Below are 56,907 nucleotides of genomic sequence, written 5' to 3' on the forward strand. Positions count from 1 at the left end.
ACGAGGTAGCCGACGACGATGCCCAGCTCGAGCAGCACGATCACCCCGACGCCGACCACGATGCCGAGGGCCTGCGACGACGAGACCGCGGCGGACGCGGCGCCCCGCTGCGTGGTGAGCTGATCGGCGATGAGCGCCGTGAAAGCGGCGGACGCGACGGCGATGCCGATCGACACCCCTACCCAGGCCGCCCCGACGCCCCAGGGTCCGGAGGCGAAGGCGATCGCCGCGAGCGACAGCGTGCCCAGCCAGACTCCCCCCAGCGCCCACGGCCGGCGTCGGCCGGCCCGCCCGCGAGTGCGGTCGGACAGTCCGCCGGCCAGCGGTCCGGCGATCACGCCGGCGACGCCGCCGATCGCCAGCACCAGGCCCGACGACACGACCCCCGACACCCATCCGTCGGCGTCGTCGGGTGTGTCCAGCTGCAGCGGGATCAGCAGCTGCAACGGGGTCAGCTGCACCGTCCAGATCGCCAGCCAGGCCAGTGTGAAGACGGTGAACCAGCCGGCACCCACCCGCCGCGCCGGCCCGGCGCTCACGCGCGCGCTCCGGCGATGAGCCCGCGGTACCAGTCGAAGGAGGCCTTCGGCGTGCGGGCGGCCGTGTCGAAGTCGACGTGCACGAGGCCGAAGCGCTGCGTCCAGCCCTCGGCCCACTCGAAGTTGTCGAGGAGCGACCACACGGTGTACTCGCGGACGTCGACCCCGGCGCGCACCGCGTCGCCCACGGCGGCGATATGGCCGGCGAGGTAGGCGATGCGCTCGGCGTCGGCGACGGCGTCGTCCACGCGATCGGGCTCGGGGAACGACGCGCCGTTCTCGCCGATGACGAGCGGCGGGAGGCGGTCGCCGTATCGCTCTCGGAAGTCGATCAGAAGGTCGGTGAGAGCCGCGGGCACGATCGGCCACTCCGTCCCGAATCCCGTGACGGGCGCTCCAGGCGTCGGCACGATCTCGAACCGGACGGGACTCTCCGCGGCGGCCGCGGCGATGGTCGTCGGGTTGTAGAAGTTGATGCCGTAGAAGTCCGCCGCGGCGCCGATGAGCTCGAGGTCTCCCGCGACGACCGGCATGGGCGGGATCCCGAACGCGCCGAGGTCGGGGTACGCGCCCGTCAGGATCGGGTCGGCGAAGATCCGGTTGTGCAGGAGGTCGTAGACGGCCGCCGCCTGGACGTCGGCATCCGATCCGCTCGCCGCGCGAACGTGCGTGTGATTGTTGACGATCCCCGCCTCCGTCGCGCTGGACGCGCGCAGCGCGCGGAGCGCGAGCCCGTGGCCGAGCAGCTGGTGGTGCACGGTGGGCAGCGCCCCGAACAGCAGCTGACGGGCCGGGGCGAGGGTGCCGACGGCATAGCCCTGCAGCGACGTCGAGACCGGCTCGTTGATCGTGTACCAGTGCGTGATGCGGTCGCCGAGCGCGTCGGCGACGATCTCGGCGTACTCTCCGAACCGGTGCGCCGTGTCGCGATCGAGCCAGCCGCCCCGCGCTTCGAGCGTGCTCGGCAGGTCCCAGTGATAGAGCGTCGCGAACGGGGTGACGCCGGCCTCGAGCAGGTCGTCGGCCAGCCGGCGGTAGTAGTCCAGTCCGGCTTGCGCGACGGGGCCGCCGGGCTCCGGCTGCACGCGCACCCACGAGATCGAGAAGCGGTAGCGGTCGACGCCCAGCCGGGCGAGCAGCGCGACGTCCTGTCGGTGACGGCGATAGCTGTCGGGGCCGGGCTCTGCGGTGGCTCCGTCGCGGACGGCGCCCTCGGTGTCGACGAAGTCGTCCCAGATGGAGCGCCCGCGCCCGTCAGCGGTGCGCGAGCCCTCCACCTGGAACGCGGCGGTCGCCGCCGACCAGCGGAAGCCCGGCGGGAAGGCGGAGAGGTCGACAGTCGGATGCTGTGGCACGGGCGGACTCCTTCGTCAACGGTCGCGCGTCTCGGGGGGAAGGACGCGCGCACCCACGCGTCGATCATGCAGCATCGGGCCCCGATCGCGCGCGTGCCTGTGGAGCGTCAGCGATTCCCAGAGGGACCTGATAGAATCCTTGTTTGGCTTGCGTGTGGGTTCGTCCCTCACGATCGTCGCGAAGCTTCCCTCTCCTGCTGAGCGGCAACTCAATCCGATTCACCTCCGAACGAAAGAAACGTCGACACGTGGCGAACATCAAGTCGCAGATCAAGCGCAACAAGACCAACGAGAAGGCGCGCGAGCGCAACAAGGCCGTCAAGAGCGAGCTGAAGACGCTCGTCCGCCGCACCCGCGAGGCCATCGCCGCCGGCGACAAGGCCGCGGCTGAGAAGGCGCTCGGCAAGGCCACGAAGAAGCTCGACAAGGCCGTCAGCAAGGGCGTCATCCACAAGAACCAGGCGGCGAACCGCAAGTCGTCCATCGCCAAGCAGGTCTCCGCTCTCTGAGACCCGCCGCAGGCTGCGGAAAGGCCCGTCCCCTTCGGGGCGGGCCTTTCGTCTTCCCACAGAAAGACGTCGAGGGTGTCAGGATCCGTAGGGCGCGCGCGTCGCGATCACCGTGATCATGCGCTCGAGTGCGAACACCGGGTCGCGGGATCCACCCTTGACCTCGGCATCCGCCCTCGCCGTCGCCTGGATCGCGCGACCCAGACTCTCTTCGTTCCAGCCCACCAGGTCGCGTCGCGCCCGATCGACCTGCCAGTCCTTCATGCCCAGTCGGGCGGCCAGGGCGCCGGCGGACTCGCGATTGCCTGCCACGCGCGCCATGGTGCGCAGCTTCATCGCCACCGCCGCGACGAGCGGGACCGGGTCGGAGCCCGATGCCAGGGCGTGGCGCAGCGCGAGCAGCGCCTCGCCGTAGCGTCCCGCGATCGCCGTGTCGGCGACCGTGAACGCGGACGTCTCGACACGACCGCCGTAGTAGCGCTCCACGATCTGCTCGGTGATGTCACCCGGAACGTCGGCGATGAGCTGCTGGCACGCGGCGGCCAGCTCCGTGAGATCGTCGGCGAAGGCCGAGACGAGCGCGCGCAGGGCCGCCGGCGCGATCGCCTTCTTCGCCGCCTGGAATTCGCCCACGGCGAAGTCGAATCGGTCGGAGTCGCGCTTGACGGCCGGGCACGCGACCTCGACCCCCGCACCCTGACCGGCCCGGATGGCGTCGAGGAGCTTCTTGCCCCGCACAGTGGCGCCGGTGTGCCGGAGCACCACGGTGGCGCCGTCCTGCGGACCGGAGAGGTACGCGAGGGCTTCGGTGAGGAAAGCATCGGAGCACTTCTCGACGCCGCTCACGCGCACCAGCCGGGGCTCGCCGAAGAGCGACGGCGACGTGACGCCGAGGAGCGAGCCGGGGGCGTAGTCGTCGGCGCGGAGATCCGACACCTCCAGCGTCGGATCCTCCGCGCGGAGGTAGTCGCGAACACCCGCGATCGCGCGTTCCGCGCAGACCTCTTCGGGGCCGGAGACCAGGACGATCGGGGCAGGCTGAGGAGCGCGCCACGACAGCTGGGGAATGGCGCTGCGCGTCGCCTTCGCGGGTGCGCGGCGCGCGGGAGATGGCATTCCCCCAGCCTACCGACGACCGCCGACGCGCGACCTCGGCCCGCGACGCGCAGCGTCGAGCTCAGCCGCCGCGGTCGCGCCACACCGCCACGGTCCGCTCCGACGTCCACCACAGCGCGATCGCGCCGTCGCGATCGGTCCGCGCCACGCGGGCGCCCGTCTGCTGGAGCGTGTCGAGGATCTCCTGACGCGGGTGCCCGTAGTCGTTGTCGCTCCCCACGGTCACGAGGGCGATCGCCGGCTGCAGCGCGGCGTAGAGCGCGGCATCCTGATCCGCGCTGCCGTGATGCGCGACCTTGACGATGCCGTAGGGCGGGGCCAGCGAGCCCGCAGCCGCCAGCGCGCGCTGCGGCGAGGCCGAGAGGTCGCCGAGGAGCAGGATGGGCGGGATGCCGCCGCCGCGCACGTCGAGCACCACGCTCGCGTCGTTGCCCTCGGGGAAGGCCCGGCTGGCAGCCGGCGGCCACAGCACGCGCCAGCGGGCCGCCCCGAGCCCGCCCGTCATGCCCGCTGCGGCCGGCACCAGCGAGGCGCCGCGCGTGCGGAGCGCCTCGATCGCCGCGGCGCCCTCCGCGTCAGCGGGCCCGTGCAGCACCGTGCCGACGCGCCCTTGCACGGCGGCCAGGCCGCCGACGTGGTCGAGATCGAAGTGAGTGAGCACCAGCAGGTCGATGTGCTCGACGCCGGTCCGCGACAGGCACGCCGCCAAGGGCTCCGGCTCGGGGCCGGTGTCGATGAGGGCGACGGCGTCGCCCGACCGAAGCAGCAGCGCGTCGCCCTGGCCGACGTCGCACGCGAGCACCGTCCATTCCGACGGCAGTGTCCACCGGCCGGCGATCGAGGTCAGCGCGGCGGCGCCGATCGCGACGCCGGCCGCCGTGGCGACAAGGGTGCCCGCGAGTGCACGAGCCCGCCGCGTGCGGCGTCCGCGCCGTGGCAGCGCGATGACCGACCCCACGGCGGTGCCGACGACGGCCAGGGCGACCGCGCCGGGCAGTCCCTCCCACCACGGCAGCCGGGCGGCGGGGAGGTCCGACAACGTCGTGGCGGTGGCGGCGATCCAGGATGCCGGCACCCACGCCAGCGCGGCCAGACCCGACTGCAGCCAGGCCAATGGCGCGCTCAGGCACGCGGCGAGGCCCAGCACGGTCGTGACGGGCGCCGCCGGCCCGGCGAGGAGATTGGCCACCACGCCGTAGAGCGGCACTGCCGGTTCGATCAGCACCAGCAGCGGCCCGCACGCGAGCTGGGCGGCGACGGGCACCGCCAGGGCGAGTGCGAGCGGCCGGGGCATCGCCCGCGCGAGTCCGGCAGCGAGCGGCCGGGCGACAAGCAGCAGCGACGCGGTGGCAGCGACCGACAGCGCGAAGCCCAGCGACGCGGCGAGCCAGGGGTCCGCCACGAGGAGCACCGTCACGGCGAGCGACAGCAGCGCGATGCCCGCCCCCGTCCGCCCGAGCAGCACGGCGAGCATTGCGATGGCGGCCATCGCGGCGGCGCGGACCACGCTGGGCTCGGGGGTGACGAGCAGCACGAACCCGGCCAGCGCGGTGAGGCCCGCGATCACGCGCTGAACGCGCGAGGCGCCGACGAGGGCGGCCACGGTGAAGGCGATGCCGACGACCAGCGCGCAGTTCGCGCCCGACACCGCGGTGAGGTGCGACAGCGAGGACTCCTTCATCGCGGCGTCGAGTCCTGCGGTGACGAGCGAGGTGTCGCCGACGGCGAGCCCCGGCACGAGTGCTGCCCCGTTGCCGGGGAGGCCCGCGACCGCACCGAGGAGGTTCTGCCGGAGGCCCGCGGCGACAGCGGCCGCACCGGCGGGTGCTCGCGCCACCTCGACACCGCGCGACGCCCACAGCACGAAGACCGCCCGCTCCCCCGCCCGGGGCGGGGTCGCTGTTCCCTCGGCGTCGACCAGCGCCCCGACATCGAGGCCGTCGCCGGCTTGGAGGTCCTGCGGTGCGACGCGCACGACGGCCTCGCCGCGCACCGCGTGCACCTCGTCGCCCCTGCTGAGGGTGAAGACGCGCGCATCGAAGGCGAGCGAGCCGTCGGCGCGTCGCTCGACCTTGCCGATCACCTCGGCGCGCACCTCGATCGCCCTGCCCCCGCCGACCGCGAGCTCCCGGAGCGCCTCGCGCGCGGGCTCCGCCGACGCGACATGACTCGCCACGGCGGCCGACGCGGCCGCCGCCAGCACGATGACCACCAGCACGCGACGCACGTCCGCGCCGCCAGGACGCCACCGGCGGACGCGGGTGCGCTGCCGCAACCCGGCGACGGGCGGGTGGGTGGAGCGCCACGACCTGTGCCGCCCCAGCAGCAGCGCGCAGGCGGCCAGGGCCGTGCTCCACAGCGCCGCCGCGATCGCGGCGGCGGCGTCCGGCGCGAGGATCGCGACCGCGGCGGCCGCCCAGCCGCTGCCGGCGACCGGCGCGAGATGCAGCAATGCGCGTCGGCTGGTCGCGGCCCGTCCCACGTCACACCGTCACGAGGTCGCGCAGCGACTCGAGCATCTTGTCGCCGATCCCGGGCACGGCGAGCAGATCCTCCACGCTCGTGAACCCGCCGTTGTCGTCGCGCCAGGCGATGATGCGCTCCGCGAGGGCGGGACCGATGCGCGGGAGCGTCTCGAGCTGCGCCGCGTCGGCGGTGTTGAGGTCGATCGGCGCCGCCTCCCCGTCCGAGCCTGCTCCGCCCGGGCCTGCCCCGCCGACCGCCGCCTGGCCGGGCGGCGGGGCCTCGCCCTCGCGCGCGACCGGCAGCTGCTCGCCGTCGTCGAGCGGACGTGCGAGGTTCACCGCGTCGCGGTCGGCGTCGCCGGCGAATCCGCCGGCCGCGGCGATCGCGTCCACGACACGTGCGCCCGCCGGCAGCACGTACAGTCCGGGCATCCGGACAGCGCCCGACACGTGGACGTGCACCGCGGCGGCAGCGGGTGTCGTGGCGACCGTCGTCGGCTCGATCACGACGTCCTCGACCGGCGACATCGCGCCCCGCACGATGCCGATCGCGACGGTGACACCCAGCGCCCCGATGAGGAGCACCACCGCCGCGCCCAGGCCCAGCCGTCGGCGCGGGGACGCGGCATCCGTCACCGCATCGTCGGCGCGAGGACCAGCTGTCACCCGTTCACGCTAGAAGGAGCGATCCGGTCCGCGCCGCCGGGCGGGACGGCTTGTGGAGACGTCCTCGGCCGGCGGCCCTGGGGAGGAGGCTCAGTGCGTGCTGAAGCTCACGACCTTCGGCGGCCGCACCACCGCGCGCGTGATCTCGCGGCCCGCGAGGGAGCGGACGACCTTCTCGTCGGCGCGTGCGAGACGTTCCAGCTCGGCGGCATCGATGCGCGCGGGCACCTGGAGGGTGCCGCGGACCTTGCCGTCGATCTGCACGACCGCCGTCACGCTCTCCTCCACGAGGAGCGTCGGATCGGCGGTGCGCCACGGGACCAGGCCGACGAAGCGGTCGTAGCCGAGGATCTCCCACAGCTCCTCCGCGGTGTGCGGCGCGAAGAGGTCGAGGATCATCGCCGTCGCCTCGGCGGCCTCGCGCACGGCGGGGTCGGCGGGACCGGCGCCGGTGTCGATCGTCTTGCGGGTGGCGTTGACGAGCTCCATCAGGCGCGCGACGACGACGTTGAACTTGGTCTGCTCCACCAGGCCCGGAGCGTCGGCGAGGAGACGGTGGGTGACCCGGCGGAGCGACGCGTCGCCCTCCGCCCAGATCACGTCGGGCTCGCTCGTGACGTCCTTCGCGACACGCCAGGCGCGCGCCAGGAACTTCTGGGCGCCGGTCGTCGAGACGTCCTCCCAGTTGATGTCGTCCTCGACGGGACCGGCGAACGCGATCGCCACGCGGACGGCGTCGGCGCCCGGGTCGACCATGCTCGACGCGAACTCGACGAGGTTGCCCTTCGACTTCGACATCTTCGAGCCGTCGAGGAGCACCATGCCCTGGTTGATCAGGCTCGAGAAGGGCTCGGTGAAGTCGATCAGCCCCATGTCGAAGAGCACCTTGGTGATGAAGCGCGCGTACAGCAGATGCAGGATCGCGTGCTCCACACCGCCGATGTACGAGTCGACCGGCGCCCAGCGGTCCGCCTCGCGCGACGGGAACGCCTCGTTCGCGTCGTTGGGCGCGAGGAAGCGCAGGAAGTACCACGAGCTGTCGACGAACGTGTCCATCGTGTCGGCATCGCGCAGCGCCGGCGCGCCCGTCTCGGGGTCGGTGGTCTGCATCCACTCCGTGGCACCGCCCAGCGGAGAGGTGCCCTTCGGCGCGAGGTCGAGACCGTGCGCGTCGGGCAGCCGCAGCGGCAGCTGGTCGGCGGGGACCGGCACGATGCGCCCGTCCTCGGTGTGGATCATCGGAATGGGCGTGCCCCAGAAGCGCTGCCGCGAGATCAGCCAGTCGCGGAGCCGGTACGACTTCGCGGCACGGCCGGTGCCGGCCGCCTCGAGCTGCTCGATGATGCGCGCGATCGCGTGGCGCTTGGACAGCCCGTCGAGCGAGCCCGAGTTGATGAGGCGGCCCTCGCCCGTGAGGGCGATGCCGGTGCGCGCCGGGTCGATGCCGTCGAGCGTCTCGAGCGTGCCCGGATCGATGGGCACGCCGTCGTCGTCCAGCTCGATGACCGGGATGGCGCCGGTGATGGGCGCGGTGGTGTCGACGACGACCTTGACGGGCAGGTCGAACGCCCGCGCGAAGTCGAGGTCGCGCTGGTCGTGCGCGGGCACGGCCATCACCGCGCCGTGGCCGTAGTCGGCCAGCACGTAGTCCGCAGCCCAGATGGGCAGGCGGTCGCCGTTGACGGGGTTGACGGCGAAGCGGTCGAGGAACACCCCGGTCTTCGGCCGGTCGGTGCTCTGCCGCTCGATCTCGGTCTCGCGCTGCACGCTCTCGAGGTAGTCCTGGAAGCGCATGCGCACCTCCGCCGACGAGCCGGCGGCGAGCTCCGCGGCGAGGTCGCTGTCGGGCGCGACGACCATGAAGGTCGCGCCGTGCAGCGTGTCGGGGCGCGTGGAGAACACGGTGACCTTGTCGGCACGCCCCTCGATCTCGAAGTCGATGTCGGCGCCCACGGAGCGGCCGATCCAGTTCCGCTGCATGCGGATGACCTTCTGCGGCCAGAAGCCCTCGAGCTGGTTCAGGTCATCGAGCAGGCGGTCGGCGTATTCGGTGATCTTGAAGTACCACTGCGTGAGCTTCTTCTTGACGACCTCCGCGCCGCAGCGCTCGCAGTGGCCGTCGACGACCTGCTCGTTGGCGAGCACCGTCTGGTCGACGGGGCACCAGTTGACCGGGCTCTCCTTGCGGTACGCGAGACCGCGCTCGTAGAGGCGCTGGAACAGCCACTGGTTCCAGTGGTAGTACTCGGGGTCGCTCGTGTGGAGGATGCGGCTCCAGTCGTACGACGACCCGTACTCGCGGAAGCTCTTCTTGTGCTGCTCGATGTTGGCGTACGTCCACTCGCGCGGGTCGGCGCCGCGCTGGATCGCGGCGTTCTCGGCCGGCAGGCCGAACGAGTCCCACCCGATCGGGTTCAGGACGTTGTAGCCGCGGTGCCGCCAGAATCGCGCCACGATGTCGACGTACGCGTAGCTCTCGGCGTGGCCCATGTGCAGGTCGCCCGACGGGTACGGGAACATCCCGAGGACGTACTTGCGGGGGCGCGTGTCGTCGGTCCCACCCGCGCGGAACGGGTCCGCCTCGGCCCAGCGGGCCTGCCACTTCTGCTGGATCGCGTACGCGTCGTAGCCCTCGGCGGGCACAGTGGTGTCGGAGGGCATGGTCTGACTCACGGGGGAAGAACCAATCGTGGATGGCCGGAAGAGCGCGCGCAGCGCGCGAAGCGCGCCTTCCAGGGTAGCGGAACGGCGCGCTCACCAGCCGGGCGGGAGCGCGGCGCCGAGGGCGGCCAGGGGCCCGCGCGCCTTGATGCCGACCTCCGCCACCTCGGCCGCGGCATCCGATCGCCACGTGATCCCGCCGCCCGCGCCGACATAGGCACCGCCCGGGCGCACGACGATGGAGCGGATCACCATCGCGAGGTCGAGTGCGCCGTCGTCGCCGACCCAGCCGAAACAGCCCGAGAAGACGCCGCGGGGCGCGCGCTCGAGCCGGTGGAGGATCGTCATCGCCGAGAGCTTCGGGGCCCCGGTCATGGAGCCCGCCGGGAAGGTGGCGTCGAGCAGATCGCCGAGGGTCGTGCCGGCGCCGAGGGTCCCCGAGACCGTGCTGACGAGCTGGTGCACCGCGGGATACGACTCCACCTCGAGCAGCGCGTCGACGCCGACCGTTCCCGGCACGCACACGCGCGACAGGTCGTTGCGCATGAGATCGACGATCATGACGTTCTCGGCGCGCTCCTTCTCGCTCGAGCGCAGGTCGTCGGCCAGCGCCGCGTCGGCGGCGGGATCGGCGCCGCGCGGCCGCGTGCCCTTGATGGGGCTCGTGCGGACGACCGGCTCGTCCGCGGTGCGCGCCACCTGGAGGAAGCGCTCGGGGCTGGCGCTGAGCAGCGCGACCTCGCCCGACCGCAGGAACCCGCCGTGGTGCGCGGGCGTGGCCGTCCGCAGGCGTGCATAGGCCGCCACGGGATCGACGGATGTCTCCACCTCGAACCGCGTCGTCAGGCACAGCTGGTACGCGTCCCCCTCGCGGATGGCCGCGCGGCACTCCTCGATGAGCGCGGCGTACTGGTCGGGGCGATGGCGGGCACGTGCCACGCCGACGGACGGCGCGGAGGCGGGCGACGCGGGCACAGGGAGCGCGGAGGCGGATGCCGCGGCCACCGCCTCAGCGAGGGCATGCACGTCGTCGGGCCCGGCGAACACCTGCACACGGCGGGCGGCATGGTCGAACGCGACCAGGCGCGTGACGCGCAGCCAGATCGAGGGCGGCAGAGCGTCGTCGTCGCGCACGGAAGGGGCGCCGGCGCGCGCTGCGGCGTCGTCGTAGCCGGTCCAGCCGACCCATCCACCGCGCAGCGGGCTCGCGCCCGCATCGGCCGCGCGGCGTCCGCACACGACGGCTCGCACGTGCGCGGCGTCGTCGGGGATCCCGGTGCCCATCCAGCTCCAGCCGTCGCGCGCGCCGGGTCCGGCATCCAGCCAGAACACGTGCCGCTCGCGGGTGAACACCGCGGCGAAGACGGATGCCGGATCCACCCAGCCGGCGGCATCCGCGGCGGCGAGGGGGTCCGACATGTTCCCAGGTTAGAGGGACGCCCGGGCCTCTAGGCTCGTGGCGTGAACGAGATCCTCACGTGGCTGCTCGACGCCGTTCAGAGCGTCGACCCGCTCGTCAGGACTCTTCTCGCCGGCCTCGCGATCATGCTCGAGACCAGCGTCCTCATCGGGCTCGTCGTCCCGGGCGACACGATCGTGATCGTCGCGGGGACCGCGGTGTCGTCGCCGCTGGAGGGCGTGGTGCTCGGCGTCGTGGTGGTCCTCGGCGCGCTGGCCGGCGAGAGCATCGGCTTCTGGCTCGGCCGCTTCCTGGGGCCGCGCATCCAGCACTCGCGCCTCGGCCGCCGTATCGGCGAGGAGAACTGGCATCGGTCCGAGCGCTACCTGCGCCGCCGCGGCGGACCGGCGATCTTCATCTCACGCTTCCTGCCGGTGCTGCACTCGCTGGTGCCGCTCACCGTGGGCATGAGCGGCTACCCGTACCGCCGGTTCCTCGCGTGGACGATCCCCGCCTGCGTCATCTGGTCGGCGCTCTACATCTCGGTCGCGGCCGTCGCCGCGGGCACCTACCGCGAGCTCGCCGACCAGCTCCACTACGCCGGCTACATCTTCGTCGGCGTCATCCTCCTCTTCCTGGTGCTGGTGTTCGTGAGCAAGAAGGTCATCGAGCGCGCCGAGCGCAAGCACCTCGAGCACGAGGATCCCGGCGAGGCCCCGGTGGCCGACGTGAAAGACTGAGGGGGTGTCCCCCACCGATCCCCCACCCGTGCACGCCAAAGTCCTCTGGCTCGCGCGTCTGGAGTACCGGTTCCACGCCTGGCGCGAGCGCCGTGCCCGTCGCCGCGGCCAGAAGCCCACGGTGACGCCCTTCCCGGGCTACGGCGGACCGGGCTGGGTGCGGGTGCTCGGCCGCGTCATGATCGTCCCCCCGGTGAAGCCCTCCGGCTCCGGCGAGTACGCCGGCGTCCGCGGCTGGCGCAGCTTCGCGGCCGTCCCGGTCGGCTACGCGCAGGTCACCGTGACGATCGCGGGCGTCGACCACGAGGTCGTCGCCGATCGCGGCGGCGTGATCGACACGCGCCTGCCGGCCGAGCTCGAACCCGGCTGGCAGACCTTCACGATGTCGGTCGAGGGCGGCGAGCCGATCGAGACGCGCGCCTTCGTCGTGGGCGGCGAGGTGCGCTTCGGCATCGTGTCGGACGTCGACGACACCGTGATGGTGACGGCGCTCCCGCGTCCGCTGCTGGCGGCCTGGAACTCGTTCGTCGTGAACGAGCATGCGCGTCAGCCGGTGCCGGGGATGGCGGTGCTGATGGAGCGCGTGGTCCGCGAGAACCCCGGCGCGCCGCTGGTCTATCTCTCCACCGGCGCCTGGAACATCGCACCGACCCTCATCCGCTTCCTGAGCCGTCACGTCTTCCCGCCCGGATCGCTGCTGCTCACCGACTGGGGACCCACGCACGATCGGTGGTTCCGCAGCGGCAAGGACCACAAGCTCTCGAATCTGCGGCGCCTCGCCGACGAGTTCCCGCACGTGCGGTGGCTGCTGATCGGCGACGACGGACAGCACGACGACGCGATCTACACGACCTTCACCGACGAGCACCCCACGCAGGTCGTGGCGGTCGCGATCCGGCGCCTCTCCCCCGCCGAGGCGGTTCTCGCCGGTGGGCGCACAGCCGTCAACGACCACGCTGCGGCCGAGGTGCCGTGGGTGAGCGACAATGACGGGGCCGGGCTGCTGGAACGGCTGGAGGATGTCGGAGTCCTCGGCCGCAGCGGCACCGCCGCCGTCTGACGTCGGGAGGGGACGTCGGGACCGGATGTCGGAGGGCGCGCGTAGGCTGGCCGCATGTGCGGACGCTTCGTGGTGGCCAGTGCCGGTTCCGACCTCGTCGGCGTCCTCCGCGTCGACGTGGAGGGCGATGACCTCCCCGAGCCCTCGTTCAACGTGGCGCCCACCAGCCAGGCCGCGATCGTGCTGGACTCCGCGAAGAGGGAGCCGCCCACCCGTCGCCTCGAGTCCGCGCGCTGGGGACTGATCCCTTCCTGGGCCAAGGACGCCAAGATCGGCGCCCGCGCCTTCAACGCCCGGTCCGAAGAGCTCGAAGACAAGCCGATGTTCCGCAGCGCGCTCGAGAAGCGGCGCGCGGTCGTGCCGGTGTCGGGCTACTACGAGTGGAAGAACGTCGACGGGCTGAAGATCCCGCACTACATCCACCCCGCCGACGGCGAGCCGCTCTTCCTCGCCGGCCTCTACGAGTGGTGGCGCGACAAGACCAAGGGCGACGACGATCCCGAGCGCTGGCTGCTGAGCTTCACGATCCTGACACGGGACTCCATCGGGCACCTCGGATCCATTCACGACCGCATGCCGCTGTTCCTCGACCCCGACCACGCCGACGCCTGGCTCGACCCGACCACCGACAACGTGCGCGACGTGCTCGATGCCGCCATCGACGCCGCCCCGGCACTGGCGGACACCCTTGCCGATCACGAGGTGTCGAAGGCGGTCGGCAACGTGCGCAACAACGGTCCCGAGCTCATCGAGCCGACGGACGCCTGAACGGGCGCGTGCGGCCGGCCGCACGTATCCTCGAACGGTGACCCTCATCGCCCCCGCCCCGCCGGTGCTTCCGGAGGAGGTCTGGCGCGAGCGGGAGGCCGCACACCAGCACCGGGCCCGCGATCTCACCAGCGCGCACCGCGCACGGGCCGCGCGCGGCGAGCCCCACCCGGTGGAGGACTTCCTCTTCACGTACTACTCCTACAAGCCGGCCGTGCTGCACCGCTGGCACCCGGGCGCGGGCGTGGAACTGGCGGATGCCGCATCGGACGGCCGTGCCGCGTGGCGCTGGTATCGCCCGGGCACGGCGCCGGGCTCGCTCGCCGTCGACGCCGCCGCCCTCCGGGCGGAGCGCGGGGCGCTCCTGGACAACATCGGCCGGATCCTGCGCGCCACCGCGGGACGCGCACCCGGCTTCGGCTGCTTCGGCCTCCACGAGTGGGCGATGGTCTACCGACAGGCCGAGCACCGGCATCCGGTTCCCCTGCGACTCGGCCAGGACGCCACCGACGCGGTCGTCGAGGCCCACGACCTGCGGTGCACCCACTTCGATGCGTTCCGGTTCTTCACGCCGGAGGCGGTGCCGCGCAATCGCGAGGCGCTCACCCGCGACCGGCAGCCCGAGCGAGAGCAGCCGGGGTGTCTCCACGCCGGCATGGACCTGTACAAGTGGGCGGTGAAGCTCGGCCCGCTGGTGCCCGGAGAACTGCTCCTCGACGCCTTCGAGCTGGCGCGCGACATCCGCGTGCTCGACATGCGCGCCTCCCCGTACGACCTCTCGGACTGGGGCTACGCGGCCGTCGCGATCGAGACGCCCGAGGGCAAGGCGCAGTACGTGCGCGCGCAGCGCGGCTTCGCCGAGCGCGGACAGCTCCTGCGCGAACGACTGCGAGGCGTCGCCGCGGGCTGACTCAGCCGCCGGCCGTGCAGGTCGGGCAGGGCAGCGGGCCGTCTCCCGCCTCCGCCAGTCCGAGGCGCAGGGCCATGACCCGCGTCGCCGCCTCGGTGAGTCGCTCGTCGGCGAGCTCGCCCGACTCGACGGCGGCCACGATCCCGTCCACCACGCGGGGTGCCGTGTCGGGCGTCGAGTGGATGACCGTCAGCACCATGTCGTTGCCGGCCACCAGGGCCGCCACGGCATTCCTCACCGGGTCGGCGTAGGCGGGCACGCCCGAGGACTCGAGCATGCCGAGGTCGTCCGTGACGGCGACGCCCCGGAAGCCCAGCTCCTCCCGCGCGATGCGGTGCCACTCCGGTGACAGGCTGGCCGGTGCGGCGTCGACGGACGTATAGGCCAGGTGACCGAACATCAGCAGCGGCGCGCCCGCCTCGATGCCGGCGCGGAACGGCAGCGCGTCGGCGGCGCGCCACTGGTCGAGGGTCAGGGGCGTGGACGGGATCACGGCGTGCGAGTCGCCAGGTGCGGCGCCGTGGCCCGGGAAGTGCTTGATCGTGGAGAACACCGTGCCCTCCTCGCCGTCGACCGCCGCCACCACGCGGGAGGCGGCGGCGTCCGGCGTCGTGCCGAGGATGCGCCGGCGGAGGAAAGAGCCGGAGTCGGCGGTGACGTCGGCCACGATGCCGAAGTTGACCGTGACGCCGGCGCTGCGCAACAGCGCCGCGCGCCCGGCGTAGGCGGCCTGGGTCGCCGCCGGCTCGGCGGTCTGCAGTTCATACGGAGCCGGATAAGAGTCCCAGGGGATTCGGGCGACGTCACCGCCCTCCTGGTCGACGGCGATGAGCGGCGGGCGCGCAGGGTCGACCGTGAGCGACGACGTCAGTGCGCGCAGCGCCGCCTCGTCGGCGGGGATGTTGGCGCCCATGAGGATGAAGCCGCCGATTCCGGTGGACGCCATGTAGTCGTGCAGCACCTCGGTATCCGTGGTCGGGACGTGCCCCATCACCACGCTGGCCGCGCGCTCGCGCACCGACATCGCGGCGACTGCCTCGGCGGCCCGCGCCTGTGCGTCGGCCGAAGGTGAGGGCGTCGGCGCGGGGCTCGGCGAGGCGCTGGCCGAGGCCGACGACGAGGCGCTGGGGGTGGGCGCCGACGCTGCGCACGACGCGCACAGGGCGGCCACGAGGGCGACGGCTGCGGCGGTCAGAGTGGTGCGATGCGCGGCTCTCACTCGGTCCAGCCTAGGCGGGACGCCGTGTCAGTGTCGCGCGACGATGGCCGCGGCATCCGTCCCCCCGGGGAGCACCCCGTACTGCGCGCCACGGTCCTCGCCCAATCGCGCGCCGATGAACGCCTCGGCGTCGCGTGACGGCGCGCGGCGGAGCATGAGCGACGCCTGGAACGCGAGAGCGAGGCTCTCGCTGAGGCGGCGGGCATCGGAGGCTGCCGTCGCCGGCTCGGCGGTCGAGAGTCGTCGCAGAAGCCCGAGCGTCCGTTCGACGTGCTGATCGAGCACCGTGGAGGCGCCCTTCGTGGACGCCAGCTCATCGGCGAACGCCTCGCCGGACGCACGGTCCCGCGTGAGCGCGCGCAGGACGTCGAGCGCGATCACGTTGCCCGAGCCCTCCCAGATCGCCATGACGGGCTGCTCGCGGTAGCGTCGGGCGAGCGGGAAGGACTCGGTATAGCCGTTGCCACCGAGGCACTCGAGCGCCTCGTAGGCATGCTGCGGCCCGCGCTTGCAGACCCAGTACTTCGACACCGGGGTGGCCAGTCGCCGCAGGGCGATGTCGCGGTCGGATGCCTCGGCCTCGAAGAGCTGTGCCAGCCGCAGGCCGGTGAGCATCGCCGCCTCGTACTCGAGCGCGAGGTCGGCGAGCACCCCTGTCATCGCGGGCTGGTCGACCAGCAGCGCACCGAAGGCCTCCCGCCCGCGCGCGTGCCAGACCGCTTCGGCGAGGGACTGGCGCATGCCCGCCGCCGTGCCGAGCACGCAGTCCAGGCGCGTGCGCTGCACCATCTCGATGATGGTGCGGACGCCCCGGCCCGGCTCGCCGACGAGGAAGCCGACCGTGCCGTCGAACTCCACCTCGGCCGACGCGTTGGACCGATTGCCGAGCTTGTCCTTCAGCCGCTGGATGCGGAAGACGTTGCGCATGCCGTGCGGCAGGATCCGTGGCACGAACAGGCAGGTCAGACCTTCGTCGACGCCGCCGGCGCGCGTGTGTGCCAGCACGAGGAACGCGTCCGACATGGGTGCCGAGCAGAACCACTTGTGGCCGGTGAGCTGGTACGCGTGCCCGCCCATGGACTCGCCGACGGTCGTGCCCGCCCGCACGTCGGAGCCGCCCTGCTTCTCCGTCATCGCCATGCCGACGAGCGCGCTGGGCTTGCCGCCGTCCACGATGAGCCGGGGATCGTAGTCCCGCGAGAACATCCGCGGGAGCCAGTTGTCGGCGATCCACGGAGAGTCCGAGATGGAGGCGACGGCGGCGTGTGTCATCGACACCGGGCACGCGTGCCCGGGCTCCACCTGCGCGAACAGCATGAACATCGCCGCGCGGGCGACGTGCGCGCCCGGAGCGGGGTCCGCCCACGCCGACGTGTGCGCGCCGCGGGCGATCGCCTCGCCGATCACCCGGTGGTACGACGGGTCGTACTCGACTTCGTCCAGCCGGAAGCCCCAGCGGTCGTGGGCATGCGCGACCGGCGTGTGGACGTTCGCGAGGTGCGCGTCCCGCTGGAAGCCCTCCGAGCCGACGAGCGCGCCCGCCTCCCGCAGCCTGTCCTCCGCCGCGCCGCCGCCGAAGGCGTGTACGGCCTCGCCGAGCGGCACGTTGAGGGCGTACTCGTCGATGTCGACCCGCCACGGCGGCTGGTTCTCGACGTAGTGCGTCGCGGCCCCGATGACCCGCTGCCCGCGGGAGAACGAGGTCATGCCCGCTCCGCGCCCGTCGTCGCGAGGGCGTACTGCGCCCCGGGACTCAGTGGGGCCCGGGTCACGACGTCGTGGACGAACGCCAGCTTGTGGCGGACGGGCGCCGGAATCGTGAACGGGTACAGGTCGCCGAATCCCATTGATCGATTGATCCGGTTGAAGCCCTGCGACAGCCACTCCCAATCGCTGAGCAGGCGCTGGATCGGCTCGTCCTCGTACGAGTCGAGCGGCACGACGTCGGTGTCGCGCAGGCTGGTCGTCGAGACGTCGAGACGGATGCCGAGCACGGCCGCCGTCTGCAGCGTGCCCGTGATGTGCAGATAGTGGGCGAACGTCTCGGCGAAGTCCTCCCACGGGTGCATCGTCGCGTACTCCGAGATGAACGAGGAGTTCCAGTCCGCTGGTGCGCCCAACCGGTAGTGGCGAGTGAGCGCCTCCGAGTAGCTCTCCCGCTCATCCCCGAACAGCTCCCGACAGCGGGCGCGCAGCGCGTCGTCGGCGATCAGGACCTTCTGGTAGTAGTGGCCGACCTCATGACGCAGGTGCCCGAGGATCGTACGGTAGGGCTCCCCCAGGCGCACGCGGAGGGCCTCCCGGCGGTCGTCCAGGCTCTCGGCCAGATCGATGGTGATGATGCCGTTCGCGTGGCCGATCGTGACGCGCCTGCCGTCGGACAGGCTGGAGATGAGATCGAAGCCCAGTCCGCCCTTCTCGACGTCCCAGCCCACGATGGGCAGCCCGAGATCCGCGAGCTGGAGGATCAGCCGGCGCTTCGCCTCCTCGGTCTTCGCGAGCTTCTCCAGTGCCACCGTGTCGTCGGCGGCAGGCCGACGGCGCGTCAGGCGGCACGAGAAGCAGCGCCCCGCGGGGGCGTTCTCCCACACGAGCCAGTTGCAGGCCCACTCGCGGTTCGAGCAGGTGTACCAGGTCTCGTCATCGACGACCGCACGCCCGTGTCGGATGCCGCGGAACTCGCGCGACGGGAGGTGATAGGCCAGTTCGGCCTCGCAGTTCGGGCACCGCAGGGTGTCGAGGTAGACGAAGTGACGGCAATGCGGACAGCGGGGCTGCGAGCTCACGGTCTCACCGTAGCGTGCTCGTCCTGCGGCCGGCGGCCACCTCACTGCGCAGGCATGAGCTCCACGCGCAGCAGCCGATCGTCGCCCGGCCGGGGACTGCCCCGGCCGTCGGTGTTGCCGGTCAGGATCCACAGCGAGCCGTCGGGCAGCGCGACCGCGTCCCGGAGACGCCCGAACCCCGTCAGCGCCGCGACAGGCGCGTGCGCGGACCGCCCGTCGCTGGTGTCCACCTGCCACAGGCGTTCCCCGCGAAGACCTGCCACGAACACCGTGTCGCCGAACGCGGTGATGCCGCTGGGGCTGGCCTCGCTCGTCGCCCACTCGGCGACCGGATCCACGAACCCGTCCCGCTCCGCGGTGCCCTCGACGACCGGCCAGCCGTAGTTCGCACCGGGCTCGATGCGGTTCAGCTCGTCCCAGGTGTTCTGGCCGAACTCGCTGGCCCACATCGCGCCGTCGGCGGTCCACGCGATGCCCTGCACGTTGCGGTGGCCCATCGAATAGACGGCCGAGCCCCACGGATTGCCGGGCGCGGGCTCCCCCTCGGGGGTGACGCGGAGGATCTTGCCGCCGAGGGAGCCGACATCCTGCGCCGACTCGCCCTGCTGGGCATCGCCCGTCGTCACGTAGAGGAAGCCGTCGGGCCCGAAGGCCAGGCGGCCGCCGTCATGCGTGCTCGCCCGCGGGATGCCCTCGAGGATCACCTCGGCGGGGCCGAGCTCGTAGCCACCGGGTTCGCCGAGGAGCGGCATCCGCACCACGCGGTTGTCGTCGGCTGCGCCGTAGTACGCGTACAGCATCGGCTCGTCCCCACCGGGACGCAGGGCCAGTCCGTGCAGCCCCGACTCTCCGCCCGACACGACGCCCGGGACCGTGCCGGCGACGCGCACCTCCCCCGTCGCGGTGACCTCGCGCACGGCGCCGTCGTCGCGCTGAGACACGAGGGCGCCCCCGCCGTCCAGCGGCACGACCGACCACGGTGCGGCCAGGCCTTCGGCCAGCAGGCCGATCTCCGGGCCCACGCGCCACCACCCGTCGGAGGTCGTCGGCGGCTCCCCGACCGTGGGTGGGCGCGGTGACACCTCAGGCGCGGGTGCGGGAGCGCTGCACGCCGTCGCCGCGAGCAACGACAGGAGGAGGCATCCCGTTCCCACGGCCCGTGCGCGTCGCGTCATCCGCCGGCTACCGCCGCTTCGAGCACGGCCAGGTCGATGCGGCGCATGCGGAGCATCGCCTGCACGGCGCGATGGGCGATCTCGGGATCGGGGTGGCGGATCAGCTCGACCAGGCGGTCGGGGATGATCTGCCACGACAGCCCCCAGCGGTCCTTGAGCCAGCCGCACGGCTGCTCCTGGCCGCCGTCGGCGGTGAGGGCGTCCCAGTACCGATCCACCTCGTCCTGGTCCCGGCACGCGACGTACAGCGACACGGCCTCGGTGAAGGGGAACTGGGGCCCGGCGTCCATGCCGAAGTAGTCACGGCCGCCGAGGCGGAAGTGCACGTGCATGACCTTGCCGCCCATGCCGGGCACCTCGTCGGGATACCGTCCGATCGTCACGATCTCGGAGTCCGGGATCAGTGCCGTGTAGAAGGTGACGGCCTCTTCGGCCGCATCGTCGAACCAGAGGAACGGGGTCACGGCACTCATGCGTCCTACCCTCTCCGAGCGCGCCGGGCGATGCAATGGGCGGGCTCGGCCGGCGCGCCATGATCAGGAGCCCGCCCGGGTGGCGCGCGGTCGTCGCAGCGCCGGTGCAGACCGAAAGGCCGCCCGATCGGGCGGCCTTTCTCGGTGGACCTGAGGGGACTCGAACCCCTGACCCCCTGCATGCCATGCAGGTGCGCTACCAGCTGCGCCACAGGCCCTGACGTCTTCCCGCTCTCGCGGGGCAACTCGTCTAGCTTACAACACTCCGACGGGTGCTCCGAACCACGTCACTCCTCGGCGGCGGTGTGCGCGGGAAGGCCGACCGGCACGACCGGGCAGTCCTTCCACAGGCGCTCCAGGCCGTAGTAGACGCGCTCCTGCTCGTGGAAGACGTGGACCACGAGGTCGCCGAAATCGATCAGGATCCAGCGCGACTCCTCGCGCCCCTCGCGACGCAGGCGCTTGTGACCGGCTTCCAGGAGCTTGTCTTCGATCTCGTCGGCGATCGCCGCGACGTTGCGCTCACTGCGCCCGGTGACCAGGAGGAAGATGTCGACCAGCGGCAGCGGCTCCGACACGTCCAGGGCGACGAGATCCTCGCCGCCCTTCGCGTCCGCCGCGGCCGCCGCGATCTGGAGCATGTCATGCGACTGTGCGGTGGCGACCATCAGAACACTCCCGTGACGAAGGCGAGGATCAGCACCCCGACCAGGGCGAGGGCGAGCACGCCGGCCGTGATGGCCAGCGACATCATGAGCTTGCCGCCCTTCTCCGGCACCGGCGGCTTGATCACCTCACCGGGAGTCTTCACCGTGCTCACCGCCGCGCTGGCCGCGATGGGCGTCGGCGACGAGTGCGACGGCAGCTCGCCGTCGACGAGGGTCGCGTCGATCTCCTTGCCGTCGGCGGTGCCCTTCGCGTGGCCGGTCGAGCCCAGGCCCTCGGGCAGATTGAACGTGCCGGTCACGATGACCTCGCCGGTCGCCGTGACCGGAGCCACGAGCGGCGAGACCTCGGGCGCCTGCGACACGATGAGCGTGTTCGGGACCGCGATCGAGCCGGTGGTGCGCGAGAGCAGCTGGTCGAACGACGGCGGGAACTCCACGGCCTGCGGCGCGGCTGGGGCAGCCTGGTCGTCGAGGAGGCTGGCCCCGAGCGTCGGGCTGACCACCGACTTCTGCTGCTCCTCGGCGGCGTCGGCGGCCGGCGCAGCGGCTCCGAGCACGTCGCCGAACGGGTCGTCCTCGTCGCGAGCATCGCCGGCGGCGGTCTCAGGCTCCGACGACGTGGCACCGGTCGCGGGTGCCGCCCACGGCGATGAGTCCTTCGGGGGCGTGGTGCTCTCGGCATCGCGCGGGATGCCGAACAGCGCGTGCATGCCGCTGTCGGTCGACACGGCGGACGCGTCGTCGGGCGCGGTGAAGAGCGGGGGCTCGGGCTCGCCGAACGAGGATGTCTGCGGCGGAGCGGCCACGGGGAACGCGAGCGCGGGCGCCGGGGCCGCGGACGCTGCCGCGTGTGCGGCGACGACCTCGGGCGTGATCACCGGCACCGAGGCCGTGCGGATGCGCTCCTGCTGTCGCGCCTGACGACGGGTGAGCGGCGACACGCCGAGGTCGACCGCGGAGTCTGCGACGGGCGGCGGCGCCACCGGCGCAGGGTCGGCGGGACGCGGGAACGGGGTGACCGGCAGCGCCGAGGGCGGCGCCGCGGCCACGGGGGGCGCCGCGGGGGCGCTCGGGGCGGCGTCGGGCTCATCGGCCGCCGGGCCGGCGGTGATCACCGGGGTCGATCCGGTGTTCCGCAGCTCGCGGATCTGCTTGCGCGTGAGGGCTGGTGTCGCCGGGTGCTCGGGTGTACTCATTCCTTGCTCCGGTAGAGGTGGTGCTTCGCAATGTATTGGACGACCCCGTCGGGGACGAGGTACCACACCGGGTGTCCTCGCTCTACGCGATCGCGGCAATCCGTCGAGGAGATCGCCAGGGCGGGGATCTCGAGCTGGCTGACGTCGTCGCTGGGCAGTCCGTCGGTGTTCAGCACATGTCCCGGCCTGGATACCGCGACGAAATGGGCGAGGTCCCACAACTCATCATGGTCCCTCCAACTGAGAATTTGCGCTATGGCGTCGGCCCCGGTGATGAAGAACAGCTCCGCGTCCGGGCGCTGGGCCTTGAGATCGCGGAGCGTGTCGATGGTGTAGGTGGGACCGGCGCGGTCGATGTCGACGCGGCTGACCGTGAAACGAGGGTTGGATGCCGTGGCGATGACGGTCATCAGGTACCGGTGCTCGCTCGGCGAGACGTCTTCTTTCTGCCACGGTTCGCCCGTGGGGACGAAGACGACCTCGTCCAGGTCGAACCACTGCGCCACCTCGCTGGCGGCGACGAGGTGACCATGATGGATGGGATCGAACGTCCCACCCATGACCCCGACTCTCGGGGCTGCCGTCACCGACATGCAGCAGCCTTAGTGGCCGTGCCCCGTTCGCTGGACGTCGTTGGCGTGGGCCCGCGCATAGGCCTCCGCCTTGTGCGTGTGACGGTTCGCCACGTTCCGGTACGACAGCGTCACGAGGGCCAGCGCAGCGAAGACGACGATCGCGATGATGCCGTAGCCCACGGTCTCGAAGGCGACGTTGCCGTGGTGCTCCGACTCTTCAGCGGCGAGGGCGATGATCGTGGCGATTGTCATTCGGGCTCCGTTCGGGTTCGCCTCTGGGGCGCAGGACCTGACCAGTCTATTCCGTTACGGGCGGACCTGCCCGGCGCCGCGCGCCAGCCACTTCGAGCTGGTGAGCTCAGCCAGTCCCATCGGCCCGCGGGCGTGCAGCTTCTGGGTGGAGATGCCCACCTCCGCGCCGAAGCCGAACTCGCCGCCGTCGGTGAAGCGCGTCGACGTGTTCGCCATCACGACAGCCGAGTCCACCTCGGCGAGGAAGCGGGCCTCGTTCGCGGCATCCCGCGTCACGATCGACTCGGTGTGGTGCGTGGAATAGCGACGGATGTGGTCCAGCGCGTCATCGAGGTCGTCGACGACGCGCATCGACACGTCGAGGCTCAGGTACTCGGTCGCCCAGTCCTCGTCCGTTGCCGGTGTCACGTCGGCAGCGAGCTGCGCGACGGTCTCGTCGCCGTGGACGGTGACACCGCCCTGCTGCAGCGCCGCGACGACCGGTCCGACGAGCCGGTCGGCGGCCCCACGGTGGACGAGCACCGTCTCGACGGCGTTGCACACGCTCGGTCGCTGCGTCTTGGCGTTCACCACGATGTCGCGCGCCCAGTCCAGCGGCGCGGACTCGTCGAGCACGATGTGCACGACGCCCGCGCCGGTCTCGATCACCGGCACCGACGACTCGGTGACCACCGTCTCGATCAGCTGCGCGCTGCCGCGCGGCACGAGGACGTCGACGACCCCGCGTGCGTGCATCAGCTCGCGCGCGCCGTCACGCCCGAATTCGTCGACGGTCTGGATGGCCTCCGGGTCGATGCCGCGGTCGGCCAGCGCGCCGCGCATCGCCTCGACGAGGGCGGCGTTCGTGCGCTCGGCAGCCGTGCCGCCGCGCAGCACCACCGCGTTGCCGGAACGCAGCGAGAGTGCGGCGATGTCGACCGTGACGTTGGGCCGCGCCTCGTAGATCGAGCCGACCACGCCGAACGGCACGGCGACCTTTGTGAGGGAGACGCCGTTGGCGAGGGTGCGCTCGTCGAGGACGCGCCCGACCGGGTCGGGGAGCGCCGCGATCTCGCGGACCGCGGCGGCGAGGGCCGCCACGCGCGGCTCGTCGAGGCGGAGGCGGTCCTGCAGCGCGGTCGACAGACCGGTGGACCCGCCGCGCTCGAGGTCTTCGGCGTTCGCCGTCACGATGCGCGGCGCCGCCGCCTCGATCGCATCGGCGATGGCGAGGAGCGCGTCGCGCTTCTCGCCGTCACCGAGGAGGCCGATGCTGCGCGCGGCGTCCTTCGCGAGCAGCATCCGTTCGCGCGCCGTGGTGGCCGTGGTGGTCATCAGCCCAGTTTATCGACGGCGGTGCGCAGCGGTCCGGTCGCGGCGGCCGCCGTCGGCTCGGGATTCGGCTGGAACCACGTGCCCACGTCGGTGCCCGACAGCGCTTCGCCCACGAGGTCGGCGCTGGTCACGAGCACTCCGATCCCGGATGCCGCGGCCAGCCGCGCTGCGGAGACCTTCGTCGCCGCTCCCCCGGTGCCGACGCTGTTGACGACCACCGAACCGAACTCGAAGCCGTGGAGGTCGTCCCCGTAGGCGACCCGAGGGATCGGCTGGGCGCCGGGCTCGTCGGGCGGGCGCGTGTACAGGCATTCGATGTCGCTGAGCAGCACGAGCGCGTCGGCGCCGATGAGCTGACCCACCAGGGCGGCGAGGCGATCGTTGTCGCCGAACCGGATCTCATGGGTGGCGACCGTGTCGTTCTCGTTGACGATCGGCAGGATGCGCAGACCGAGGAGTCGCTCCATCGCACGGCGGGCGTTCGAGCGGTGCGTGGGGTTCTCGAGGTCGCCGGCCGTGAGCAGGACCTGTCCGGCGACGATGCGGAACGGGCGCAGTGCCTCCTGGTAGCGGTAGATGAGGACGTTCTGGCCGACGGCGGCCGCCGCCTGCTGCGTCGCCAGATCGCTGGGGCGCTCGTCGAGCAGCAGGTACGGCATGCCGGTGGCGATCGCCCCCGACGAGACCAGGACGACTTCGGTGCCGCGACCGTGCGCGGCGGCGAGGGCGTCGACGAGCGGCTTGATCTTGTGGGCGTTGTCGCCGCTGATCGAGGACGAGCCGACCTTGACGACGACCCGCCGGGCCGCGGGGATGTCGGCGCGCTCGCGCGTGCTCACTCGGCGTCCTCCGCGGTCCCTGCCCGCTCCGCGATGCGCTCGGCCTCCAGCTCGGCACGGGCCTCGGCCTTCGCGTCCATCATGTCGTGGTACTTCTCGCGGCGCTCCGACGTGGTGCGGCGGGTGTCGCGCAGCAGGCGCGGATCGGTGCCGCGCGGCGCCGTCATCAGCTCGGCGTTGGACGAGATCGACGGCTCCCAGTCGAAGACGATGCCGTCGCCTTCGCCGATCACCACGGTGGCGCCGGGCGTGGCGCCGGCGCGGAACAGCTCGTCCTCGACGCCGAGCTTCTCGAGGCGATCGCCGAGGTAGCCCACGGCCTCCTCGTTCTGGAAGTCGGTCTGCTGCACCCACTTGAGCGGCTTGTCGCCGAGGATGCGGTAGATGTTGCCGTAGGTGCCGCCCTCGACCCGCACGGAGAACTCCTTCTGCGAGCCCTTGGGGCGGATGACGACGCGCTCGGGCGCCGGAGCGGCGGCCTGCTCCTTGCGGTGCGCGGCGACGATGTCGCCGAGCGCGAACGTGAGCTGCCGCAGCCCCGCGTGACTGACGGTCGAGATCTCGAAGACGCGGAAGCCGCGAGCCTCCAGGTCGGGACGCACGAGATCGGCCAGCTCCTGCGCCTCCGGCACGTCGACCTTGTTGAGCGCGACGAGCTGCGGTCGTTCGAGGAGCGGCGTCTGGCCCTCGGGCACGGGGTACGCCGCCAGCTCCGCCAGGATCACGTCCAGGTCGGTGAGGGGGTCGCGGCCCGGCTCCAGCGTCGCGCAGTCGAGCACGTGCACGAGTGCCGTGCAGCGCTCGACGTGGCGGAGGAACTCCAGACCCAGGCCCCTGCCCTCGCTCGCGCCCTCGATGAGACCGGGGACGTCCGCGACGGTGTACCGCTCGTCGCCCGCCTGCACCACGCCGAGGTTCGGGTGCAGCGTCGTGAAGGGGTAGTCCGCGATCTTGGGGCGCGCGGCCGAGATGGCGGCGATGAGGCTCGACTTGCCGGCCGACGGGAAGCCCACGAGGGCGACGTCGGCGACCGTCTTCAGCTCCAGGAGGACGTCGCCCTCCCACCCGGGCGTGCCGAGCAGGGCGAAGCCGGGGGCCTTGCGCTTCGGGGTCGCCAGCGCGGCGTTGCCGAGACCGCCGATCCCGCCGGGCGCGGCGACGAATCGCGTGCCGGGCTCGAGCATGTCGACGAGGGTCTCGCCCGAGGCATCCTTCACCACCGTCCCGACCGGCACGGGGAGCACGAGGTCCTCGCCGGCGGCGCCGGAGCGGTGATCGCCCATGCCGAACCCGCCGTTGCCGCTCGAGCGGTGGGGCGAGTGGTGGTACGAGAGCAGGGTGGTGACCTGCGGGTCGGCGACGAGAACGACGTCGCCGCCGTGGCCGCCGTTGCCCCCGTCGGGACCGGCCAGCGGCTTGAACTTCTCGCGCTTGACCGACACGCAGCCGTTGCCGCCCTTGCCGGCACGCAAGTGCAGTGTCACCCGGTCGACGAACGTGACCATGCGGTCCCCCTCAGGTCTGAATGCGTCCCGGACCGAGCCGGGATCGGGATAAAGGGAAGGGGCGAGCCGAAGCCCGCCCCTTCACGAAGTCTGTGCGACTCGCTGGAATTACTCCGCGACCGCCACCACGTTGACGACCTTGCGGCCGCCCTTGTGGCCGAACTCGACCGCGCCCGCGGCCAGCGCGAACAGGGTGTCGTCGCCACCGCGGCCGACGTTGGCGCCGGGGTGGAAGTGCGTGCCGCGCTGGCGGACGAGGATCTCGCCGGCGTTGACGGCCTGACCACCGAAGCGCTTCACGCCGAGGCGCTGAGCGTTGGAGTCACGACCGTTGCGGGTGGAGCTTGCGCCCTTTTTGTGTGCCATCTCTGCGTCTCCTGTGGCTTACTTGATGCCGGTGACCTTGACGCGCGTGAGGTCCTGGCGGTGCCCCTGGCGCTTCTTGTAACCGGTCTTGTTCTTGAACTTCTGGATCACGATCTTCGGGCCGCGCTCCTCGCCGAGCACCTCGGCGGTGACGGTGACCTTGGCGAGCTTGTCGGCGTCGGTCGTGACGGTGTCGCCGTCGACGAAGAGCACCGCGGGGAGCTCGATCTTGTCGCCGACCTTCGCGGCCTGGCGGTCGAGGACGACGATCGTGCCGACCTCCACCTTCTCCTGCCGGCCGCCGGCGCGCACAACTGCGTAAACCACTTCACACCTGTTTCTTCTGGGAGCACGCGCACGCGCTCGGGACGTCATGAAAGACTCGGTGCGGATATCTCGACGCACCAAGGGTCAACTTTACCAGATTCACGATCAGTCCGCGAAAGCAGGCCGGCCCGTGTCGCGGCGCCGGTGCGTAGGATCTGGACGTGGCGATCCTGATCGACGATCCGCGCTGGCCGGCGCATGGCCGCCTCTGGGCGCACCTGGTCAGCGACTCCGACCTCGAGGAGCTGCACGCCTTCGCCGCGGCGAACGGCATTCCCCGCCGCGGCTTCGATCTCGACCACTACGACGTGCCCGACGAGGCCCACGCGCGACTCGTCGCGGCGGGCGCTCAGCACGTGAGCGGCCACGAGCTGGTGCGCCGGCTCATCGCCTCGGGCCTGAGGGTGCGGGGCCGCGACCGGCGCTGAGCCTCTCCCCTGTCCCCGGACGGCCGTCGGCCCCGCCGCGGTGCGCGACGGGGCCGACGGTCGTTCGGAGCTCAGTCCTCGGCCGGCGTGTGCGGAACCGGCGTGCCGGTCAGCGCCGCCGTCGTCACGCGTCGCCGCGAGCGGCCCTGGCCGGGAGCCTTGGGCTCGGGAAGGGCGTTGAGCACCGAGTCGAGGAGCAGATCCTTCTCGGTGCGCACCTCCTTCTTCGAACCGGCGTCCTGCCGCTTCTTGCGCTTCTTGGGCCGCTCGGCGGGGGGTGCCGGCTGCTCGACGACCGGCTCGGCCTCCACGGGTGCGGCTTCGTCGTGGTGGTGGATGGTGGATGCCGCGATCTGCGCGAGCGCCGACTTCACACCCTCTGTGATGACATGCGTGCCGTTGGATCCCCCGGTGGACGGCGCCGGGGTCCCGCCGCGCGAGCGGCGGCCCGAGTTCGGAGCGCCGGCAGCCGGCGCACGGTGCTTGACGACCGGGTCGTGGTGCACGATGAGCCCGCGGCCCGCGCAGACCTCGCACGGCTCGCTGAAAGTCTCGAGGAGGCCCAGGCCCAGCTTCTTGCGCGTCATCTGCACGAGACCCAGCGACGTGACCTCGGCCACCTGATGCTTGGTGCGGTCGCGGCTCAGGCACTCGACCAGGCGCCGCAGCACGAGGTCGCGGTTGGACTCGAGCACCATGTCGATGAAGTCCACGACGATGATGCCGCCGATATCACGCAGGCGCAGCTGGCGGACGATCTCTTCCGCCGCCTCGAGGTTGTTCTTGGTCACCGTCTCCTCGAGGTTGCCGCCCGAGCCGACGAACTTGCCGGTGTTGACGTCGACGACCGTCATGGCCTCGGTGCGGTCGATGACCAGCGAGCCGCCGGAGGGCAGCCACACCTTGCGGTCCAGCGCCTTCTCGATCTGCTCCGTGACGCGGAAGACGTCGAACGGGTCGTGCTCGCCCTCATAGCGCTCGACGCGCTCGAGCAGGTCGGGAGCGACCGACTCGAGGTACTTCGAGATGGTGTGGTGCGCGTCATCGCCCTGGATGAGCATCTTCGAGAAGTCCTCGTTGAAGACGTCCCGGACGATCTTGACGAGCAGGTCGGGCTCGGAGTGCAGCAGCGCCGGGGCCTGGATCGTCTCGACCTGCTTGGAGATGTGCTCCCACTGGTTGGTGAGCCGCTGCACGTCCCGGGTGAGCTGATCCTCGGTGGCGCCCTCGGCCGCGGTGCGCACGATCACGCCCGAGGACTCGGGGAGCACCTCCTTGAGGATCTTCTTCAGGCGCGCGCGCTCGGTGTCGGGGAGCTTGCGCGAGATCCCGTTCATCGCGCCGCCCGGCACGTAGACGAGGTAGCGCCCGGGAAGCGAGATCTGGCTGGTGAGGCGCGCGCCCTTGTGCCCGACCGGATCCTTGGTGACCTGCACGAGCACGCGGTCGCCGGACTTGAGCGCCAGCTCGATGCGCCGGGGCTGGTTGCCCGTCTCCACGGCATCCCAGTCGACCTCGCCGGAGTACAGCACCGCGTTGCGGCCGCGGCCGATGTCGACGAAGGCGGCCTCCATGCTCGGCAGCACGTTCTGCACGCGTCCGAGGTAGACGTTGCCGATGAGGGACGCGTCCTGGCTGCGTGCCACGTAGTGCTCGACGAGCACGTTGTCTTCCAGCACCGCGATCTGGATGCGCCCGTTGCGCGAGCGCACGATCATGACGCGGTCGACGGCCTCGCGGCGGGCGAGGAACTCGGCTTCGGTGACGACGGCACGGCGACGCCCGGCCTCGCGACCGTCGCGACGACGCTGCTTCTTGGCCTCGAGGCGCGTGGATCCCTTGATGCGCTGCGGCTCGGTGATGAGCTCGACGGCGCGCTGACGCGGCGGCGCCGGCTCGGAGGGAGCGGATGCCTCGTCCCGGCCTTCGCCGCCGCGACGGCGGTTGCGGCGGCGCGACGAGCCCGACGACGCGGCTTCCGGCTCGGGCTCGGGCTCGGGGCGTGCGGGCAGGACGGTGAGCTCGGGCGCGTAGAAGTGCAGCTGCGTGGAGACCGCCGACACGAAGACCTCGGGCAGCAGCCCCAGCGTCACGGCGGTGACCGCCTCGGGCTCCGCGGGCGCCTCGGGCTCCGTGGCTTCGGGCGCGGCGGCGTCGGGTTCGACCGCCTCGGGCTCTGCGACCTCGGACGCGGCATCGGCCGCCTCGGCCGGGTCGACCGCGGTCGCCTCGGGCGACTCGCCTCCTGCCGGCTCGGCGGCGTCCGCTTCTGGCTCACTCGGCGCCGCGTCGGGTCCGGCCTGGTCGGCGTCGTCCGACGCGGCCGCCGACGTGTCGGCCGCATCCTCGACCGCGGCGTCCGCGGCAGGCTCCCCCTCGAGGGAGCCCGGATCGATCGGCGCCGCCGGCGACTCGGCGGCGGCACCCGACGACTCGTCGGCCGCTGCGGTCAGCGGCGCGTCCGATTCGGTCTGAGGGGTGAATTCTTCATCGTTGCCATCAGCCATCACTGGCGTACTCCTAGCGGGGCGACACCGCGCGTCGCCCGGCGAAATCTCGTGCGGCGCCGCCCATGCCCTCCGGACGGGGCGGTGCCGCGAACTCACTCGGTCTGCAGCGGAGGTCGCACGCGGCGGATGCTCGCACTGCCAAGGGCATTCGTCGCCCTGAAGTCTTCTGGTGGTGATCATCACGGCGCGGCCGTGAGTCATCGAGCCCCATTATCGCACTTCCCCCGCCGGATTGCCCATTCGCCGCGCCCCTGCGGCTGAGCAACGACGACGACGGCGTGATTTGCCACGGCCCGCGGGTGCGGCATCCGTCCAGATCGCGATGCCATAATCCGAACCATGCCCGACCAGCAGACCCACACCCGTCCGACGGGGCTCGCCATCTGGCTCGTGATCGCCGGGGTGATCGGATGGTGGGCCGCCTTCTCGCTCACCGTCGAGAAGTTCGAGAAGCTGGCCGATCCGAACGCGATCGCCTCGTGCGATCTGAGCGTTCTGGTGCAGTGCTCGGCCAACCTGGATTCGTGGCAGGGGACGGTGTTCGGATTCCCGAATCCGATCCTCGGCCTCTCCGGATGGATCGCCCCCATCGTCGTCGGAGTGGCCATCCTCGCGGGCGCGCGTTTCGCCCGCTGGTTCTGGTGGTGCTTCTGGGCGGGGATCGCGTTCGCGTTCGGCTTCGTCGTCTGGTTGATCAGCCAGAGCATCTACGCGCCCAACCTGCACACGCTGTGCCCGTGGTGCATGGCGACGTGGTCGGTGACGATCCCGACGTTCTACGCGGTCACCCTGCATCTGCTGCGGTCGGGCGTCGCGCCCGTCTCGGCGGGCGTGCAGCGGGTCGCCGGCCGGCTCATGGCATGGGTGCCGCTGGCGGCCATCGTGAGCTACGCGATCATCCTGCTGCTCGCGCAGCTCGAGATGGACGCGATCGTCAACATCTGGCAGACGTTCTTCGGATGACCCCGGCCCCGCGCCCGGGGCCGGGGAATCGCGTCAGCCGAACCAGATCTCGAGCTCGCGGGCGGCGGACTCGGTGCTGTCGGAGCCGTGCACGAGGTTCTGCTGCACCTTGAGCCCCCAGTCGCGACCGAGATCGCCACGGATCGTGCCCGGCGCGGCCGTCGTCGGGTCGGTCGTCCCCGCGAGCGAGCGGAAGCCCTCGATCACGCGGTTGCCGGCAAGGCGGATGGCGACCGACGGGCCCGACATCATGAACTCGAGCAGCGGCTCGTAGAAGGGCTTGCCCTCGTGCTCGGCGTAGTGCCGCTCGAGCCGCTCGCGGTCGGGCTCGACCAGGCGGAGGTCGACCAGGGCGTACCCCTTCGCCTCGATGCGGGCCAGGATCGCGCCGGTGAGGCCGCGGGCGACGCCGTCGGGCTTGACGAGGACGAGGGTCTCTTCGGTGGCCATGGGGGTCTCCGTTTCGGGTCGGGGCTCAGGAGGGGTCAGTGCTCGTCGGGATGGGCCGCGAGGCGCGCGTTGCGCCGGTCGAGGGCGGCCCCCTTGATCGTCGCATACCCGTACATGCCGCCGAAAATGAGCGCGACGATCGCGAGCGACGGCACCAGCAGCGCACCCAGCGCGACGATGCCCTGCAGCACCCAGCCCACCACGATGCCCCAGCGGTAGCGCACGAGCCGCGTCGTGACGATCATGAGCACGGCGAGGACGGTGCCGGCCACGATCCCCCACCACGGCGGGATCGCCGCCGGGAGCGCTTTCAGACCGTAGATCACCAGGCCCGCGAGGAACGCCACGATCGACTCGAACCCGAGCACGATCGTCGCGAGCGACTCGGCAGCGCCCCGCGCGCGGCGCGGCGCCGGCGCCTGCTCGGCGGTCACTCGCTCCACCCCGCCTTCCAGTCCTCGTCGGCGGCGAGCGTGAGGGCCTCGCCGGCCAGCACGACGGATCCCGCGATCACGACGGCGCGTCGATCGGATGCCGCAGCCCACGCGCGTGCGGCCTCGGCGGCGTCCGCGAGGTCCCGGTGCACGGTGACCCGAAGGTCGTGCGCTTCGGCCAGGTCGGCGATCGTGTCGGCGTCCTCTGCCCTGTCGGACTCGGGAGCGGTGGCGAACACCTGGGCGGCGACGGGGGCGATCTCTGCGACGATGCCCGCGGCGTCCTTGTCGGAGAGGACGCCGAGCACGACACCCCACTCGTCGAAGTCGAACGACTCGCGGAGCGCCGTGACGAGCGCCCGTGCGCCGTGCGGGTTGTGCGCCGCATCGACGAGAACGGTCGGCAGGGTGCCCACCAGCTGCAGGCGCCCGGGCGAGGTCACTTCGGCGAGGCCCTCAGCGAGCACGTCCCCCGCGATCGGCTGCGATCCCCCGCCGACGAGCGACTCCACCGCGGCGATCGCCAGCGCGGCGTTGAAACCCTGGTGCGCGCCGTACAGCGGCAGGTACTCGTCCTCGTAGGTCGCAGCGAGACCGCGGACGGTGATCTGCTGACCGCCCACCGCCAGTCGCTGCTGGGCGAGCGCGAACTCGGCGCCCTCGAACGCGATCGTGGCTCCGTGCGCCGCCGCCGCGTCGCGCAGCACCGCCTCAGCCGCGGCATCCTGCTGAGCCGAGACGACGGCCGCGCCGTCCTTGATGATGCCGGCCTTGACGGTCGCGATCTCGCGGACGGTCTCGCCGAGTCGGTCGGCGTGGTCGAGGTCGATCGGGGCGAAGACCGCCACGTCGCCGTCGGCCGTGTTCGTGGAGTCCCACGACCCGCCCATTCCCACCTCGAGCACGAGCACGTCGATCGGCGCGTCGGCGAAGGCCACGAAGGCCAGCACCGTGAGCAGCTCGAAGAAGGTGAGGGGTGCATCGCCCCGGCCGTCGAGCTCGGCATCCACGATGTCGACGAACGGGGCGATCTCGTCCCACGCGTCCGCGATCGCGGCGTCGTCGATCGGCTCGCCGTCGACCATGATGCGCTCGGTGAAGCGCTCGAGATGCGGACTGGTGAAGAGGCCGGTGCGCAGGCCGTGCGCACGCACGAGACTCTCGATCATGCGGCTGGTGGACGTCTTGCCGTTGGTGCCGGTGACGTGCACCACGCGGTACGTCTTCTGCGGGTCGTCGAGCAGCTCGAGCACGCGGCGGGTGCGCTCGACACGCGGCTGCACCCAGCTCTCGCCCTGCCGCTGCAGCAGCGCCTCGTAGACGGCGTCGGCGCGCCGGCGGTCGCGATCGCTCATGACGATGCCTCCGCCTTCGTGACGGCCACCGTGAACTCGCCGCGGTTGGCGAAGGTCCTCGCGGGGAAAGTGGCCTGGTGGTCATGGCTGTCGACGAGCGCGTCCGGTGCGACGAGCACGGCGTGCTCGACCGCGAGGGTCTCTCCCGCCACGTCGGCGATGTCGAAAGCCGACTGCACCGCGGCGCCGTCCTGCGCGTCGTCGAAGACGAGCGTCAGCCGGATGCGGTCGCTCACGTCGAAGCCGGCCGCCTTGCGGGTGTCCTGCACGGCGCGGATGACGTCGCGCGCGAGCCCCTCGGCCTCCAGTTCGGGCGTCGTCGTGGTGTCGAGCAGCACGAAGCCCTCGCCCGACAGCAGCGCGATCGCGGTGCCGTCGGCGACGCCCCCGGCCTCGAGGGTGAGCTCGTACTCCCCCGGCTCGAGGGCAACGCCGTCGACGACCACGACGCCGTCGCGCTCCTCCCACACACCGGCGCGGGCGCCGGCGATGACGTGCTGCACCTGCTTGCCCAGCCGCGGGCCCGCCGCGCGCGCGTTCACCGTCAGGCGCTTGCTGATCCCGTACCGCTCCGACACGTCGTCGCCGAGCTCGACCAGCTCGACCGACTTCACGTTGAGCTCGTCGCGCAGGATGCCGTCGAACTGGCCGAGGGACGCGGCATCCGGAACCGCCACCGTGAGCGCCGGAAGCGGCAGGCGCACCCGCCTGCCTTCCTTCTTGCGCAGCGCATTGGCGACGCTGGACACCTCTCGCACCGCGTCCATCGCGGCGCGGATGTCGTCGGCGGCCGGGAAGAGGTCGGCGTCGGGCCAGTCCTGCAGGTGCACGCTGCGCCCGCCCGTCAATCCCTGCCACACCTTCTCCGACACCAGCGGGATGAGCGGCGCGGCGACGCGCGTCAGCGTCTCGAGCACCGTGTAGAGGGTGTCGAACGCCTCGCGGCTCTTCGGGTCGTCAGACACGCCCACCCAGAAGCGGTCGCGCGAGCGCCGGATGTACCAGTTGGTCAGCGCCTCGACGAAGTCGCGCAGCTTCGCCGCCGCGAGCGTCGAGTCGAGCACCTCGAGATCGGCGGCGACCTCGCGCACGAGGTCGCCCGTGAGCGCGAGGATGTACCGGTCCAGCACATCGGTCGAGTCGGTGCGCCACGACGCCTCGTAGCCCTGACCGCCGGCACCGCCCGCGGCGTTGGCGTACGTCGCGAAGAAGTACCACGCGTTCCACAGCGGCAGCAGGAACTCGCGCACGCCCGCGCGGATGCCCTCCTCGGTCACGACGAGGTTGCCGCCGCGCAGCACCGAGCTCGACATGAGGAACCAGCGCATCGCGTCGGAGCCGTCGCGGTCGAACACCTCGCTCACGTCGGGGTAGTTGCGCAGCGACTTCGACATCTTCAGTCCGTCGCTGCCCAGCACGATGCCGTGGCACGAGACGCCGGTGAACGCCGGGCGGTCGAACAGCGCCGTCGAGAGCACGTGCATGACGTAGAACCAGCCGCGCGTCTGCCCGATGTACTCGACGATGAAGTCGGCCGGCGAGTGCTCGTCGAACCACTGCTGGTTCTCGAACGGATAGTGCACCTGCGCGTACGGCATCGAGCCGGAGTCGAACCAGACGTCGAAGACGTCCTCGATGCGCCGCATGGTCGAGGCCCCGGTCGGGTCGTCCGGGTTCGGGCGCGTGAGGTCGTCGATGTAGGGGCGGTGCAGGTCGACCTCGCCCTCCGCGTTGCGCGGCAGGCGGCCGAAGTCGCGCTCGAGCTCCTCGAGCGACCCGTACACGTCGACGCGGGGGTGCTCGGGGTCGTCGCTCTTCCACACCGGGATCGGCGAGCCCCAGTACCGGTTGCGGCTGATCGACCAGTCGCGTGCGCCCTCGAGCCACTTGCCGAACTGGCCGTGCTTGACGTTCTCGGGCACCCAGGTGATCTGCTCGTTGCCCGCGAGCAGGCGGTCCTTGATCTCGGTGACGCGGACGAACCAGCTCGAGACCGCCCGATAGATGAGCGGGTTGCGGCACCGCCAGCAGTGCGGGTACGAGTGCTCGTAGCTCGCCTCGCGGAGGAGGCGGCCCTCCTGGCGCAGCAGGCGGATCAGGGGCCGGTTGGCGTCCATCCACAGCTCGCCGGCGACATCGGTCACCTGCGGCAGGAAGCGTCCGCCGTCGTCGAGGCTCATGATGAGCGGGATGCCGGCGGCCTCGGTCACCCGCTGGTCGTCCTCGCCGTAGGCCGGTGCCTGGTGGACGATGCCGGTGCCGTCACCGGTCGTGACGTAGTCGTCGACGAGGATGTGCCAGGCGTCCTGCGTGCCCCAGGTCGCGGCATCCGCGTAGTAGTCGAACAGCCGGTCGTACGCGACGTCGGCGAGGTCCGCGCCGAGGACCGTCTGCACGACGGCCTCGCGCGCCGCCTCCGCCGACTCGTAGCCGAGATCCTTGGCGTAGCCCGCGAGGAGCTCCTCGGCCAGCAGGTAGCGGTGGGCGTACGCCTCTTCGGCCTCGTCCGGGCTGCCGTCGGGGGCGCGGTGCACGTCGGCGGCGCCGTTCGGTCCGCCCGGCAGCACGACGTAGCGGATGCCGGGTCCGACGGCGAGGGCGAAGTTCGTGGGGAGCGTCCATGGGGTGGTCGTCCACGCGAGCGCGCGCACGCCGGTGAGACCGAGAGACTCGGCCTTCGCCCCGACGAGCGGGAACGTCACGGTCACCGACGGGTCCTGGCGCATCTTGTAGACGTCGTCGTCCATGCGCAGCTCGTGCGCCGACAGCGGCGTCTCGTCGCGCCAGCAGTACGGCAGCACGCGGTGGCCCTCGTACGCGAGGCCCTTGTCGTAGATCGTCTTGAAAGCCCAGAGCACGGACTCCATGTACGACACGTCGAGCGTCTTGTAGCCCCGCTCGAAATCCACCCAGCGCGCCTGGCGGGTGACGTAGTCCTCCCACTCCCGCGTGTAGGCAAGCACCGACTCGCGCGACTTCTCGTTGAACGCGGCGATGCCCATCGCCTCGATCTCGCTCTTCTCGGTGATGCCGAGCTGCTTCATCGCCTCGAGCTCGGCCGGCAGGCCGTGGGTGTCCCATCCGAAGACGCGGTCGACCTTCTTTCCGCGCATCGTCTGGAAGCGGGGGAAGAGGTCCTTGGCGTAGCCGGTGAGGAGGTGCCCGTAATGGGGCAGGCCGTTGGCGAACGGCGGCCCGTCGTAGAACACCCACTCGTCGGCACCGTCGCGCTGGTCGATCGACGCCCGGAAGGTCTGGTCGGCCTCCCAGAACGCGAGCGTCTCCCGCTCGATGTCGGGGAAGCGAGGGCTGGGGACGACGGCGGCCGGCGCGGCATCGGCCGCGGGCCCGAAGGCGGAGGGGCGGGGATAGGTCATCGGTCTCTCGCAGGTGCTCTCGTGTGCTTCCTGCCGGGACGACGCCCCTGGCGCGTCGACCAGGTTCACCGCGGTACCACCCTGCATTGACGGATGCCTCGGCCGAGGCATCCCTCCCCTCTCACGGCGGCTGTGACGGGCCTGCCCCGCTCGGTTCTAGTGAGGCGTCACCGAGGTGGCGTCCTGTTCTTCCGAGAGCTCCCCGGTGATGGCCGGATCGACGCTGGTCCGTCGATTGTACCGTGGCGGCGCACGCGGGAATGCGGAGCCGGGTGCCGTGGTTTCTGGACTCGTGCCAAGATTGACGTCCGTGACCGCAGCAGCACCCGCACCCGACGCGTCCCGATCGCCCTCCGCCGCCTTCGATGCGGCGCCCACCCGCCGTGTGGCGTGGGCCTCGATGGTGGGCACGTCGCTGGAGTCCTTCGACTTCTACCTCTTCGCCTATTTCTCGGCGTTCTTCGTCGGACCGCTCTTCTTCGACCCCCTGGGCGAGTTCGGCTCGACGAGCGCGGCGTTCCTCACGATCGCCCTCGCGTTCGTCGTCCGCCCCATCGGCGCGGTGATCTTCGGGTACATGGGCGACCGGGTCGGCCGCCGCGCGACCCTGCTGTGGACCGTGGCCATCATGGGCGTCGCGACGGGCCTCATCGGCCTTCTCCCCACCTACGCGCAGGCGGGCTGGCTCGGCGCGGTGCTGCTCATCCTGCTGCGCATCGTGCAGGGCCTGTCGCTCGGCGGCGAGTGGGGCGGCTCGATCCTCATCGCGACGGAGAACTCGGGCCCGGTCAAGCGCGCGTTCTACGCCGCCGTGCCGCAGCTCGGCTCGCCCGTCGGGTCGATCCTGTCTGCGACCGTCTTCATCGTCCTGACCGCGGTGCTGCCGGCCGAGCAGATCGCGGAGTGGGGCTGGCGCGTGCCCTTCCTCCTGGCTCTCCCGCTGCTGCTCGTGTCGCTGTACCTGCGCTGGTCGATCTCCGAGACGCCGGTGTTCGAGGGCGTGGTGGCCCAGGGCCGCCGCGATCGGATCCCCTTCGTGACGATGTTCGCCAAGCGGCCGGGCGCGATGGCGATCGCCATCGGAGCGGCGCTCCTCGGCATCGGCTCGTACTCGCTGATGAACACCTACACGGTGAACTACGGCGTCGAGCGCCTCGGCTTCAGCTTCCAGGACCTCCTCATCGCGACGACCATCGGCGGCCTCCTGCAGCTGGTCACCATCCCGCTGTTCGGAGCCTGGGCGAACCGCATCGGATCGGCGCGCGTGGTGCTGTGGGGCGCGCTCGGCACGCTCCTCATCGCGTTCCCCATGTACTTCCTGCTGCAGTTCGCGACGTTCCCGATCCTCGTTGCGACGATGATCGTCGGCGGCATCCTTCCGACGATGGCGTGGGCGGCGCTGGGCGGGCTCATGAACGACCTGTTCCCCGACAACTTCCGCTACTCGGCGCTCTCGTTCGCCTACGCGCTCGCGGCCACCATCAGCGGGTTCGTGCCGTACCTCACCTTCGAGCTGGGCGTGGCGACCGACTTCGCATGGTGGCACCCGGGCATCATCCTCGCCGTCATGTCGGCGGTGACCCTCGTCTCCGCCTGGCTCGCCGCGCGCCGGCAGCCCGAGCCCGAGCTCGCCACCGAGCCCGAGACGGCGACCGCGAACGTCTGACGCTCCGGACCCGCGTGCGGGCGGATGCCTCGGCCCGAGGCATCCGCCCGCTTTCCCGCGTGCCGATGCGCCCGGGTAGACTCGAGCGACATCCCACACTCAGGCACGCTCACACAGTGCCGCACATATCGCTCGAGGAGTTCGCCATGACCGACGCCCGCCCCGCCGAGGGACAGATCCCGGACAAGCCCGCGCTGGAGGGCCTCGAGGACAAGTGGGATGCCGCGTGGTCGGAGCAGGGCACGTACCTGTTCGACCGCATCCGCGCCGCCGAGGTGGGACGCCAGGGCATCTACTCGGTCGACACGCCGCCGCCCACGGCGTCGGGCAGCCTGCACATCGGCCACGTCTTCAGCTACACGCACACCGACGTGAAGGTGCGCTTCGAGCGCATGCGCGGCAAGACGGTGTTCTACCCGATGGGCTGGGACGACAACGGCCTGCCGACCGAGCGTCGCGTGCAGAACTACTACGGCGTCCGCTGCGACCCGTCGCTGCCGTACGACCCCGCCTTCACGCCCCCGTACGAGGGCGGCGACAACAAGTCGAGCCGCGCGGCCGACCAGATCCCCGTCAGCCGGCGCAACTTCATCGAGCTGTGCGAGAAGCTCACCGTCGAGGACGAGAAGCACTTCGAGGCGCTGTGGCGCTCGCTCGGGCTCAGCGTCGACTGGACGCAGACCTACCGCACGATCTCGGACGACACGATGCGCACGAGCCAGCTCGCGTTCCTGCGCAACCTCGAGCGCGGCGAGGCCTTCCAGGACCTCGCCCCCACCCTGTGGGACATCGACTTCCGCACAGCGGTGGCCCAGGCCGAGCTCGAAGACCGCGAGCAGCCCGCTGCGTACCACCGTGTGGGCTTCCACAAGACGGACGGCTCGGGTGACGTCTTCATCGAGACCACCCGACCCGAGCTGCTCCCGGCCTGCGTGGCGCTCGTCGCCCACCCCGACGACGAGCGGTACCAGCCGCTCTTCGGCACGACCGTGCGCACCCCGCTCTTCGACGTCGAGGTGCCCGTGCTCGCCCACTCGCTCGCGCAGCAGGACAAGGGCTCGGGCATCGCGATGATCTGCACCTTCGGCGACGTCACCGACATCGTGTGGTGGCGCGAGCTGCAGCTGCCCAACCGCACCATCCTCGGCCAGGACGGCCGGGTCATGGCCGAGGCGCCGGATGTGATCGTGACGGATGCTGCGAAGGCCGCGTATGCGGAACTCGCGGGCAAGACGGTCTTCAGCGCGAAGAAGCGCATCGTCGAGCTGCTCCAGGAATCCGGCGAGCTGGAGGGCGAGCCGAAGCCGTTCCAGCACGCGGTGAAGTTCTACGAGAAGGGCGACCGCGCGCTCGAGATCGTCTCGACGCGTCAGTGGTACATCCGCAACGGCGCGCGCGACGAAGCGCTGCGCGACAAGCTCATCGCGCTCGGCAAGGACATGTCGTGGCACCCCGACTTCATGCGGGTGCGGTTCGAGAACTGGACGAACGGGCTCACCGGCGACTGGCTGGTGTCGCGGCAGCGGTTCTTCGGCGTGCCCATCCCGGTCTGGTACGCGCTGGACGAGAACGGCGAGCGGGATTACAGCCGCGTGCTGACGCCCGACCACGCCTCGCTCCCGGTCGACCCGTCGACCGACGTGCCGCCGGGCTACTCCGACGACCAGCGCGGCGTCCCGGGCGGGTTCGACGGCGAGACCGACATCTTCGACACGTGGGCCACCTCCTCGCTGACCCCGCAGCTGGCCGGCGGGTGGGAGCGCGATCCCGAGCTGTGGAATCTGGTCGCGCCTTTCGACGTGCGCCCGCAGGGTCAGGACATCATCCGCACGTGGCTGTTCTCGACGATGCTGCGCAGCGCCCTCGAGGACGACCGAGCGCCGTGGACGGATGCCGCGATCTCCGGCTTCATCGTCGACCCCGACCGCAAGAAGATGTCGAAGTCGAAGGGCAACGTCGTCACGCCCGCCGACATCCTCGCCCAGCACGGCTCGGACGCCGTGCGGTACTGGGCGGCGTCTAGCCGGCTGGGCACCGACGCCGCGTTCGACCCGCAGAACCCGACGCAGATCAAGATCGGCCGCCGCCTGGCCATCAAGGTGCTCAACGCCGCGAAGTTCGTGCTGTCGTTCCCGGTGCCCGAGGGTGCCGAAGTCACCCACGCGCTCGATGCCTCGATGCTGGCGGCGCTCGACGGCGTGGTGCGCGACGCCACCAAGGCGCTCGAGGCCTACGACCACGCCCGCGCCCTGGAGGTCGCGGAGTCGTTCTTCTGGACCTTCTGCGACGACTACCTCGAACTGGTCAAGGAGCGGGCGTACAACCAGACCGACGTCGGACAGGCCTCCGCGGCGCTCGCGCTGCGCATGGCACTGGCGACGCTCCTGCGCCTCTTCGCCCCGGTGCTGGTGTTCGCGGCCGAAGAGTCGTGGTCGTGGTTCAACGACGGCTCGGTGCACACCGCGGAGTGGCCGCAGCCCGTCGGCATCGACGGCGACGCCGCCGTGCTGCGGATCGTCGGAGAGGCGCTGATCGGCATCCGCCGCGCCAAGACCGAGGCCAAGGTCTCGCAGAAGGCGCCGGTGTCGCACGTGACGATCGCGGCACCCGCCGACGCCGTCGCCGCTCTCCGTCTCGCGGAGGGCGACCTGCGCGCCGTGGGGCGCATCGCCGAGATCCGTTATACGGAGGCGGAGGCGCTCCAGGTCACCGAGATCGAACTCGCCCCGCAGGAGGACTGATGCAGCTCGGAACACGTTGGACCTCGGGCGACGAACCGCCCGCAGCCGTGCCTGCGGCGCTGCGTCGCGGCATCCGCTCGGTCGACGAGACGATCCCGGCCGACCAGCTCGGCCAGCCGCGCCCGCGGTGGACCCTCACCTGGCTCGAGGGGCGGCCGATCGCCGAGCTCGACACCGGAGTGATCGTGTCGCTGGGCGACGACGGCGAAGCCGTCGTGCGGCACGATGACGGGACGGGGTTCGGCGGGCACTGATCGCCGCTCCCGGCACGCGCGCGACGCCGGTCCGCCGAGAGCGCTCGGCGTCTGCCCATCACGCGTGCGCGTCGCCCACCTCGGCACCGGCTCGGCGCGTGCCCACGACCAGCAGCCGGGCGCCGAGGATCGTCGCGACGACGATGAAGACGCCCGCCGCGACGAACGGCAGCCGGAGCGAGCTCTGCGCCGCCCATCCGCCCAGGATGGTGGCGAGGGGGAACATGCCCCAGGTCAGGGTGCGGATGATCCCGAGCACGCGCCCGAAGAGGCGCGCCGGCACGATCTGCTGTCGCAGCGCTCCCCACGGGACGTTCCACACCGAGATCGAGAAGGCGCCGAACGCGTACGCGATGCACGCGGAGAACACTTCGGGAGCCAGACCCGTGAGGCCGAGGCCGAGCGCTGCCCCCACGTTCGCGCCGAGCATGACGCGCCCGCGGCCGAAGCGCTCGACGAGCCGGGGCGCGACGAGCGACCCGAGCAGCGCTCCGACGCCGATACCGGCCGTGACGAAGCCGATGGCGTACTCCTGCACGGCGAGGTCGTCGAGGAAGAACAGCAGCGTGGCCGCCTGCGCGAACGACAGCGCGCTGCCGACGAGCGACGTGTACAGCGTCATCGCACGCAGGTATCTGTGGTGCCAGAGGTACGAGATCGCCTCACGAGCCGAGGTCCGCGACGGCGCCGACGGTGCGGGAACGGGCTCCGCCACCGCCGCGCCCGCCGCGACATCCGGCGCGTCCGGGTCGGCCACTCGCACCTCTTCGCGGAGCGGTCGCGCCGCCGCCACCGGAAGCAGCAGCGCCAGAGCGATCGGGATAAGGTACCCGGCGGAGCCGATCCACAGCGGCAGCGCCAGCGAGACCGCGAACAGCACACCCGCGATCGGCTGGGCGACGAACATGTCGATGGTGATCTGCGCAGCCTGCATCCGGCCGTTCGCGCGGTCCAGCTGCGGCCGCGTCACCACGCCGGGGATGACGGCGTTCGTGGCGTTGTCGAAGAGGGTCTCCCCCAGGCCGGAGACGAGCGTGCCGACGAGGAGCGCCCACAGCTGCAGTCCACCCGTGGCGGTGAGGATCGAGAGCCACAGCGCCACACCGAAACGCAGCACGTTCGCCGCCGCCATGATGACGCGCCGGTCGAAACGGTCGACGATCATGCCGGCCGGCAGCCCGAACAGCAGCCACGGCAGGAACGCCAGCGCCCCGATGACCGAGATCGCGAGCGGATCGCGGGTGAGCGTGGTGGCGATGAGCGGGACGGCGGTGCGCCCGATGCCGTCGGCCAGATTGCTGAAGGCGGCGGCCGTCCACAGCTTGCCGAAGTCGCGTCCGAGCGGCGTCCGCGGCGGGGTGGCCGACGGCTGGTCGAGCACCCCGGTGCGGGCGGGGTCGCTCATCGCGGGAGGATCCCGATCGCGCCGCGCGCCTCGGCGTCGCGCCGGCGGCGGATGACGGCATCCTGCTCCGCGAGCGCGCGGCGCGAGCCGGAGCCGGTCCGTCGCTCGAGGCGGACCACGACGAAGCCGTTGAGGGCGGATGCCGCACGCAGCAGGGTGCGCTCGAATCGCGTGGGAGACGAGGGGCTGAAGGAGAGGGTGGCGCGCTGGGCGGCGGTGATCGTGCTCATGACTGTTCTCCGAGTTGCGGGAGCGGGAAGAGGTCGGCCCGGATGGTCACGGGCCGCACGTTCTCGCCGGTCTGATTGCGGTGGCTGTCGACGGTCTCATCGATGAGGGCCATGATCTTGAGCGCAAGCTCTTTGCTCTGCTCGGGCGTGAGGCGGGTGTTCGCGGTCGAGATGAGCGTGCCGTCTTTCCACTCGTCGTCCTCGCCGCTGAAGCCGCGGTTCACGAAGTCGAGGAGCTGGTCGTTGCGGTTGCGCAGGAACTCGTTCATCACGACCTGGGTCGCCGCCCGGCCGGCGGGTGTGGCCATGGCGTCCGGGTTCGTGAACGTGACACCGCCCAGGGGCCGCTCCCACCAGCGCTCCCGCCCGGTGCCGCGGTCCTCCGCCTCGCGGATGAGATCGTGCTTGGCGAGTGCGCGGAGGTGGTAGCTGGTCGAGCCACTCGACTCCCCCAGGCGCTCCGCCAGCGAGCTCGCAGTCTGCGGCCCGTACTGGCTGAGGATGTCGTAGATCTTCACCCGCAGCGGGTGGGCCAAGGCCCGAAGCGCGCCCGTGTCGAGCACACGGTCGCCGTTGTGACGCTGCTCGGTCCGGGCCATCGCCTCGGCGGTCGCATCGGCCTCGTTGTCTGCCATGACCTCAGAATAGAACTGCAAAGGCTTCTTTGCAACCAATTCTTTGCAATCGTGTGTTTGCAAAAGGATGGCGGCATGATGGCTCGGCATGGTTAGGCTGTACGCCATGCCCCACGAGAACCCGCTGCTCGCCTCCTCCGGACTTCCCTATGGTCTGCCCGACTACGCCGCCATCCGGCCCGAGCACTACCTGCCGGCCTTCGCTGCGGCGTTCGAGGAGCATGCGCGGGAGGTGGCCGCGATCACGCGCGTGCGTTCGATGCCGACCTTCGAGAACACCCTCGTGCCCCTCGAGGAGAGCGGGCGGCTGCTCGGTGATGTCGCCCGCACGTTCTACACCGTGTCGTCGGCCGACGCGACGCCCGAGATCCAGGCCATCGAGGAGGAGCTCGCTCCGCTGATGTCGGCCCACCAGGACTCGATCCAGCTCGACTCCCAGCTGTTCTGGCGCATCCGCACCATCCACGATGAGCTCGATCGCCTCGACCTCTCCCCCGAGCAGCGCTATCTCGTCGAACGGCACTACACCGAGATGTCGCACGCGGGGGCCGGGCTCGACGACGCGGCCAAGGAGCGGCTGACGGCGCTGAACCAGCGCCTGTCGACACTCACCACTCAGTTCGAGAAGAACCTCCTCGCCGATACGAACGAGCTCGCGGTGGTCTTCGACGACGAGGCCGAGCTCGACGGCCTGGCGGAGGGCGAGCTCTCCGCCGCGGCGCAGGCGGCCGCCGACCGTGGCCTCGAGGGCAAGTGGGTGGTGACGCTCACCCTGTTCACCGGCCACCCCTACCTCTCGAGCCTCACCCGACGGGACGCCCGACGTCGGCTGCTCGAGGCCTCGCGGTCGCGCGGCTCTCGCGGTAACGAGAACGACAATCGCACCACACTCCTCGAGATCGTGCGCCTGCGTGCCGAGCGGGCGGCCCTGCTCGGCTACGGCTCGCACGCGGCGTACATCACCTCCGACGAGACAGCTGGGTCGCCGGAGGCGGTCCACGACCTGCTGCGCAAGCTGGCCGTGCCCGCCGCCCGCAACGCGCTTCGCGAACAGCGGATGCTCCAGGCGATCGTCGACCAGGAACCCGAATCCTTCGCTCTGGAGGCGCACGACTGGGCCTTCTACACCGAGAAGGTGCGCGCCGCGGAGTACGACCTCGACCGCGCAGCGCTGCGCCCCTGGTTCGAGGCGGAGCGCGTGCTGCAGGACGGCGTCTTCCGCGCCGCGACCGACCTGTACGGGGTCTCCTTCACCGAGCGGCCGGACCTCGGGGGCTACCACCCCGACACCCGGGTCTTCGAGGTGCACAACGGCGACGGCTCGGCGCTGGGGCTGTACATCCTCGACCTGTACACGCGCGACACCAAGCGCGGCGGCGCATGGATGAACTCGATCGTGCTCCAATCGCGTCTGCGCGGGACCGCACCGGTGGTCGTGAACAACCTCAACGTTCCGAAGCCTTCTCCGGGACGCCCGACGCTCCTCACACTCGACGAGGTGACGACGCTCTTCCACGAGTTCGGACACGCCCTGCACGGTCTGTTCGCCACGGTGACCTATCCGCACTTCGCCGGGACGAACGTCTTCCGGGACTTCGTCGAGTTCCCGAGCCAGGTGAACGAGATGTGGATCTACTGGCCCGAGATCCTGTCGTCCTATGCCCGCCACATCGAGACCGACGAGCCCCTCCCCGCCGACATCGTCGAGAAGCTGCACGCGTCCGAGGCCTTCAACCAGGGCTTCGCGACCAGCGAGTACCTGGCCGCAGCGTGGCTCGACCAGGCCTGGCACTCCCTGTCGGTCGACGAGGCGGCCGGCGATATCGACGTCGCGGCGTTCGAGGCATCCGCTCTCCGCGAGATCGGCCTCGACAACCCGGCCGTTCCCACGCGCTATTCGTCCACGTACTTCGCGCACGTCTTCTCGGGCGGCTACAGCGCGGGGTACTACTCCTACATCTGGAGCGAAGTGCTCGACGCCGACACCGTCGAGTGGTTCCGCGAGAACGGGGGGCTGCGCCGTGAGAACGGCGACCGGTTCCGCGATCGCCTGCTCGGCGTCGGCGGGTCGAAGGATCCGCTGGAGGCCTATCGCGACTTCCGCGGACGGGATGCCGAGATCCAGCCGCTCCTCACGCGCCGAGGCCTCGCCGACTGAGCCCGGCAGTCGGGCTGCGGCTGCTGCGGCTCACAGCAGTCCGATCTCGCGGGCGAAGGCCCGCGCCCGCGCCGCCATGGCGTCGGGCACCTCGGCCACGGCGAAGTGCCCGCCTTCCTCCAGGCGGTCGAAGGTGCGCAGGTCGCGGTAGAAGCGACGCGCCAGCGACTCCGGGTAGTCGCCCTCGTGACGCTGGATGTGCACGGATGCCGGAACCACGACGGGCGGCATCGCGTCGGGCTGGTCGGCACCCTCGTAGTACGGGCGGAACGACGTGCCGATGCTCCGGGTGGTCCAGTAGATCATGGCTTCGGTGAGGATACGGTCGCGTGAGATCAGTGTCTCCACGGCACGGGGGTCGTCGTCGGGCGTGTCGCTCCATTCGGCGAGCTTCTCCGTCAGCCACGCCAGCAGCCCGGCGGGCGAGTCGTTCAGGGCGGCCGCGAGGGTGTCGGGACGGGTCGCCTGCACGTGGCCGTACGCGCCGTGAGGACCGCCCCACGCGTCGAGCCGCGCGAAGAACGCGACCTCGTCGGGCGTCGTGAGCTCGGCCCGTTCGGCCATCGCCGGGAAATGCGAGTGCGTGACCAGGATCCCAGCGACCGCATCGGGATACGAGCCCGCGATGAGGTCGTTCACGTTCGCCGACACGTCCTCGCCGTAGGTCAGGTAGCGCTCGTAGCCGAGCACCTCGGTCATCAGCGCGTGCATCGTGGCGGCGAGGCGCGTCTCGGTCATCGGGCCGTCGGAGTACGCCGTCGAGTAGGCGAAGCCGGGGAAGCTCGGAACGACGACGTGGAAGTCGGGCAGGAGGTCGGCGAAGTCGAGCTGCAGCGCGAAGGTGTGCGGCCAGCCGTGCATCACCAGGAGGGCCGGTGCGTCGTCGCGGGCCGACCGCAGGTGCGCGAAGTGGACCGCGCTGTCACCGATGTCGGCGATGAACTGCGGATGCCGGTTCAGCCACGCCTCGCGTGCGCGCCAGTCCCACGTGCGCCAGGTCTCGACGAGTTCGGCGAGGTAGTCCGCGCTCATTCCCGCCGGGGGTCGTCGCGGCGAGTCGGGAAGCGGCCGGAACCGTGCGAGTCGCTCGCGGAGGTCGGCGAGGTCGGCCTCGGGCACGTGGATCGAGAAGGGCCGGATGCTCATTCCGGCAGGTTAGGCGTCGCCTCCGACATCGCGTGCGGCAGCCATCAGCGACCTCGTGCGGGCGAACGTCGGCACCCGGATGTTCGCGAGGCCGGTGACGGTCGTGCCGGTGGCGACGTCGTGCCGGCTGACCGCGGTGACCCCGTGGTCGCTGCCGGCGATGACGAGATCGCCGGCGTCGTGCCAGACGCCGCGGCCGTAGCCGATCCCGTCCCCGGTGTCGGGCGTGACGGACTCGATGAGCAGGGCCACCAGATCGGGTGGGACGATGCGCCCGCCCAGGAGGGCGAGCCAGAAGCGATGGAGGTCGCCGACCGTGGAGTGCGCGCCGCCGTCGCCCGAGCCGAGGACGGGGAGCTCGAAGACGTTCGTACGGCCGTCGTCCTTGTAACCGGTCGCCGTGCCGACCGGCAGCAGATCCGATCGCGGGAAGGTCGAGGCCGACATGCCCGCCGGCTCGAACACCGTGCGTGTCACGAACTCGGCGAACGGTGTGCCCGAGACCCGCTCGGCGATGACGGCGAGCACGACGTAGCCGCTGTTGCAGTACGAGAACCGCTCACCCGCGGCGAACTTGGTGGGGAAGCCGTCGAGCAGCGGCAGATAAGCCGGCGTGGAGTCGAGCACCTGCACCGGAAGCGAGAGCGGCGCGAGATCGTCGAGCTCCTCGTCGAGGTAGTCGCCGATCCCGGAGGTGTGGGTCAGGAGGTGATCGATCGTCACGTCGTCCGCGATCAGCGGCAGATCCTCACCGAGGACGTCGCGTGCCGCGGTCTCGAGCGAGAGCACGCCCTTGCCCACCAATGACAGCACGCTCAGGGCGGTGAAGGTCTTCGTGCCGCTCGCGAGGCCGAAGCGGGTCTCGACGGTGTTCGCCGCCTCGGACGTGCGATCCGCGAGGCCGAGCGCCCACTCCCCCAGCACGTCGTCGCCACGACGCGCGCTGACGACACCGCAGTAGTCGTCGAGGTCGGGAGTCAGCTCGGCCATGCGGCGCTCATCGATGAACCGGCGACCCGATGTCAGGCGCTCTTGCGCTTCTCGCGGAGCACGAGGGTCGGGGGCGCGCCCTCGTCGACGGAGGCGCGCGTCACGATCACCTTGTCGACGTCGTCAGTCGACGGGATCTCGAACATGATCGGGCCCAGCACGTCCTCGAGGATCGCGCGGAGACCCCGGGCTCCGGTCTTGCGGGCGACGGCGAGGTCGGCGATCGCCTCGAGCGCCTCGCGGTCGAACTCGAGCGTGACGCCGTCGAGCTCGAACATGCGGTGGTACTGCTTGACCAGCGCGTTCTTGGGCTCGGTGAGGATCTCCATGAGGGCCTCACGGTCGAGCGGCGAGACCGACGCCACGACCGGCAGGCGGCCGATGAACTCGGGAATCAGGCCGAACTTGTGGAGGTCTTCGGGCTGCACGTCGCCGAAGAGGTTGAGGTCTTCGTCCTTGCGGTGCAGCGAGGCGCCGAAGCCGACACCGTGCTTGCCCACGCGCGAGGAGATGATGTCTTCCAGCCCGGCGAACGCGCCGGCCACGATGAACAGGACGTTCGTCGTGTCGATCTGGATGAACTCTTGGTGGGGGTGCTTGCGTCCGCCCTGCGGCGGAACCGACGCCACCGTGCCCTCGAGGATCTTCAACAGGGCCTGCTGCACGCCCTCGCCCGAGACATCGCGGGTGATCGACGGGTTCTCGGCCTTGCGGGCGATCTTGTCGACCTCATCGATGTAGATGATGCCGGTCTCGGCGCGCTTGGTGTCGAAGTCGGCGGCCTGCAGGAGCTTCAGGAGGATGTTCTCGACGTCCTCGCCGACGTAGCCCGCCTCGGTGAGAGCGGTGGCGTCGGCGACGGCGAACGGCACGTTGAGGCGCTTCGCGAGGGTCTGGGCGAGATAGGTCTTGCCACACCCGGTCGGGCCGAGCAGCAGGATGTTGCTCTTGGCGATCTCGACCTCGTCGGCGCGCTGCTCGGCCGACTGGATGGTGCCGTGCGCGCGGACGCGCTTGTAGTGGTTATAGACGGCGACCGAGAGAGCGCGCTTGGCGTCGTTCTGGCCGACCACGTACTCCTCGAGGAACGCGTAGATCTCGCGCGGCTTGGGAAGATCGAAGTCGGCGACCACGCCCGACGAGGACTCGGCCATGCGCTCTTCGATGATCTCGTTGCACAGTTCGACGCACTCGTCGCAGATGTAGACGCCGGGTCCGGCGATCAGCTGCTGGACCTGCTTCTGGCTCTTGCCGCAGAAGGAGCACTTGAACAGGTCGGCACTCTCCCCGATGCGTGCCATGCGGCTCCTCCTCGTCACGAAGGGGGCTCGCCCCCCGGCTGTTCTCCGAGCCTAATAGCTGACGCCGACATGCGGTGGCATTGCGACGCACGTTGTGGAGTGCCGGGGTTTCGCGGTGAGCGGACGCGCCCCTGACGTGCACGACGACGCCCCGCCGACCGCGGATGCGGTCGACGGGGCGTCGGGGTGGCCGCGCAGCGGCGGATGCTACTTGGTGAGCGCCGCCTGCTGGCCGCGCTTGCGCGTGGTGAGCACCTGGTCGACGAGGCCGTACGCGACGGCCTCCTCGGCACCGAGGATCTTGTCGCGGTCGATGTCCTTGTTGACCTCTTCCACGCTCTTGTTCGAGTGCGCGGCGAGGGTCTGCTCGAGCCACGTGCGCATGCGGAGGATCTCCTGCGCCTGGATCTCGATGTCGGACGCCTGACCGTGGCCCGCCTCGCCCATCGCGGGCTGGTGGATGAGGATGCGGGCGTTCGGCAGCGCCAGGCGCTTGCCCGGCGCACCGGCGGCCAGCAGCACGGCGGCGGCGGAGGCCGCCTGGCCGAGCACGACCGTCTGGATCTGCGGCGACACGTACTGCATGGTGTCGTAAATCGCCGTCATCGCGGTGAACGAGCCGCCGGGCGAGTTGATGTACATCACGATGTCGCGGTCGGGGTCCTGCGACTCGAGCACGAGCAGCTGCGCCATGACATCGTCGGCCGAGGCGTCGTCGACCTGGACGCCGAGGAAGATGACGCGGTCCTCGAACAGCTTGTTGTACGGGTCCTGGCGCTTGTAGCCGTAAGCCGTGCGCTCCTCGAACTGCGGCAGGATGTAGCGGCTGCCGGGCATCTGAAGGCCCTGAGGCGCCATCGGGGCGCCGCCGAAGGTGGGGGTCTGCATTCCGGGTTCTCTCTCTTTCGCCTTCGGGCCGTCAGCTGTCGGTGGCGGTTCCGCCGCCGCCGATGACATCGGTCGCGGACTCGCGGATGTGGTCGACGAAGCCGTACTCCAGCGCCTCCTCGGCACCGAACCACCGGTCGCGGTCGCCGTCGGCGTTGATCTGCTCCACCGACTTGCCGGTCTGCTTCGCGGTGATCTCGGCGAGACGCTTCTTCATGTCGAGGATCAGCTGCGCCTGCGTCTGGATGTCGCTCGCCGTGCCGCCGAAGCCGCCGTGCGGCTGGTGCAGCAGCACCCGGGCGTTCGGCGTGATGTAGCGCTTGCCCTTCGTGCCCGCGGTCAGCAGCAGCTGTCCCATCGAGGCGGCCATGCCGATGCCGACCGTGACGATGTCGTTGGGCACGAACTGCATCGTGTCGTAGATCGCCATGCCGGCCGTGATCGAGCCGCCGGGCGAGTTGATGTAGAGGTAGATGTCCTTCTCGGAGTCCTCGGCGGCGAGAAGCAGGATCTTGGCGCAGATCTCGTTGGCGTTCTCGTCACGCACCTCCGACCCCAGCCAGATGATGCGGTCCTTCAACAGCCTGTCGAAGACGCTGGTCGCGACAAGTGGTTCGGCCATGTGTACTCCTGTTTCCTTGGGTCGCCAATGAATCTACCGGGGCGCCGCGAGCGACCCGCCCGTGTTCGCCCTGGGCAGATCAGGAGCCCTCGGCGCCCAGCTCCATGGCGTAGGAGGTCACCGAGCGCCGGTAGCGCGTGAGGTGCGGGGCGAGGGCGAGAAGGGCGACGGATGCCGCTTCCCGCGGCTTGCCCGATGAGACGAGGGCGAGCGACAGGAACGCGGCGGCCTCGTCGCGCAGCGGCGAAGCGGGATCCCGCGCCACTTCGCCGCGGAGCATCGCGACGGCCTCGTCGTGGCGGCCGAGGTTGCGCAGCGTGCTGGCCAGCTGGATCACGGCCTGCGGGCGGTGCTCGTCGTCCAGTCCGGCTTCGAGCGCGGCGCGGTACAGCAGCTCGGCCTCGGCCTCCCGCCCGGCGGCGTCCCGGGCTCCGGCGCGTTCGAACAGGGCGCGCCCGTCGCGGGTCCCACGCTCCGCCCCGAGGGCATCGATGCGGGCGATTCTCTCGTCGTCGCCGAGCGCGTCATCTGCCCAGATCGCGGCGACACGGGCTTCCCAGTCCTCGGGCATGGTCCTCCTCAGACGGATCGGGGACGGATGCCCGCGGCATCCGTCCCCGATCGATCACTGTCGAGCAGCGATCACTCCTTCTCGGCGGCAGCCTTCTTGGCCGGAGCCTTCTTGGCGGCCGGAGCCTTCTTGGCGGCCGGCTTCTCGGCGGCGGCCTCGTCGGCGTCGGCCGCGGCGGCCTTCTTCGCGGCGGGCTTGCGCGCGGGCGCCTTCTTGGCGGGCTTCTCGGCCTCTTCGGCCTCGATCACGGCGTCGGCGTCGGCCGCGGCATCCGCGATCTCCTGCGCCTCTTCGACGACCTCTTCCTCGTCCTCGGTGGCGACGAAGCCGCTCAGGTCCACCGGGTTGCCGTTGGTGTCGACGACCGTGACCTTGCCGAGCGCGACCGCGAGGGCCTTGTTGCGCGCGACCTCCCCGATGATGGCGGGGAGCTGGTTGCCCTCCTGCAGCGCGTTGACGAAGTCCTGCGGAGCCATGCCGTACTGCGCGGCCGACTGCACGAGGTACTGCGTGAGCTCGTCCTGCGAAACCTGCACGTCGACCGTCTCGGCGATCTTGTCGAGCAGCATCTGCGTCTTGAACTGCTTCTCGCTCGCCTCGGCGACCTCGGCGCGGTGGACGTCGTCCTCGAGGCGGCCTTCGCCCTCGAGGTGGTTGTGCACCTCGTCCTCGATGAGCTGCGGCGGGACGGGGATCTCGACCTGCTCGAGCAGCGTCTCGATCAGCTTGTCGCGCGCGGCCGATCCCTGCGTGAAGGCACCCTGCTGGCCCACGCGCTCCTTGAGGCTGTCGCGCAGCTCGGCGATGGTGTCGAACTCGCTCGCGATCTGCGCGAAGTCGTCGTCCGCCTCGGGCAGCTCGCGCTCCTTGACGGCCTTGACCGTGACCGAGACCTCGGCCTCTTCGCCGGCGTGGTCGCCGCCGACGAGCTTCGAGCGGAAGGTGGTGTCCTCACCGGCGGTGAGCGAGTCGATGGCCTCGTCGATGCCTTCGAGCAGCTCGCCCGAGCCGACCTCGTACGACACGCCCTCGGCGCGGTCGATCTCGGCGCCGTCGATCGTCGCGACGAGGTCGAGTTCGACGAAGTCGCCGGTCGCGGCGGGGCGGTCCACGGTCACGAGCGTGCCGAAGCGGCCGCGCAGGCGGTCGAGCTCCTCGTCGATCGCGGCCTCGTCGACCTCGATGGCGTCGACCTCGACGGTCGTGCCCTCGAAGGCGGGCAGGTCGAACTCGGGGCGCACGTCCACCTCGACCTCGACCTCGAGGTCGCCCGAGAAGTCCTTCTCGTTCGGCCACTCGGTGACCTCGGCCGACGGGCGGCCCAGCACGCGCAGCTCGTTCGCGGCGACGGCCTCGCGGTAGAAGGTGTCGAGGCCTTCGCTGACGGCGTGCTCAAGCACCGCGACGCGCCCGATGCGCTGGTCGATGATCGGCGCGGGCACCTTGCCCTTGCGGAAGCCGGGGATCTGCACGTCCTGCGCGATGTGCTCGTACGCGTGCTTGATCGACGGCTTGAGCTCGTCGGGGCTGACCGTGATGTGCAGCTTCACCCGGGTCGGGCTGAGCTTCTCGACGGTGCTGTTCACCATGCCTGTTACTTCTCCTCTATCGGACCGCGCGAGGACGCGGCGGTGCAAGGTCTGGGTTCGGAATTCTTCAGGGCCGATCGTCGGGGCGACAGGATTTGAACCTGCGGCCTCCCGCTCCCAAAGCGGGCGCTCTACCAAGCTGAGCTACGCCCCGGGCGGGTTCGCACGCGTACGCGCGCCCTTGTTGCACTCCGAAGAGCACAGCGGCCCCGAGAAGTCTAGCCGACCCGCCCGGGCACCGCCTGCGATGCCGGGTTGCGGGGTCACGTGCCCTAGACTGTCGGATGCCGCGGCTCGCCGCTGCGGGGATGTAGCTCAATGGCAGAGCCTCAGTCTTCCAAACTGATGGTGCGGGTTCGATTCCCGTCATCCCCTCCATTCGCCCCCGTGGGCCGGCCAGGCGGCCAGGCCGCGGGGGCGTTGCCGTGCACGCCGCGGCACGGCCCGCGGACGACCGGCGCGGCATCCGGGCGACACGACACGGGTTCACGCGATCCGTACTACAGCTCACCCGGCCCGGCGCGGCAGACTGGGCATCGCACGACCGATGCGTTCCAGGAGCCGCCATGAGCACGCCGTCACCCTCGTCCTCGCCGGGCAAGCCTCGCAAGCTGCCCCGGCGTCCCGCGTCGAGCCTCGCGGAGAAGTGGACCCGCATCGACGACGTCGACGTGTTCTACCGCGAATCGCCGCGGCCGCCGAAGGACGCCCGCGTCATGGCGCACGTCCACGGCTTCGGGCTCTCGGGTCGCTACCTGCTGCCGACCGCCGAGATGCTCGCCGACGAGTTCCACACCTACGTCCCCGACCTCCCCGGTTTCGGACGCAGCGGCAAGCGCCGTGACATGCTCGACATCCCCGACCTCGCCCGCGCCGCCGTCGATTTCTTCGACGACCGCGGTGTCGAGAAGGCCACCCTCGTCGGCAACTCGATGGGGTGCCCCGTCATCATCGAGTACGCGCACACCTACCCCGACCGCATCGATCGTGCCGTGCTCGTCTCCCCCGCCGGCGGGGCGTTCAACCAGCCGCTGCGCCGGGCCATCCGCCAGCTGTCGGCCGACGCACCGCGCGAGCCCACGCGCATGGCGCGTGTCGCGGTCCCCGACTACGTGCGCTTCGGCGTCCCCAGCACCATGCGCATGTTCCGCGCGCTGACGCAGTATCCGTCGCTGCAGCGTCTGCTCGAGATGCGCATACCGACGCTCGTCGTGCTGGGCGAGCGCGACCCGCTGCTCCCCCACGCCCATCGCGTCGACGAGGTGGCCAGCCAGACCGACAGCCACGTGCTCGTCGTGCTGCTCGAAGGTGCGGCCCACGCGATCAACTTCAGCCACCCGGGCCAGCTCGCCCACGTCATCCGCCTCTTCATGGACGACAAGCCGATCGACAACGATCCGGCGTGGCCCGGCCACGTGCGGCTGTACGAGGTCCACCGCGGCAAGCACCACCCGCCGGCGCAGGGCTGACGCCGCGCGGCGTCACTCGACGGGAGCGGCGTCGCGGTGCTCCTGCACATGGGTCAGGTAGTGCTCGGCGTTGCGCAGCAGGCCGGCGCGTTCCTCGTCGCTGAGCTCGCGCCGCACCTTGGCGGGAACGCCGGCGACCAGCGAGCCGTCCGGGATCTCGGATCCCTCGAGCACCACCGCACCACCGGCGATGAGGCATCCCGATCCGATCCGGGCGCCGTTGAGCACGACCGCCCCCATGCCGATGAGCGAGCCGTCGCCGATCGTGCACCCGTGGACGACGGCGTTGTGGCCGACCGAGACGTCCTCGCCGATGACGACGGGACGCCCCGCGTCGACGTGCACCGACACGTTGTCCTGCAGATTGCTGCGGGCACCCACCGTGATGGTGTCGCCGTCGGCGCGGAGGACCGCGTTATACCAGACGCTCGCGCCGGCCCCGAGGGTGACCCCGCCCACGACGCGTGCGCCGGCGGCGACGAACGACGTGGGGTCCAGCGCGGGCGTCCGGCCCGCGGCGGTGAGGACCGATGCTCCGGGTGCGACCGTCATGATGCGCCTTCCTTCGTCAGGGCGTCCTGGATGGCCTGGCTGTACCAGGGGGCGAGCGTGTCGGCGAACGTCACGGTGAGGTGATCCTGGTCGCGGTAGATGTTCGCGCCGCCGACCACGGGCGCGCAGAGCGTGTCGCCGCAGAAGACGTCGGTGAAGTCGAGCAGCGTGACCGATTGCTGGCCGGATGCCGCGTCCTTCAGCGGATCGTCGGCCACGAGCACGTCGGAGCGCAGGCCGTCGCACTCCGACATCGCGCGCGTGCGGAGGCATTTGTTGGGGTCTGTCTCCCACACCGGGTTGTCGACGACCGTGATGACGGGGACGCCGCGGTCGATGACCGTGCTCCACGCGTCGCGGTAGCCGGCGACGGCGGCCGCGTGCGCCGAGTCGTACCCGTCCGCCGAGTAGGGAGTGGTGGCGATGGCCGCCGTGAACACCGCGTCGAGCTCGGTGTCGTCGATCGCGCGCTGGACGCGCTCGCGCCACTCGGTGCACGCCTCGCCGAAGGCGCCGGGCGTCGCGAGCGGCGTGGTGTTCCACGGGCAGGCGCCCTTGAACCACGTCACGAGCTGCCACCCGTTGTCTTCGGCCATCCGCTCGAAGGTCGAGAGCAACTGGTACGCGTGGCTGTCGCCGATGAGCGCGACGCGCGGCGCGTCGGGATCGTCCGAGCCGAACGTGCACGACACTGGCCGGGAATCGGTGAGCTGCACGAAGCACTGCTCATGGCGGGGGCGGTCGATGCCCGCGAATCCCGGCGCCGGCAGGATCTCATCGCCGAAGTCGGCGTCGGCGCACGCGGCGTCGAGCACGACGGCGGCTCCGAAGCACTCGGGCGGATCCTGCTGGAGCTCGGCGATCGCCCGCGTGCCCTGCTGGTAGAGCGGCGCGTTGACGAACCAGGCCGCCCCGGCGACCAACGCGACCACGATCATCGCGGCGAGGGACGACCACAGCGTCACCCGGGCTGGGCGACGCGTCAGCACCTTCCAGCTGCGCGCAGGGTCTTCGACGAACCGCTTGGTCAGCCAGGCCAGCACGAAGCACAGCACGAGCAGCGCGACGCGGTGGTAGATCGTCAGCCCCCAGAACGGCACCGACGGGGCGATCACGATCAGCGGCCAGTGCCAGAGGTACAGCGAGTACGAGATGTCGCCGACGAACTGCGCGGGGCGCAGCGACAGCACCCGCGTCGGATACCACCAGCGATCGGTGTTGGATGCCGCGATCACCGCGGCCGCGCCGAGCGTGGGGAGAGCGGCCATATAGCCCGGGAAGGGCGTCTGCCCGTCGAACGTGAAGGCGACGTACAGCAGGAGGACGATGCCGCCCCAGCCGAGGAGGAAACTCCCGATCGCGTGGCGTACGCGCAGCAGCGGCACCAGCGCGATCATCGCGCCGACGCCGAACTGCCACATGCGGCCGAACGTGACGAAGTACGCGGGCGCCGGGTCGGTGATCGTGAAGACGACGCAGAACGCGAACGAGACCACCGTCACGATCGCGAGCGCCACGAGGATGGCCCGTCGCCGCGCACCCCGGAACCATTTCACGCCGATCCACGCCGCCAGCAGCATGATGAGCGGCCACATGACGTAGAACTGCTCTTCGAGCGACAGCGACCAGTAGTGCTGCACGGTCGTCGGCTCGCCGCCGTGGTTGAGGTAGTCGGCCGAGTTCAGCGCCAGGTACCAGTTCTCGACGTAGAACGTCGAGGCGAGGATCTCGCGCACCTCGTTCGGGAGCGCGGAGGTCGGCATGAGGTACGGCGACATGACGACGAGCGCGCAGAACAGCAGGACGAGGAGGGATGCCGGGAGCAGGCGCCGTGCGCGTCGCGCCCAGAACTGACCCAGGCGAACGGTGCCGGTGGCGGTGAGTTCCCGCATGAGATGCGCGGTGATGAGGAAGCCGGAGATGACGAAGAAGACGTCGACGCCGACGTAGCCGCCGGTGAGGCGGCCCGGCCAGAAGTGGTAGAGCACGACGAACAGCACCGCGATGGCGCGAAGGCCCTGCACGTGCGGGAGGAAGCGCGAGGGCTCGGCGTGCTCGGGCGAGCGGTCGCGCGGCTCGCGGGTCACGGTCGTGACGGGATCGCCCAGGTTCTGCGGTCCGAGGTCGTGATCGGCGGAAGGCACCCATCGACGTTAGCCGCTGTCGTGCCGCTTCCCCGCACCGACCCCGCCGATTCCCCGGTTTAGCCCAGCCTTGTCTTGCTTGCGGAATGACAGCCGCTGAGTAGCGTTGCAGTCACTGGAGGACGCAACGCCGATCGGCGTGATCC

Annotated in this window: 50 protein-coding genes and 3 tRNA genes (1 of these 53 only partly in view); 13 read left to right on the forward strand and 40 right to left on the reverse strand. The window is 71.1% G+C overall.

Features of this window, described 5'->3' with window-relative positions:
- Positions 1-539: the start of an MFS transporter gene (locus tag R8Z57_RS08050; protein WP_318353240.1), read on the reverse strand. Its footprint begins 712 nt before the window's first position; 539 of the gene's 1,251 nt are visible here — the first part of the coding sequence; its start codon is at positions 537-539; its stop codon lies off the left edge, out of view.
- Positions 536-1,894, reverse strand: a complete 1,359-nt coding sequence (locus tag R8Z57_RS08055; protein WP_318353241.1) for a GH1 family beta-glucosidase — start codon at positions 1,892-1,894, stop codon at positions 536-538. Before R8Z57_RS08055 ends, R8Z57_RS08050 begins: the two co-directional genes overlap by 4 nt.
- A 248-nt stretch (positions 1,895-2,142) precedes the next feature.
- On the opposite strand from R8Z57_RS08055, the gene rpsT reads away from it, so the two are divergent.
- Positions 2,143-2,403 carry a 30S ribosomal protein S20 gene (gene rpsT, locus R8Z57_RS08060; RefSeq protein WP_318353242.1) on the forward strand — a complete coding sequence of 87 codons (261 nt, stop codon included), beginning with the start codon at positions 2,143-2,145 and terminating at the stop codon, positions 2,401-2,403.
- 78 nt (positions 2,404-2,481) lie between these two features.
- On the opposite strand, the gene holA is transcribed toward rpsT, so the two are convergent.
- The 5 genes from holA to R8Z57_RS08085 form a co-directional block, all read right to left on the reverse strand.
- A complete protein-coding gene (gene holA / locus R8Z57_RS08065; protein WP_318353243.1) occupies positions 2,482-3,519 on the reverse strand; it encodes a DNA polymerase III subunit delta in 1,038 nt (345 codons plus the stop codon).
- 61 nt (positions 3,520-3,580) lie between these two features.
- Positions 3,581-6,001: a ComEC/Rec2 family competence protein gene (locus R8Z57_RS08070; protein WP_318353244.1), complete on the reverse strand. Its 2,421-nt coding sequence runs from the start codon at positions 5,999-6,001 to the stop codon at positions 3,581-3,583.
- A 1-nt stretch (position 6,002) separates the two neighbouring features.
- Positions 6,003-6,650 (reverse strand): helix-hairpin-helix domain-containing protein, encoded by a 648-nt coding sequence (locus tag R8Z57_RS08075; protein ID WP_318353245.1) that lies wholly within the window; start codon positions 6,648-6,650, stop codon positions 6,003-6,005.
- Between the two features lie 90 nt (positions 6,651-6,740).
- Positions 6,741-9,311, reverse strand: a complete 2,571-nt coding sequence (leuS, locus tag R8Z57_RS08080; protein WP_318353246.1) for a leucine--tRNA ligase — start codon at positions 9,309-9,311, stop codon at positions 6,741-6,743.
- Positions 9,312-9,404: 93 nt separating this feature from the next.
- A complete protein-coding gene (locus R8Z57_RS08085) occupies positions 9,405-10,730 on the reverse strand; it encodes an anthranilate synthase component I family protein (RefSeq protein ID WP_318353247.1) in 1,326 nt (441 codons plus the stop codon).
- 42 nt (positions 10,731-10,772) lie between these two features.
- Between R8Z57_RS08085 and R8Z57_RS08090 the strand changes: the two genes are divergently transcribed.
- Genes R8Z57_RS08090 through R8Z57_RS08105 form a run of 4 tightly spaced genes read left to right on the forward strand, consistent with a single transcriptional unit; the run spans position 10,773 to position 14,188 of the window.
- The gene (locus tag R8Z57_RS08090; RefSeq protein ID WP_318353248.1) at positions 10,773-11,450 is read left to right on the forward strand and encodes a DedA family protein; all 678 of its coding nucleotides are present in this window, start codon (positions 10,773-10,775) and stop codon (positions 11,448-11,450) included.
- Positions 11,451-11,454: 4 nt separating this feature from the next.
- The gene (locus tag R8Z57_RS08095; RefSeq protein ID WP_318353249.1) at positions 11,455-12,510 is read left to right on the forward strand and encodes an App1 family protein; all 1,056 of its coding nucleotides are present in this window, start codon (positions 11,455-11,457) and stop codon (positions 12,508-12,510) included.
- A 54-nt stretch (positions 12,511-12,564) separates the two neighbouring features.
- Positions 12,565-13,278, forward strand: coding sequence for an SOS response-associated peptidase (locus tag R8Z57_RS08100; RefSeq protein ID WP_318353250.1), 714 nt, complete (start codon positions 12,565-12,567; stop codon positions 13,276-13,278).
- Positions 13,279-13,315: 37 nt separating this feature from the next.
- Positions 13,316-14,188: a 3-methyladenine DNA glycosylase gene (locus tag R8Z57_RS08105; protein ID WP_318353251.1), complete on the forward strand. Its 873-nt coding sequence runs from the start codon at positions 13,316-13,318 to the stop codon at positions 14,186-14,188.
- 1 nt (position 14,189) lies between these two features.
- Here R8Z57_RS08105 and R8Z57_RS08110 read toward each other — a convergent pair whose 3' ends face one another.
- The 15 genes from R8Z57_RS08110 to rplU form a co-directional block, all read right to left on the reverse strand.
- Positions 14,190-15,407, reverse strand: coding sequence for a glycoside hydrolase family 3 N-terminal domain-containing protein (locus R8Z57_RS08110; RefSeq protein WP_318353252.1), 1,218 nt, complete (start codon positions 15,405-15,407; stop codon positions 14,190-14,192).
- Positions 15,408-15,434: 27 nt separating this feature from the next.
- Positions 15,435-17,114 (reverse strand): acyl-CoA dehydrogenase family protein, encoded by a 1,680-nt coding sequence (locus R8Z57_RS08115; RefSeq protein WP_318353253.1) that lies wholly within the window; start codon positions 17,112-17,114, stop codon positions 15,435-15,437.
- Positions 17,111-18,193, reverse strand: a complete 1,083-nt coding sequence (locus R8Z57_RS08120; protein ID WP_318353254.1) for a putative zinc-binding metallopeptidase — start codon at positions 18,191-18,193, stop codon at positions 17,111-17,113. Before R8Z57_RS08120 ends, R8Z57_RS08115 begins: the two co-directional genes overlap by 4 nt.
- Before the next feature lie 41 nt (positions 18,194-18,234).
- Positions 18,235-19,215, reverse strand: coding sequence for a PQQ-dependent sugar dehydrogenase (locus R8Z57_RS08125; RefSeq protein ID WP_318353255.1), 981 nt, complete (start codon positions 19,213-19,215; stop codon positions 18,235-18,237).
- A 149-nt stretch (positions 19,216-19,364) separates the two neighbouring features.
- A complete protein-coding gene (locus tag R8Z57_RS08130) occupies positions 19,365-19,841 on the reverse strand; it encodes a VOC family protein (RefSeq protein ID WP_318353256.1) in 477 nt (158 codons plus the stop codon).
- 145 nt (positions 19,842-19,986) lie between these two features.
- Positions 19,987-20,059 (reverse strand) — tRNA-Ala (locus R8Z57_RS08135).
- 69 nt (positions 20,060-20,128) lie between these two features.
- Positions 20,129-20,509 carry a ribosome silencing factor gene (rsfS, locus tag R8Z57_RS08140; protein WP_318353257.1) on the reverse strand — a complete coding sequence of 127 codons (381 nt, stop codon included), beginning with the start codon at positions 20,507-20,509 and terminating at the stop codon, positions 20,129-20,131.
- Positions 20,509-21,705, reverse strand: coding sequence for a hypothetical protein (locus R8Z57_RS08145; protein WP_318353258.1), 1,197 nt, complete (start codon positions 21,703-21,705; stop codon positions 20,509-20,511). Before R8Z57_RS08145 ends, rsfS begins: the two co-directional genes overlap by 1 nt.
- Positions 21,702-22,298, reverse strand: a complete 597-nt coding sequence (gene nadD, locus R8Z57_RS08150; RefSeq protein WP_318353259.1) for a nicotinate-nucleotide adenylyltransferase — start codon at positions 22,296-22,298, stop codon at positions 21,702-21,704. Before nadD ends, R8Z57_RS08145 begins: the two co-directional genes overlap by 4 nt.
- 9 nt (positions 22,299-22,307) lie before the next feature.
- On the reverse strand, positions 22,308-22,532 hold the full coding sequence (locus R8Z57_RS08155) for a hypothetical protein (RefSeq protein WP_318353260.1): 225 nt from the start codon (positions 22,530-22,532) through the stop codon (positions 22,308-22,310).
- 54 nt (positions 22,533-22,586) lie between these two features.
- Positions 22,587-23,846, reverse strand: a complete 1,260-nt coding sequence (locus R8Z57_RS08160) for a glutamate-5-semialdehyde dehydrogenase (protein WP_318353261.1) — start codon at positions 23,844-23,846, stop codon at positions 22,587-22,589.
- Positions 23,846-24,685: a glutamate 5-kinase gene (proB, locus tag R8Z57_RS08165; protein WP_318353262.1), complete on the reverse strand. Its 840-nt coding sequence runs from the start codon at positions 24,683-24,685 to the stop codon at positions 23,846-23,848. Before proB ends, R8Z57_RS08160 begins: the two co-directional genes overlap by 1 nt.
- Positions 24,682-26,190 (reverse strand): GTPase ObgE, encoded by a 1,509-nt coding sequence (gene obgE / locus R8Z57_RS08170; protein WP_318353263.1) that lies wholly within the window; start codon positions 26,188-26,190, stop codon positions 24,682-24,684. The genes proB and obgE overlap by 4 nt, the downstream gene beginning before the upstream one ends.
- A 108-nt stretch (positions 26,191-26,298) precedes the next feature.
- On the reverse strand, positions 26,299-26,556 hold the full coding sequence (gene rpmA, locus R8Z57_RS08175; RefSeq protein ID WP_109211194.1) for a 50S ribosomal protein L27: 258 nt from the start codon (positions 26,554-26,556) through the stop codon (positions 26,299-26,301).
- An 18-nt stretch (positions 26,557-26,574) separates the two neighbouring features.
- The gene (rplU, locus tag R8Z57_RS08180; protein ID WP_109211193.1) at positions 26,575-26,883 is read right to left on the reverse strand and encodes a 50S ribosomal protein L21; all 309 of its coding nucleotides are present in this window, start codon (positions 26,881-26,883) and stop codon (positions 26,575-26,577) included.
- A gap of 161 nt (positions 26,884-27,044) precedes the next feature.
- On the opposite strand from rplU, the gene R8Z57_RS08185 reads away from it, so the two are divergent.
- Positions 27,045-27,311 carry a DUF4031 domain-containing protein gene (locus R8Z57_RS08185; RefSeq protein ID WP_318353264.1) on the forward strand — a complete coding sequence of 89 codons (267 nt, stop codon included), beginning with the start codon at positions 27,045-27,047 and terminating at the stop codon, positions 27,309-27,311.
- A 71-nt stretch (positions 27,312-27,382) separates the two neighbouring features.
- Here R8Z57_RS08185 and R8Z57_RS08190 read toward each other — a convergent pair whose 3' ends face one another.
- The gene (locus tag R8Z57_RS08190; RefSeq protein WP_318353265.1) at positions 27,383-29,818 is read right to left on the reverse strand and encodes an Rne/Rng family ribonuclease; all 2,436 of its coding nucleotides are present in this window, start codon (positions 29,816-29,818) and stop codon (positions 27,383-27,385) included.
- Positions 29,819-30,160: 342 nt separating this feature from the next.
- Between R8Z57_RS08190 and R8Z57_RS08195 the strand changes: the two genes are divergently transcribed.
- Positions 30,161-30,784, forward strand: coding sequence for a vitamin K epoxide reductase family protein (locus tag R8Z57_RS08195; protein WP_318353266.1), 624 nt, complete (start codon positions 30,161-30,163; stop codon positions 30,782-30,784).
- A gap of 33 nt (positions 30,785-30,817) precedes the next feature.
- Here R8Z57_RS08195 and ndk read toward each other — a convergent pair whose 3' ends face one another.
- From ndk to ileS, 4 genes are read right to left on the reverse strand one after another with little or no spacing between them, the layout of a single operon-like run.
- On the reverse strand, positions 30,818-31,234 hold the full coding sequence (ndk, locus tag R8Z57_RS08200; protein WP_318353267.1) for a nucleoside-diphosphate kinase: 417 nt from the start codon (positions 31,232-31,234) through the stop codon (positions 30,818-30,820).
- A 35-nt stretch (positions 31,235-31,269) separates the two neighbouring features.
- Entirely contained in the window at positions 31,270-31,677 is a 408-nt protein-coding gene (locus R8Z57_RS08205) for a DUF4233 domain-containing protein (protein WP_318353268.1), read from the reverse strand.
- On the reverse strand, positions 31,665-33,023 hold the full coding sequence (locus tag R8Z57_RS08210) for a folylpolyglutamate synthase/dihydrofolate synthase family protein (RefSeq protein WP_318353269.1): 1,359 nt from the start codon (positions 33,021-33,023) through the stop codon (positions 31,665-31,667). Before R8Z57_RS08210 ends, R8Z57_RS08205 begins: the two co-directional genes overlap by 13 nt.
- Entirely contained in the window at positions 33,020-36,400 is a 3,381-nt protein-coding gene (ileS, locus tag R8Z57_RS08215) for an isoleucine--tRNA ligase (protein WP_318353270.1), read from the reverse strand. The genes R8Z57_RS08210 and ileS overlap by 4 nt, the downstream gene beginning before the upstream one ends.
- 310 nt (positions 36,401-36,710) lie before the next feature.
- Here ileS and R8Z57_RS08220 point away from each other — a divergent pair, with 310 nt between their 5' ends.
- From R8Z57_RS08220 to R8Z57_RS08230, 3 genes are all read left to right on the forward strand, one after another.
- Positions 36,711-38,066: an MFS transporter gene (locus R8Z57_RS08220; protein ID WP_318353271.1), complete on the forward strand. Its 1,356-nt coding sequence runs from the start codon at positions 36,711-36,713 to the stop codon at positions 38,064-38,066.
- A 146-nt stretch (positions 38,067-38,212) separates the two neighbouring features.
- The gene (valS, locus tag R8Z57_RS08225; protein ID WP_318353272.1) at positions 38,213-40,807 is read left to right on the forward strand and encodes a valine--tRNA ligase; all 2,595 of its coding nucleotides are present in this window, start codon (positions 38,213-38,215) and stop codon (positions 40,805-40,807) included.
- Positions 40,807-41,061, forward strand: a complete 255-nt coding sequence (locus tag R8Z57_RS08230) for a hypothetical protein (RefSeq protein WP_318353273.1) — start codon at positions 40,807-40,809, stop codon at positions 41,059-41,061. Before valS ends, R8Z57_RS08230 begins: the two co-directional genes overlap by 1 nt.
- Positions 41,062-41,119: 58 nt before the next feature.
- Here the strand turns inward: R8Z57_RS08230 and R8Z57_RS08235 are convergent, their stop codons facing one another.
- The 3 genes from R8Z57_RS08235 to R8Z57_RS08245 are packed head-to-tail and all read right to left on the reverse strand — an operon-like array spanning position 41,120 to position 43,331.
- The gene (locus R8Z57_RS08235) at positions 41,120-42,466 is read right to left on the reverse strand and encodes an MFS transporter (protein ID WP_318353274.1); all 1,347 of its coding nucleotides are present in this window, start codon (positions 42,464-42,466) and stop codon (positions 41,120-41,122) included.
- Entirely contained in the window at positions 42,463-42,696 is a 234-nt protein-coding gene (locus R8Z57_RS08240) for a hypothetical protein (RefSeq protein WP_318353275.1), read from the reverse strand. The genes R8Z57_RS08235 and R8Z57_RS08240 overlap by 4 nt, the downstream gene beginning before the upstream one ends.
- Positions 42,693-43,331 carry a helix-turn-helix domain-containing protein gene (locus R8Z57_RS08245; RefSeq protein WP_318353276.1) on the reverse strand — a complete coding sequence of 213 codons (639 nt, stop codon included), beginning with the start codon at positions 43,329-43,331 and terminating at the stop codon, positions 42,693-42,695. The genes R8Z57_RS08240 and R8Z57_RS08245 overlap by 4 nt, the downstream gene beginning before the upstream one ends.
- 106 nt (positions 43,332-43,437) lie before the next feature.
- Between R8Z57_RS08245 and R8Z57_RS08250 the strand changes: the two genes are divergently transcribed.
- On the forward strand, positions 43,438-45,489 hold the full coding sequence (locus R8Z57_RS08250) for a M3 family metallopeptidase (protein ID WP_318353277.1): 2,052 nt from the start codon (positions 43,438-43,440) through the stop codon (positions 45,487-45,489).
- A 30-nt stretch (positions 45,490-45,519) separates the two neighbouring features.
- On the opposite strand, the gene R8Z57_RS08255 is transcribed toward R8Z57_RS08250, so the two are convergent.
- The 8 genes from R8Z57_RS08255 to R8Z57_RS08290 form a co-directional block, all read right to left on the reverse strand.
- Complete coding sequence (locus R8Z57_RS08255) at positions 45,520-46,635, reverse strand: epoxide hydrolase (RefSeq protein ID WP_318353278.1); 1,116 nt, start codon at positions 46,633-46,635, stop codon at positions 45,520-45,522.
- A 9-nt stretch (positions 46,636-46,644) separates the two neighbouring features.
- Positions 46,645-47,625 (reverse strand): serine hydrolase domain-containing protein, encoded by a 981-nt coding sequence (locus tag R8Z57_RS08260; protein ID WP_318353279.1) that lies wholly within the window; start codon positions 47,623-47,625, stop codon positions 46,645-46,647.
- Between the two features lie 32 nt (positions 47,626-47,657).
- Complete coding sequence (gene clpX, locus R8Z57_RS08265) at positions 47,658-48,926, reverse strand: ATP-dependent Clp protease ATP-binding subunit ClpX (protein ID WP_318353280.1); 1,269 nt, start codon at positions 48,924-48,926, stop codon at positions 47,658-47,660.
- A 207-nt stretch (positions 48,927-49,133) separates the two neighbouring features.
- Positions 49,134-49,814, reverse strand: a complete 681-nt coding sequence (locus R8Z57_RS08270; RefSeq protein ID WP_318353281.1) for an ATP-dependent Clp protease proteolytic subunit — start codon at positions 49,812-49,814, stop codon at positions 49,134-49,136.
- Between the two features lie 31 nt (positions 49,815-49,845).
- Positions 49,846-50,436, reverse strand: coding sequence for an ATP-dependent Clp protease proteolytic subunit (locus tag R8Z57_RS08275; protein ID WP_109211173.1), 591 nt, complete (start codon positions 50,434-50,436; stop codon positions 49,846-49,848).
- A gap of 79 nt (positions 50,437-50,515) precedes the next feature.
- Positions 50,516-51,007, reverse strand: a complete 492-nt coding sequence (locus R8Z57_RS08280; RefSeq protein WP_318353282.1) for a tetratricopeptide repeat protein — start codon at positions 51,005-51,007, stop codon at positions 50,516-50,518.
- 71 nt (positions 51,008-51,078) lie between these two features.
- Positions 51,079-52,596, reverse strand: a complete 1,518-nt coding sequence (gene tig, locus R8Z57_RS08285) for a trigger factor (RefSeq protein WP_318353283.1) — start codon at positions 52,594-52,596, stop codon at positions 51,079-51,081.
- 80 nt (positions 52,597-52,676) lie between these two features.
- Positions 52,677-52,750: transfer RNA gene (locus R8Z57_RS08290), tRNA-Pro, on the reverse strand.
- 150 nt (positions 52,751-52,900) lie between these two features.
- On the opposite strand from R8Z57_RS08290, the gene R8Z57_RS08295 reads away from it, so the two are divergent.
- Both R8Z57_RS08295 and R8Z57_RS08300 read left to right on the forward strand, forming a co-directional pair.
- Positions 52,901-52,974, forward strand: a tRNA-Gly gene (locus R8Z57_RS08295).
- 188 nt (positions 52,975-53,162) lie between these two features.
- Positions 53,163-54,065, forward strand: coding sequence for an alpha/beta fold hydrolase (locus tag R8Z57_RS08300; protein ID WP_318353284.1), 903 nt, complete (start codon positions 53,163-53,165; stop codon positions 54,063-54,065).
- Between the two features lie 12 nt (positions 54,066-54,077).
- Here R8Z57_RS08300 and R8Z57_RS08305 read toward each other — a convergent pair whose 3' ends face one another.
- Complete coding sequence (locus tag R8Z57_RS08305; protein ID WP_318353285.1) at positions 54,078-54,617, reverse strand: gamma carbonic anhydrase family protein; 540 nt, start codon at positions 54,615-54,617, stop codon at positions 54,078-54,080.
- Complete coding sequence (locus R8Z57_RS08310; protein WP_318353286.1) at positions 54,614-56,761, reverse strand: acyltransferase family protein; 2,148 nt, start codon at positions 56,759-56,761, stop codon at positions 54,614-54,616. The genes R8Z57_RS08305 and R8Z57_RS08310 overlap by 4 nt, the downstream gene beginning before the upstream one ends.
- Positions 56,762-56,907: the final 146 nt, after the last annotated feature.

Origin of the sequence: Microbacterium sp. M3 (genome assembly GCF_033548675.1) — a bacterium.
GTDB lineage: Bacteria > Actinomycetota > Actinomycetes > Actinomycetales > Microbacteriaceae > Microbacterium > Microbacterium arthrosphaerae.

Excerpts from the sequence above, each read along its gene's own strand:
- holA (WP_318353243.1), bottom strand. The coding sequence starts at position 3,519 with ATGCCATCTCCCGCGCGCCGCGCACCCGCGAAGGCGACGCGCAGCGCC.
- leuS (WP_318353246.1), bottom strand. The coding sequence starts at position 9,311 with ATGCCCTCCGACACCACTGTGCCCGCCGAGGGCTACGACGCGTACGCG.
- R8Z57_RS08085 (WP_318353247.1), bottom strand. The coding sequence starts at position 10,730 with ATGTCGGACCCCCTCGCCGCCGCGGATGCCGCCGGCTGGGTGGATCCG.
- R8Z57_RS08100 (WP_318353250.1), top strand. The coding sequence starts at position 12,565 with ATGTGCGGACGCTTCGTGGTGGCCAGTGCCGGTTCCGACCTCGTCGGC.
- R8Z57_RS08115 (WP_318353253.1), bottom strand. The coding sequence starts at position 17,114 with ATGACCTCGTTCTCCCGCGGGCAGCGGGTCATCGGGGCCGCGACGCAC.
- R8Z57_RS08130 (WP_318353256.1), bottom strand. The coding sequence starts at position 19,841 with ATGAGTGCCGTGACCCCGTTCCTCTGGTTCGACGATGCGGCCGAAGAG.
- rsfS (WP_318353257.1), bottom strand. The coding sequence starts at position 20,509 with ATGGTCGCCACCGCACAGTCGCATGACATGCTCCAGATCGCGGCGGCC.
- R8Z57_RS08145 (WP_318353258.1), bottom strand. The coding sequence starts at position 21,705 with ATGAGTACACCCGAGCACCCGGCGACACCAGCCCTCACGCGCAAGCAG.
- nadD (WP_318353259.1), bottom strand. The coding sequence starts at position 22,298 with ATGTCGGTGACGGCAGCCCCGAGAGTCGGGGTCATGGGTGGGACGTTC.
- R8Z57_RS08155 (WP_318353260.1), bottom strand. The coding sequence starts at position 22,532 with ATGACAATCGCCACGATCATCGCCCTCGCCGCTGAAGAGTCGGAGCAC.
- R8Z57_RS08160 (WP_318353261.1), bottom strand. The coding sequence starts at position 23,846 with ATGACCACCACGGCCACCACGGCGCGCGAACGGATGCTGCTCGCGAAG.
- obgE (WP_318353263.1), bottom strand. The coding sequence starts at position 26,190 with ATGGTCACGTTCGTCGACCGGGTGACACTGCACTTGCGTGCCGGCAAG.
- rpmA (WP_109211194.1), bottom strand. The coding sequence starts at position 26,556 with ATGGCACACAAAAAGGGCGCAAGCTCCACCCGCAACGGTCGTGACTCC.
- R8Z57_RS08190 (WP_318353265.1), bottom strand. The coding sequence starts at position 29,818 with ATGGCTGATGGCAACGATGAAGAATTCACCCCTCAGACCGAATCGGAC.
- R8Z57_RS08195 (WP_318353266.1), top strand. The coding sequence starts at position 30,161 with ATGCCCGACCAGCAGACCCACACCCGTCCGACGGGGCTCGCCATCTGG.
- ndk (WP_318353267.1), bottom strand. The coding sequence starts at position 31,234 with ATGGCCACCGAAGAGACCCTCGTCCTCGTCAAGCCCGACGGCGTCGCC.
- R8Z57_RS08210 (WP_318353269.1), bottom strand. The coding sequence starts at position 33,023 with ATGAGCGATCGCGACCGCCGGCGCGCCGACGCCGTCTACGAGGCGCTG.
- ileS (WP_318353270.1), bottom strand. The coding sequence starts at position 36,400 with ATGACCTATCCCCGCCCCTCCGCCTTCGGGCCCGCGGCCGATGCCGCG.
- valS (WP_318353272.1), top strand. The coding sequence starts at position 38,213 with ATGACCGACGCCCGCCCCGCCGAGGGACAGATCCCGGACAAGCCCGCG.
- R8Z57_RS08230 (WP_318353273.1), top strand. The coding sequence starts at position 40,807 with ATGCAGCTCGGAACACGTTGGACCTCGGGCGACGAACCGCCCGCAGCC.
- R8Z57_RS08235 (WP_318353274.1), bottom strand. The coding sequence starts at position 42,466 with ATGAGCGACCCCGCCCGCACCGGGGTGCTCGACCAGCCGTCGGCCACC.
- R8Z57_RS08240 (WP_318353275.1), bottom strand. The coding sequence starts at position 42,696 with ATGAGCACGATCACCGCCGCCCAGCGCGCCACCCTCTCCTTCAGCCCC.
- R8Z57_RS08245 (WP_318353276.1), bottom strand. The coding sequence starts at position 43,331 with ATGGCAGACAACGAGGCCGATGCGACCGCCGAGGCGATGGCCCGGACC.
- R8Z57_RS08250 (WP_318353277.1), top strand. The coding sequence starts at position 43,438 with ATGCCCCACGAGAACCCGCTGCTCGCCTCCTCCGGACTTCCCTATGGT.
- R8Z57_RS08255 (WP_318353278.1), bottom strand. The coding sequence starts at position 46,635 with ATGAGCATCCGGCCCTTCTCGATCCACGTGCCCGAGGCCGACCTCGCC.
- R8Z57_RS08260 (WP_318353279.1), bottom strand. The coding sequence starts at position 47,625 with ATGGCCGAGCTGACTCCCGACCTCGACGACTACTGCGGTGTCGTCAGC.
- clpX (WP_318353280.1), bottom strand. The coding sequence starts at position 48,926 with ATGGCACGCATCGGGGAGAGTGCCGACCTGTTCAAGTGCTCCTTCTGC.
- R8Z57_RS08270 (WP_318353281.1), bottom strand. The coding sequence starts at position 49,814 with ATGCAGACCCCCACCTTCGGCGGCGCCCCGATGGCGCCTCAGGGCCTT.
- R8Z57_RS08275 (WP_109211173.1), bottom strand. The coding sequence starts at position 50,436 with ATGGCCGAACCACTTGTCGCGACCAGCGTCTTCGACAGGCTGTTGAAG.
- R8Z57_RS08280 (WP_318353282.1), bottom strand. The coding sequence starts at position 51,007 with ATGCCCGAGGACTGGGAAGCCCGTGTCGCCGCGATCTGGGCAGATGAC.
- tig (WP_318353283.1), bottom strand. The coding sequence starts at position 52,596 with ATGGTGAACAGCACCGTCGAGAAGCTCAGCCCGACCCGGGTGAAGCTG.
- R8Z57_RS08300 (WP_318353284.1), top strand. The coding sequence starts at position 53,163 with ATGAGCACGCCGTCACCCTCGTCCTCGCCGGGCAAGCCTCGCAAGCTG.
- R8Z57_RS08305 (WP_318353285.1), bottom strand. The coding sequence starts at position 54,617 with ATGACGGTCGCACCCGGAGCATCGGTCCTCACCGCCGCGGGCCGGACG.